This is a genomic window from Streptomyces profundus, assembly GCF_020740535.1.
GTDB lineage: Bacteria > Actinomycetota > Actinomycetes > Streptomycetales > Streptomycetaceae > Streptomyces > Streptomyces profundus.
This window is the reverse complement of record NZ_CP082362.1, coordinates 3,368,863-3,425,863: the sequence shown is the minus strand read 5'-3', so window position 1 is coordinate 3,425,863 and position 57,001 is coordinate 3,368,863. Positions and strand designations below refer to the sequence as shown.

The 57,001-nt window shown below is 69.7% G+C and carries 57 protein-coding genes, 2 tRNA genes and 2 pseudogenes (2 of these 61 running past the window's edge); 22 read left to right on the top strand and 39 right to left on the bottom strand.

Annotated elements, in window-relative coordinates; all coding sequences use genetic code 11:
- Positions 1-915 carry the 5' portion of a CCA tRNA nucleotidyltransferase gene (locus tag K4G22_RS15060; RefSeq protein WP_483414798.1) on the bottom strand. It extends 582 nt beyond the left edge of the window, so only the first 915 of its 1,497 coding nucleotides appear in the window; the start codon lies at positions 913-915; its stop codon lies off the left edge, out of view.
- A 146-nt stretch (positions 916-1,061) separates the two neighbouring features.
- Between K4G22_RS15060 and K4G22_RS15055 the strand changes: the two genes are divergently transcribed.
- From K4G22_RS15055 to trxA, 7 genes are all read left to right on the top strand, one after another.
- Complete coding sequence (locus tag K4G22_RS15055) at positions 1,062-3,362, top strand: DUF6049 family protein (RefSeq protein ID WP_228080743.1); 2,301 nt, start codon at positions 1,062-1,064, stop codon at positions 3,360-3,362.
- A gap of 38 nt (positions 3,363-3,400) precedes the next feature.
- A complete protein-coding gene (gene murJ, locus K4G22_RS15050) occupies positions 3,401-5,896 on the top strand; it encodes a murein biosynthesis integral membrane protein MurJ (RefSeq protein ID WP_228080742.1) in 2,496 nt (831 codons plus the stop codon).
- A gap of 141 nt (positions 5,897-6,037) precedes the next feature.
- Entirely contained in the window at positions 6,038-7,780 is a 1,743-nt protein-coding gene (locus K4G22_RS15045; protein ID WP_228080741.1) for a protein kinase family protein, read from the top strand.
- Between the two features lie 58 nt (positions 7,781-7,838).
- A complete protein-coding gene (sigM, locus tag K4G22_RS15040; RefSeq protein WP_228080740.1) occupies positions 7,839-8,531 on the top strand; it encodes an RNA polymerase sigma factor SigM in 693 nt (230 codons plus the stop codon).
- The gene (locus K4G22_RS15035; protein WP_228080739.1) at positions 8,524-9,411 is read left to right on the top strand and encodes an anti-sigma factor family protein; all 888 of its coding nucleotides are present in this window, start codon (positions 8,524-8,526) and stop codon (positions 9,409-9,411) included. The genes sigM and K4G22_RS15035 overlap by 8 nt, the downstream gene beginning before the upstream one ends.
- A 162-nt stretch (positions 9,412-9,573) precedes the next feature.
- Positions 9,574-10,542 (top strand): thioredoxin-disulfide reductase, encoded by a 969-nt coding sequence (gene trxB / locus K4G22_RS15030; RefSeq protein WP_228080738.1) that lies wholly within the window; start codon positions 9,574-9,576, stop codon positions 10,540-10,542.
- 59 nt (positions 10,543-10,601) lie between these two features.
- On the top strand, positions 10,602-10,931 hold the full coding sequence (trxA, locus tag K4G22_RS15025) for a thioredoxin (protein WP_228080737.1): 330 nt from the start codon (positions 10,602-10,604) through the stop codon (positions 10,929-10,931).
- 76 nt (positions 10,932-11,007) lie between these two features.
- Here trxA and K4G22_RS15020 read toward each other — a convergent pair whose 3' ends face one another.
- The 8 genes from K4G22_RS15020 to rpmH form a co-directional block, all read right to left on the bottom strand.
- On the bottom strand, positions 11,008-12,138 hold the full coding sequence (locus K4G22_RS15020; RefSeq protein WP_228080736.1) for a ParB/RepB/Spo0J family partition protein: 1,131 nt from the start codon (positions 12,136-12,138) through the stop codon (positions 11,008-11,010).
- The gene (locus tag K4G22_RS15015; protein ID WP_228080735.1) at positions 12,135-13,196 is read right to left on the bottom strand and encodes a ParA family protein; all 1,062 of its coding nucleotides are present in this window, start codon (positions 13,194-13,196) and stop codon (positions 12,135-12,137) included. The genes K4G22_RS15020 and K4G22_RS15015 overlap by 4 nt, the downstream gene beginning before the upstream one ends.
- Positions 13,197-13,503: 307 nt before the next feature.
- Positions 13,504-14,235 (bottom strand): 16S rRNA (guanine(527)-N(7))-methyltransferase RsmG, encoded by a 732-nt coding sequence (gene rsmG, locus K4G22_RS15010; RefSeq protein WP_228080734.1) that lies wholly within the window; start codon positions 14,233-14,235, stop codon positions 13,504-13,506.
- Positions 14,232-14,741, bottom strand: a complete 510-nt coding sequence (locus K4G22_RS15005; RefSeq protein ID WP_228080733.1) for a Jag family protein — start codon at positions 14,739-14,741, stop codon at positions 14,232-14,234. The genes rsmG and K4G22_RS15005 overlap by 4 nt, the downstream gene beginning before the upstream one ends.
- 15 nt (positions 14,742-14,756) lie before the next feature.
- Positions 14,757-15,902 (bottom strand): membrane protein insertase YidC, encoded by a 1,146-nt coding sequence (gene yidC, locus K4G22_RS15000; RefSeq protein ID WP_228084094.1) that lies wholly within the window; start codon positions 15,900-15,902, stop codon positions 14,757-14,759.
- Positions 15,903-15,914: 12 nt separating this feature from the next.
- Positions 15,915-16,229 carry a membrane protein insertion efficiency factor YidD gene (yidD, locus tag K4G22_RS14995; RefSeq protein ID WP_228080732.1) on the bottom strand — a complete coding sequence of 105 codons (315 nt, stop codon included), beginning with the start codon at positions 16,227-16,229 and terminating at the stop codon, positions 15,915-15,917.
- Positions 16,226-16,594, bottom strand: a complete 369-nt coding sequence (rnpA, locus tag K4G22_RS14990; protein ID WP_228080731.1) for a ribonuclease P protein component — start codon at positions 16,592-16,594, stop codon at positions 16,226-16,228. The genes yidD and rnpA overlap by 4 nt, the downstream gene beginning before the upstream one ends.
- A gap of 23 nt (positions 16,595-16,617) precedes the next feature.
- Complete coding sequence (rpmH, locus tag K4G22_RS14985) at positions 16,618-16,755, bottom strand: 50S ribosomal protein L34 (protein WP_228080730.1); 138 nt, start codon at positions 16,753-16,755, stop codon at positions 16,618-16,620.
- A gap of 384 nt (positions 16,756-17,139) precedes the next feature.
- Here rpmH and dnaA point away from each other — a divergent pair, with 384 nt between their 5' ends.
- The 9 genes from dnaA to K4G22_RS14940 all read left to right on the top strand — a co-directional run bounded on the left by dnaA (position 17,140) and on the right by K4G22_RS14940 (position 29,606).
- Positions 17,140-18,909: a chromosomal replication initiator protein DnaA gene (dnaA, locus tag K4G22_RS14980; protein ID WP_228080729.1), complete on the top strand. Its 1,770-nt coding sequence runs from the start codon at positions 17,140-17,142 to the stop codon at positions 18,907-18,909.
- Positions 18,910-19,850: 941 nt separating this feature from the next.
- Positions 19,851-20,981, top strand: a complete 1,131-nt coding sequence (gene dnaN, locus K4G22_RS14975; protein ID WP_228084093.1) for a DNA polymerase III subunit beta — start codon at positions 19,851-19,853, stop codon at positions 20,979-20,981.
- A 135-nt stretch (positions 20,982-21,116) separates the two neighbouring features.
- Positions 21,117-21,995 (top strand): phosphogluconate dehydrogenase (NAD(+)-dependent, decarboxylating), encoded by an 879-nt coding sequence (gene gnd, locus K4G22_RS14970; RefSeq protein WP_228080728.1) that lies wholly within the window; start codon positions 21,117-21,119, stop codon positions 21,993-21,995.
- 30 nt (positions 21,996-22,025) lie between these two features.
- On the top strand, positions 22,026-23,156 hold the full coding sequence (gene recF / locus K4G22_RS14965) for a DNA replication/repair protein RecF (protein WP_228080727.1): 1,131 nt from the start codon (positions 22,026-22,028) through the stop codon (positions 23,154-23,156).
- Entirely contained in the window at positions 23,149-23,727 is a 579-nt protein-coding gene (locus K4G22_RS14960) for a DciA family protein (RefSeq protein WP_425336690.1), read from the top strand. Before recF ends, K4G22_RS14960 begins: the two co-directional genes overlap by 8 nt.
- A gap of 260 nt (positions 23,728-23,987) precedes the next feature.
- A complete protein-coding gene (gene gyrB, locus K4G22_RS14955; RefSeq protein WP_228080726.1) occupies positions 23,988-26,069 on the top strand; it encodes a DNA topoisomerase (ATP-hydrolyzing) subunit B in 2,082 nt (693 codons plus the stop codon).
- A gap of 52 nt (positions 26,070-26,121) precedes the next feature.
- Positions 26,122-28,710, top strand: coding sequence for a DNA gyrase subunit A (gyrA, locus tag K4G22_RS14950; RefSeq protein WP_228080725.1), 2,589 nt, complete (start codon positions 26,122-26,124; stop codon positions 28,708-28,710).
- A 3-nt stretch (positions 28,711-28,713) separates the two neighbouring features.
- Positions 28,714-29,472 (top strand): DUF3566 domain-containing protein, encoded by a 759-nt coding sequence (locus K4G22_RS14945; protein ID WP_425336689.1) that lies wholly within the window; start codon positions 28,714-28,716, stop codon positions 29,470-29,472.
- Between the two features lie 57 nt (positions 29,473-29,529).
- Positions 29,530-29,606 (top strand) — tRNA-Ile (locus tag K4G22_RS14940).
- Between the two features lie 76 nt (positions 29,607-29,682).
- Here the strand turns inward: K4G22_RS14940 and K4G22_RS14935 are convergent.
- The 22 genes and pseudogenes from K4G22_RS14935 to K4G22_RS14830 form a co-directional block, all read right to left on the bottom strand.
- The gene (locus K4G22_RS14935) at positions 29,683-30,834 is read right to left on the bottom strand and encodes a tyrosine-type recombinase/integrase (protein ID WP_228080723.1); all 1,152 of its coding nucleotides are present in this window, start codon (positions 30,832-30,834) and stop codon (positions 29,683-29,685) included.
- On the bottom strand, positions 30,835-31,035 hold the full coding sequence (locus K4G22_RS14930) for a helix-turn-helix domain-containing protein (protein ID WP_228080722.1): 201 nt from the start codon (positions 31,033-31,035) through the stop codon (positions 30,835-30,837).
- Positions 31,036-31,190: 155 nt separating this feature from the next.
- Positions 31,191-32,423, bottom strand: a complete 1,233-nt coding sequence (locus K4G22_RS14925) for a DUF3631 domain-containing protein (RefSeq protein ID WP_228080721.1) — start codon at positions 32,421-32,423, stop codon at positions 31,191-31,193.
- Positions 32,420-32,620, bottom strand: a complete 201-nt coding sequence (locus tag K4G22_RS14920) for a hypothetical protein (protein ID WP_425336688.1) — start codon at positions 32,618-32,620, stop codon at positions 32,420-32,422. The genes K4G22_RS14925 and K4G22_RS14920 overlap by 4 nt, the downstream gene beginning before the upstream one ends.
- Positions 32,621-32,787: 167 nt before the next feature.
- Positions 32,788-33,684, bottom strand: coding sequence for a bifunctional DNA primase/polymerase (locus K4G22_RS14915; RefSeq protein ID WP_228080720.1), 897 nt, complete (start codon positions 33,682-33,684; stop codon positions 32,788-32,790).
- 83 nt (positions 33,685-33,767) lie between these two features.
- Positions 33,768-33,911, bottom strand: coding sequence for a hypothetical protein (locus K4G22_RS14910; RefSeq protein ID WP_228080719.1), 144 nt, complete (start codon positions 33,909-33,911; stop codon positions 33,768-33,770).
- Between the two features lie 102 nt (positions 33,912-34,013).
- Positions 34,014-34,484 (bottom strand): AAA family ATPase, encoded by a 471-nt coding sequence (locus K4G22_RS14905; protein WP_228080718.1) that lies wholly within the window; start codon positions 34,482-34,484, stop codon positions 34,014-34,016.
- A gap of 11 nt (positions 34,485-34,495) precedes the next feature.
- Positions 34,496-34,942 (bottom strand): NUDIX domain-containing protein, encoded by a 447-nt coding sequence (locus tag K4G22_RS14900; RefSeq protein WP_228080717.1) that lies wholly within the window; start codon positions 34,940-34,942, stop codon positions 34,496-34,498.
- 9 nt (positions 34,943-34,951) lie between these two features.
- Positions 34,952-35,479, bottom strand: a complete 528-nt coding sequence (locus K4G22_RS14895) for a hypothetical protein (protein ID WP_228080716.1) — start codon at positions 35,477-35,479, stop codon at positions 34,952-34,954.
- A gap of 169 nt (positions 35,480-35,648) precedes the next feature.
- A complete protein-coding gene (locus K4G22_RS14890) occupies positions 35,649-37,760 on the bottom strand; it encodes a type IV secretion system DNA-binding domain-containing protein (protein ID WP_228080715.1) in 2,112 nt (703 codons plus the stop codon).
- A gap of 84 nt (positions 37,761-37,844) precedes the next feature.
- A complete protein-coding gene (locus K4G22_RS14885; RefSeq protein WP_228080714.1) occupies positions 37,845-38,834 on the bottom strand; it encodes a hypothetical protein in 990 nt (329 codons plus the stop codon).
- 632 nt (positions 38,835-39,466) lie between these two features.
- Positions 39,467-39,919 carry a DUF3307 domain-containing protein gene (locus tag K4G22_RS14880; protein ID WP_228080713.1) on the bottom strand — a complete coding sequence of 151 codons (453 nt, stop codon included), beginning with the start codon at positions 39,917-39,919 and terminating at the stop codon, positions 39,467-39,469.
- 37 nt (positions 39,920-39,956) lie between these two features.
- Positions 39,957-40,286: pseudogene (locus tag K4G22_RS14875) on the bottom strand (RRQRL motif-containing zinc-binding protein); the annotation flags it as partial.
- 16 nt (positions 40,287-40,302) lie between these two features.
- Positions 40,303-40,461 carry a hypothetical protein gene (locus tag K4G22_RS14870; RefSeq protein ID WP_228084296.1) on the bottom strand — a complete coding sequence of 53 codons (159 nt, stop codon included), beginning with the start codon at positions 40,459-40,461 and terminating at the stop codon, positions 40,303-40,305.
- 507 nt (positions 40,462-40,968) lie between these two features.
- A pseudogene (locus tag K4G22_RS14865) lies at positions 40,969-41,337 on the bottom strand (DNA cytosine methyltransferase); the annotation flags it as partial.
- A gap of 65 nt (positions 41,338-41,402) precedes the next feature.
- Positions 41,403-42,383 carry a DUF2637 domain-containing protein gene (locus tag K4G22_RS14860; RefSeq protein ID WP_228080712.1) on the bottom strand — a complete coding sequence of 327 codons (981 nt, stop codon included), beginning with the start codon at positions 42,381-42,383 and terminating at the stop codon, positions 41,403-41,405.
- Positions 42,376-42,939 (bottom strand): hypothetical protein, encoded by a 564-nt coding sequence (locus K4G22_RS14855; RefSeq protein ID WP_228080711.1) that lies wholly within the window; start codon positions 42,937-42,939, stop codon positions 42,376-42,378. Before K4G22_RS14855 ends, K4G22_RS14860 begins: the two co-directional genes overlap by 8 nt.
- Positions 42,936-43,328, bottom strand: a complete 393-nt coding sequence (locus tag K4G22_RS14850; RefSeq protein WP_228080710.1) for a hypothetical protein — start codon at positions 43,326-43,328, stop codon at positions 42,936-42,938. The genes K4G22_RS14855 and K4G22_RS14850 overlap by 4 nt, the downstream gene beginning before the upstream one ends.
- Positions 43,325-43,582 carry a hypothetical protein gene (locus tag K4G22_RS14845; protein WP_228080709.1) on the bottom strand — a complete coding sequence of 86 codons (258 nt, stop codon included), beginning with the start codon at positions 43,580-43,582 and terminating at the stop codon, positions 43,325-43,327. The genes K4G22_RS14850 and K4G22_RS14845 overlap by 4 nt, the downstream gene beginning before the upstream one ends.
- 131 nt (positions 43,583-43,713) lie before the next feature.
- Positions 43,714-43,938 carry a hypothetical protein gene (locus tag K4G22_RS14840; protein WP_228080708.1) on the bottom strand — a complete coding sequence of 75 codons (225 nt, stop codon included), beginning with the start codon at positions 43,936-43,938 and terminating at the stop codon, positions 43,714-43,716.
- 113 nt (positions 43,939-44,051) lie between these two features.
- Positions 44,052-44,501, bottom strand: a complete 450-nt coding sequence (locus K4G22_RS14835) for a hypothetical protein (protein ID WP_228080707.1) — start codon at positions 44,499-44,501, stop codon at positions 44,052-44,054.
- The gene (locus K4G22_RS14830; protein ID WP_228080706.1) at positions 44,498-44,689 is read right to left on the bottom strand and encodes a hypothetical protein; all 192 of its coding nucleotides are present in this window, start codon (positions 44,687-44,689) and stop codon (positions 44,498-44,500) included. The genes K4G22_RS14835 and K4G22_RS14830 overlap by 4 nt, the downstream gene beginning before the upstream one ends.
- Positions 44,690-45,414: 725 nt before the next feature.
- Between K4G22_RS14830 and K4G22_RS14825 the strand changes: the two genes are divergently transcribed.
- The 4 genes from K4G22_RS14825 (at position 45,415) to K4G22_RS14810 (ending at position 49,233) form a co-directional block, all read left to right on the top strand.
- A complete protein-coding gene (locus K4G22_RS14825; protein ID WP_228080705.1) occupies positions 45,415-46,254 on the top strand; it encodes a GntR family transcriptional regulator in 840 nt (279 codons plus the stop codon).
- Positions 46,255-46,271: 17 nt separating this feature from the next.
- Positions 46,272-46,928 (top strand): HAD family hydrolase, encoded by a 657-nt coding sequence (locus K4G22_RS14820; protein ID WP_228080704.1) that lies wholly within the window; start codon positions 46,272-46,274, stop codon positions 46,926-46,928.
- A gap of 681 nt (positions 46,929-47,609) precedes the next feature.
- Positions 47,610-47,747 (top strand): DLW-39 family protein, encoded by a 138-nt coding sequence (locus K4G22_RS14815; protein WP_170184714.1) that lies wholly within the window; start codon positions 47,610-47,612, stop codon positions 47,745-47,747.
- A gap of 184 nt (positions 47,748-47,931) precedes the next feature.
- Positions 47,932-49,233, top strand: a complete 1,302-nt coding sequence (locus K4G22_RS14810) for a hypothetical protein (protein WP_228080703.1) — start codon at positions 47,932-47,934, stop codon at positions 49,231-49,233.
- Positions 49,234-49,243: 10 nt separating this feature from the next.
- On the opposite strand, the gene K4G22_RS14805 is transcribed toward K4G22_RS14810, so the two are convergent.
- Positions 49,244-50,482, bottom strand: a complete 1,239-nt coding sequence (locus K4G22_RS14805; RefSeq protein ID WP_228080702.1) for a serine/threonine-protein kinase — start codon at positions 50,480-50,482, stop codon at positions 49,244-49,246.
- A gap of 77 nt (positions 50,483-50,559) precedes the next feature.
- Complete coding sequence (locus K4G22_RS14800; protein WP_228080701.1) at positions 50,560-51,120, bottom strand: helix-turn-helix domain-containing protein; 561 nt, start codon at positions 51,118-51,120, stop codon at positions 50,560-50,562.
- A 147-nt stretch (positions 51,121-51,267) separates the two neighbouring features.
- On the opposite strand from K4G22_RS14800, the gene K4G22_RS14795 reads away from it, so the two are divergent.
- Positions 51,268-51,340: transfer RNA gene (locus tag K4G22_RS14795), tRNA-Ala, on the top strand.
- 221 nt (positions 51,341-51,561) lie between these two features.
- Here K4G22_RS14795 and K4G22_RS14790 read toward each other — a convergent pair.
- The gene (locus K4G22_RS14790) at positions 51,562-53,019 is read right to left on the bottom strand and encodes a DEAD/DEAH box helicase (RefSeq protein WP_228080700.1); all 1,458 of its coding nucleotides are present in this window, start codon (positions 53,017-53,019) and stop codon (positions 51,562-51,564) included.
- Positions 53,020-53,294: 275 nt separating this feature from the next.
- Complete coding sequence (locus K4G22_RS14785; RefSeq protein ID WP_228080699.1) at positions 53,295-53,504, bottom strand: cold-shock protein; 210 nt, start codon at positions 53,502-53,504, stop codon at positions 53,295-53,297.
- Between K4G22_RS14785 and K4G22_RS14780 the strand changes: the two genes are divergently transcribed.
- Positions 53,503-53,781 carry a hypothetical protein gene (locus tag K4G22_RS14780; RefSeq protein ID WP_228080698.1) on the top strand — a complete coding sequence of 93 codons (279 nt, stop codon included), beginning with the start codon at positions 53,503-53,505 and terminating at the stop codon, positions 53,779-53,781. The genes K4G22_RS14785 and K4G22_RS14780 overlap by 2 nt on opposite strands.
- A gap of 51 nt (positions 53,782-53,832) precedes the next feature.
- Here K4G22_RS14780 and trhA read toward each other — a convergent pair whose 3' ends face one another.
- From trhA to K4G22_RS14760, 4 genes are all read right to left on the bottom strand, one after another.
- The gene (trhA, locus tag K4G22_RS14775; protein WP_425336687.1) at positions 53,833-54,594 is read right to left on the bottom strand and encodes a PAQR family membrane homeostasis protein TrhA; all 762 of its coding nucleotides are present in this window, start codon (positions 54,592-54,594) and stop codon (positions 53,833-53,835) included.
- Positions 54,591-54,923 (bottom strand): helix-turn-helix domain-containing protein, encoded by a 333-nt coding sequence (locus tag K4G22_RS14770; RefSeq protein WP_228080697.1) that lies wholly within the window; start codon positions 54,921-54,923, stop codon positions 54,591-54,593. The genes trhA and K4G22_RS14770 overlap by 4 nt, the downstream gene beginning before the upstream one ends.
- 1,036 nt (positions 54,924-55,959) lie before the next feature.
- Positions 55,960-56,805 carry an SAM-dependent methyltransferase gene (locus K4G22_RS14765; RefSeq protein WP_228084088.1) on the bottom strand — a complete coding sequence of 282 codons (846 nt, stop codon included), beginning with the start codon at positions 56,803-56,805 and terminating at the stop codon, positions 55,960-55,962.
- 26 nt (positions 56,806-56,831) lie between these two features.
- Positions 56,832-57,001, bottom strand: partial view of a cysteine hydrolase family protein gene (locus K4G22_RS14760; protein WP_228080696.1) — the end only. It continues 472 nt past the right edge of the window; only the last 170 of its 642 coding nucleotides appear in the window; its start codon lies beyond the right edge, outside the window — the gene reads right to left on this strand; the stop codon is at positions 56,832-56,834.

Below are 57,001 nucleotides of genomic sequence, written 5' to 3'. Positions count from 1 at the left end.
GGGGCCGTCCTCCTCCAGGTCGATGGCCTGTTCCAGGACGGTCAGGCTGTGCTCGTAGACATCCTTGTGCCGGTGGTGTTCGTCCCGCTCCAGACGCAGCGCAGGCACCTCGGGGAGGACCCGGTCGGCCAGTCCCGCCTCGACCAGAAGCGTGATGCCCTTACGCGGCTGCGGGGCGATGAGCAACTTGCTGAGCTCGTCGCGCACCCGCTCGGCCGAGACGATGTCGATCCGGTCGGCCATCTCCGTCATCGCCACCCGCACCGGCTCCGCGACCGTGAAGTCCAACTGCGCGGCGAACCGGGCCGCACGCAGCATCCGCAGCGGATCGTCGGAGAAGGACTCCTCCGGAGTGCCGGGAGTGCGGAGCACCCGCTCCGCGAGATCCGAGAGGCCGTTGTGCGGATCGATGAACTCCTTGCGCGGCAGGGCGACGGCCATCGCGTTGACCGTGAAGTCCCGACGCAGCAGGTCCTCTTCCAACGAATCGCCGTAGACGACCTCGGGTTTGCGGGACTCCCGGTCGTATGCCTCGGAACGGTAGGTGGTGATCTCCAACTGATAGTCGCGGCGATCGCCCACACCGTCCTCGGCCGGGGCGCTTTTGCGACATCCCACGGTCCCGAAGGCGATACCGACCTCCCAGACGGCATCGGCCCAGGGACGGACCAGCCGCAGCACATCCTGGGGACGCGCGTCCGTGGTGAAGTCGAGATCGTTGCCGAGCCGCCCGAGGAGCGCGTCTCGCACCGAGCCCCCCACGAGCGCCAAGGTGAACCCGGCCTGCGCGAAGCGGGAGGCGAGGTCGTCAGCGATGGGGGAGACCCTCAGCAGCTCGCCCACGGCACGCCGCTGCGCCTGGCTCAGCTCGGGCGCGGCGTCGCGGACGTTGGTGTCTTTCCTGTCGTTCGGCACAACAGCACAGGGTACGTGTCCCGGCCGGGGTCCCACCGTGGCCGGGGGCCCTACCCGGCCCATGATCCGTGGCGTCCGCGCACGTCGATCATCGTTACCATGAAGGCGCGTTGAGGGTCGGGCACGACGAGGAACGGGGCTGACGCGTGGCAGAGGTGACGGGGACTACGTCGTCCTGCGGCGGTGCGGACCGACAGCCCGGGCCGCGTCCCGGCCGTGGCCGGCGGCTCACCGCCCTGCTGGCCGCCCTGCTGGCCACCGTGCTGCTCAACGGCCTCGTCCCGGCCTCCGCCAGGGGAACGTCGGCTTCGAGCGAGGTCGGCACGGAATCCCTCACCGCCACGGTGTCCATCACCGAGCAGACGCCCATGGCGCCGGAGGCCGACGACACCCTCTCGCTGCGCGGCACCATCACCAACGAGGGCTCGACGGCCATCATCGGCAGCTCGGTAGCGGCCCGCCAGGGCGTCCTGCTGGACAGTCGCAACGCCATCAACCAGGCGATGGCCCGTACCGAGTTCGTCCAGGAGGTCGACGGCACCATAGTGCGGGGCCATGGCCAGGACATCGGAAGGATCGAGCCGGGTATGTCCCGGACCTTCTCCCTTGAGGTCCCGGTCTCCGCCCTCTCACTCGGCGCCGACGGCGTCTACCAACTCGGCGTCACGCTGACCGGACAGACCGAGGACCGTCAGTGGGACCAGATCCTGGGCATCGGCCGCGGTCTGCTGCCGTGGCAGGACAGCGGGGAGCCGCCCGGGACGGACACCCAGCTCACCGTGCTCTGGCCACTGGTCTCCCGCACCCACCTGACCGCCCAGACCGGGGCGGACGAGGAACAGACGCCCGCGTTCCGGGACGGCTCGCTGCTGGAGGAGATCTCCCCCGGCGGCCGGCTCCACCAGATGGTCACCCTCGGCGCCGAGCTCCCCGTCACCTGGGTGATCGACGCGGACCTGTTGGCCTCGGTGGACGCCATGGTCGAGGAGTACCAGGTGTACGAGGGCGACGAGCTGGTCGCCGGCGATGGGCAGGAGGAGGCCCGAGCCTGGCTGAGCGCCCTCAGGGAGGCGGTGCGCGAGGACGAGGTGGTCGCGCTGCCCTTCGGCGACCCGGATCTCGCCTCGCTGGCCCACCAGGGCCGCGATGTCCAGGGCGCGCTCCGCCAGTTGGCCGTCGCGACCGAGACCGCCGCCGTGACGGTGGAGACGGTGCTCAACGTGAAACCGACCACGGACTACGCCTGGCCCGTGGAAGGTGCCATCGATCCGTCCATCGTCTCGGTGGCCACCTCGGCCGGCGCGCACCATGTGATCGCCCGGAGCGACAGCCTCCGTGACGACTCCCTGCCCCACACGCCCACGGCGGCGCGGCCCATCGGCGACGGCAACACCGCGATCGTCGCCGACGACGTCCTGTCGACGCTCTTCACCGCCGACATGAGCCGCACCGGCCATGCGACGCTGGCCCGCCAGCGGCTGTTGGCGGAGACCCTCTCAATCGCCCAGCAGGAGCCGGGCACCGCGCGCAGCCTGCTGCTCGCCCCCCAGCGCATGCCGACCGGCGCCCAGGCCCAGGCGATGGCCGAAGCGCTGCGGGCGCTTCAGGAGCACGCGGACTGGATCACCTTCGCCGACCTGAGCTCGGCGGCCTCGGCCCAGCCCGATCCCGGGGCCAACCAGCGGGTGCCCCGCGACGAGGACTACCCCTCGCGGCTGCGGCAGCAGGAGCTGCCCACCAGCGCCTTCCAGACCATGCGGGAGACCCAGCGCACCCTGGACGACTTCAAGGTCATCCTCACCCGTCCCGACCGCGTGGAGCCCCCCTTCGGCAACGCGATCCGACGCGAGATGTCCAACTCCTGGCGAGGCCACGAGTCGGACGCCGCGGAGTACCGCTTCGCCGTCCAGAACGGGCTGGAGGATCTCACCGGGCGGGTGCATCTCATTCAGAAGAGCCCGATCACGCTCTCCGGACGCAGCGCCACCATCCCGGTCACCGTCGAGAACAACCTGGTTCAGGACGTCAAGGGCCTGGAGCTGCGGCTGACCTCCAGCCGCCGGCTGGGGCTTGAGGTCAGCGAGACCCAGGAGATCGCGGTCGGCGGCGGCCACAGCCAGACCGTGAAGTTCTCCACCACCGCCCGCGCCAACGGGCGCACCCTCCTTGAGGCCCAGCTCTTCACCTCGGACAACAAGGCGTTCGGCGAGCCCATGGGCTTCCAGGCCAATGTCACCTCGATCACCTCCGCCGTGCTGATGGTGATCGCCGGCGGCCTTCTCCTCGTGGTACTCGCCGGCATCCGGATGTACACCCAACGCAAGCGCGCCGCCAGAGAGCGCGACGCGTCGGACGACGACGTCCCGGTGGGTGAGAGCGAAGCCGACACCAGCGGCGTCAACACCGGCACCCCGCCCAGGGGTGAGAGGCTGGACTCCGACGAGTGAGCCGGAGTCCGGACCGTGATCCTTAAGGTGAGGTAGCGATGCAAGCGCCGTATGACCGTGAACGCGGCCAGGCGCCGGATGGCGGCGACCCGTCCGGCTGGTCGGAGGACCCCCCAGGCCAAGCCGACCAGTACCCGCCCGGGCCTCATCGGCAGCCACCTGCCCATGACCCGCACCACGGCTACCCGCCCCCCTCCTACGACCAGCACACCGGTTACCCGCAGCCGCCGCAACAGCCGCAGCAACCCGCCGACCACGGCCTTCCTGGCTCGTACGGCAGCCAGCCGCAGCAGCCCACCGGCTACGACCCCTACCTCGCCGACAGCTACGGGCACGATCCCTATGCCGACCGCGATCCGCTCGCCCAGGACCCGGTGGGTGAGGCCCTCTACGACCGGGCCGCCCATCCTCCGCAGCCGGGAGCTCCGTCGGATCAGCAGGGGTACTACCAGCAGCAACCGCCCGGGCCGCACTACCAGAACCCCGGATGGGGCGGAAACGCCCCGGGCGGTGCGGACGGTTCCTATCAGGGGGTGCCTGCCGAAGGGGCCCCCGGTGGTGGCGAGTTCACCGGTATCGACGGCCTGATGGGGCGTCCGGGAGAGTACCGCCAGCCCCACCACCAGCAGCCCCAGCAGCAGCCTCATCAACAGCAGGCGGCGCAACAGCCCGACGACGCCTTCGCCTATCTCTTCCGCGACCAGCAGCACCCGGGTGCCGTCCAGCCGGCGCAGCCGGGGCGCCCGGCGCCGCAGGCCCCGGTGCGACACCCCGAGCCCTACCCCCGGCAGCCGGCCCAGGTGACGCCTCCTGCCGGTCCGCCCTCCCCGCCCGCCGGCGCGCCCGCGCCGGCCGCGGCGCCCTCGCCGGCGCCCGAGGCCACGGGCGGGGGCGGCGGTCGCGGCAGCAGCCTGCTGCGGTCCAGCGCCATAATGGCGGCGGGAACACTGGTCTCCCGGGTCACCGGGTTCGTGCGCCAACTGGTGATCGTCGCGGCCCTGGGCGCCGCGGTGCTCGGTGACACCTACACCGTCGCCTGGGCCCTCCCCTCGATGATCTACTTCCTGATCATCGGCGGTGGTCTCAACTCCGTCTTCGTCCCCCAACTGGTCCGGGCGATGAAGGACGACGAGGACGGCGGCGACGCCTATGCCAACCGGCTGCTGACGCTGGTCATGGTGGCCCTGGCCGCCCTGGTCGTGGCGGGCATGCTGGCCGCCCCGCTGCTGGTGCGGATGCAGACCGCCAAGTTCGCCAGCGACCCGGCGGCGAACGAGCTCACCATCACCTTCGCCCGCTACTTCCTGCCCACCATCTTCTTCACCGGCGTCTACACGGTGCTGGGACAGATCCTCAACGCGCGGGACCGCTTCGGCGCCATGATGTGGACCCCGGTTCTCAACAACATCGTGGTGATCTTCACCTTCGGGATGTTCCTCTGGGTCTACGGCGCCCAGGGCAGCTCCAGCATGAACGTCAACACCATCACGCCAGAGGCCGTGCGGCTGCTCGGGATCGGCACGCTGCTCGGGCTGGTGGTCCAGGCCGGGGCGATGCTCCCCTACCTGCGTGCGGCGGGGTTCCGCATCCGGCCACGATTCGACTGGCGAGGGCAGGGGCTCGGCAAGGCCGCCCGGCTCGCCAAGTGGACCGTGATGTTCGTGCTCGCCAACCAGGCCGCCCTCATCGTCGTCACCCAGTTCGCCACCTGGGCCGGCGACAACGCGAGCAACGCCGGGCATCCGGGCACCGGCTTCACGGCCTACAACAGCACCCTGCTGATCTGGCAGATGCCGCAGGCCATCATCACGGTCTCCGTGATGGCCGCGCTGCTGCCCCGGCTCTCGCGTTCCGCCGCCGACAACGACACCGCCGCGGTCCGCGACGACCTCTCGCACGGTCTGCGCACCTCGGCGGTGGCGATCGTGCCGATCAGCTTCATGTTCCTGGCGCTGGGCATCCCCATCTGCACCATGCTCTTCGGCTCCGCGGGGATCGACACCGCCCGTTCCTTCGGCTACATCCTGATGGCGTTCAGCCTCGGGCTGATCCCCTACTCCGCGCAGTACGTCGTGCTGCGGGCCTTCTACGCCTACGAGGACACCAGGACGCCGTTCTTCAACACGGTCGCGGTCTCCCTCGCCTGGATCGTGCTCTCGACGCTGAGCTTCCTCCTGCTGCCCGACCGCTGGGTGGTCGCCGGCATCGCCCTCAGCTATGGCGTGGCCTATGCCCTGGGGGTGGTGGTGGCCTGGCGGCGGCTGCGGCAGCGCATGCGCACCGACCTCGACGGCGCTCGCGTGGTGCGCACCTATATCCGTCTCTGTGGAGCCTGTATCCCCGCCGCCGCGGTCGGTGGGCTCGCCGGCCTGGGCGTGCTGAACGCCCTGGGGGAGGGCCTGCTGGGCTCGCTGGCCGCCGTGGCGGTGGGCTCGCTGCTGCTGCTGGCGGTCTTCTATGTGGCCGCTCGCCGCATGCGCGTGCAGGAGATGACGGTTCTGGTGGGAATGATCCGCGGCCGGCTCGGACGCTGATGAAGTTCGACGCGAGACGGATGGGCGAAGACGTCTGATATCGCACTGTTCGACCACCCACCGTACAACCTCCCGGTGCCCTCACATGTCGTGCAGGGCGACGGAGTAACGGCACAATGAATCTGGCAGAGTCCACGACCGATGGCCCGAAACGGGGAGGCGGAAGCGACGGTGGCGGAACGGAGCACGGCAAGCCCGCCGCAGGATCCGGCGAGTGCCAGGAAGGCCGCAGGGGGGCGGCACTCCGAGGAGAGCGCCTCCACCGGGTCCACAGGCGCCGAAACCACGGACAACGAGGCCGAGGGCCCCGAGACCACGGACGGCGGCGAGCGGCCCTCGCCCGCACCCCGCTCGGCTGAGCTGCACAGTGGCCACAGACTTGCCAACCGCTACCGGTTGGAAGAGTGCATCACCCGACTGGACGGATTCAGCAGCTGGCGTGCCGTCGATGAGAAGCTGCGCCGCGCGGTGGGTGTCCATGTGCTCCCGGCCGACCACGAGCGGGCAGCCACCGTGCTCTCCGCGGCCCGCGCCACCGCGCTGCTCGGCGATCCGAGATTCGTCCAGGTCCTCGACGCGGTCGAGGAAAAGGGCATGGTCTATGTGATCCATGAGTGGCTGCCCGACGCGGTGCCGCTGCACACCCTGCTGCACACGGCGCCGCTCGATCCCCACGAGGCGCATGCGCTGGCCGCCCAGATCTCCGAGGCCATGGCCGCCGCCCACAGGGAGAACCTCGTCCATCTGCGGTTGAACCCGGCCACCGTGCTGCGCACCGGTCCCGGTCAGTTCCGCGTGCGAGGGCTCGCGGTCGACGCCGCGCTGCGCGGCATCGAGTCGGACGCTCCGGAGCGCAGCGACACCGAGTCCATCGGCGCGCTGCTCTACTGCGCTCTCACCCAGCGCTGGCCCTATCCGGAGGGCGTCTACGGCCTCAGCGGCATCGCCGAGTTCAGCAAGGGAGCCAAGGAGCCCCTGGTGGCTCCGGACCAGCTCAGGGCGGGAGTGCATCGTGGGCTCTCCGAGCTGGCCATGCGGGCCCTCGTCAACGACGGGGCGACGGCAGCCAGTGAGAAGCCGGCCTTCACCACCCCGGAAGAACTCAGCCAGGCCCTGGGCACGCTGCCGCGCATCCGGCCGCCGGAGCCGACCCCCAACGGGCTCGCTCGCTTCCACCAGGCAGCGCCCTACCCACGCGTCGGCCACGCCGGCGGCCAGCAGCCCACCGGGATGGCCCGCGTGCCTGCCCCCAGCCGCCCGGCGCCGCCGGCGCTGCCGGGCCGGATGGGCACGGCGCTCAAGTTGGGCGTCTCAGCGCTGCTGATCGCCGCCCTCGGGTTGGGCAGCTGGCAGCTGGCGGATGCCCTGCTCAAGGGAGACAACCCACCGGAGGCGGCGCCCCCGGCCACTTCCCAGGGCGAGGAGGAGCCTCCGGAGCCCCCGGCCGCCGTCGAGATCGACACCGTCACCGAGTTCGACCCCTACGGCCCCGGACAGAACCCGGACGCCGCTCCCCGGGCGATCGACGGTGATCCGGAGAGCTTCTGGCACACCAAGAACTACTACGGGCCATCCTTCGGCGGCTACAAGTCGGGGCTCGGGCTGATCCTCGATCTGGGCGAGCCACAGCTGGTCAACTCCTTGCAGGTGGAGACCCTCGGCGAGACCCATGTGGAGTTCCGGGCCGCCGCCCCCGACGCCACCACGGCACCCACCGACCCCGACGCCTTCACGACCCTGGACAGTGGTGTGGGAGACGCCCTCGCCCTTCAGGCCGAGGAACCGGTCGAGACGCGGTTCGTCCTGGTGTGGCTCACCGAACTGCCACAGGGGGCGGACGGCAACTACCGTGGCCGCATCACCAGCATCGTCATCAACGAGTAACCAGCCAGCGCACCAGCACACTGGTACGGCCGGTCAGGGGGAGAGGGGAGGTTCCGCCGTGGGCAATCAGGCGCCGAGCCAACCCGTCGTGGGCACCGACAAGGAGCTACTGGAGCGGCACGTCGCCGGCGACCAGGACGCATTCTCCGAGTTGGTGCGCCGCCACCGGGACCGGCTCTGGCGGGTGGCCATGCGCACGCTCGGAGATCGCGAGGAAGCCGCCGATGCTCTGCAGGACGCCTTTGTCTCGGCATACCGAGCGGCTCACACCTTCCGGGGCCAGTCAGCCGTCACCACCTGGCTGCACCGCATCACGGTCAACGCCTGCCTGGATCGAGTCCGCCGCGCGCAGAGCCGGCGCACCTCGCCCATGCCCGAGCCCGAGCGGCTGGAAGACCTCCTCGAACCTCATGAGTCCGCTGAGGCTCCCGCCGAACGTCAGGACCTGCGCAGGCAATTGAACATGGCGCTCGCCGAACTGCCGGTAGAACAACGCGCCGCCCTGGTCCTCGTCGACATGCAGGGGTATCCCGTGGCTGAGGCCGCTCGCATTCTGGAGACGCCGGTGGGCACGATCAAGAGCCGATGTGCCCGGGGAAGGGCTCGGTTGTTGCCCCTTCTCCGGCATCTCCACCCCAAGGCGTCGGAGCGAGAGGCGCCAAGGAACCAGACGCCACGTCCATCCGTCCCACCTCCCAGAGACAGGGGAGCATCCAGCGCCACCGACGAGGAGGTGGGCACGCATGACTGAGACACATCCGGAGCCTGCCGAGATTGCCGCGCTGGATGAGGACCTCCTGCCGGCGCCCGAAGCGGCCGAGCTGCGCGCGCATCTCGCCGGCTGCGATCGTTGCGCCGAGGTGCTGGCCGATCTTGTCGAGCTTCGTGCCGCGCTCCGGGACGACACCGACCCGGGTCCCATGCCGGAGGACATCGCGCTGCGGATCGATGCCGCTCTCGCGAACGAGCCCACTCCCGTCCCCGCCCCCTCGCTCACGGTCTCGGTTTCACGTGAAACACCTCGACCGCGCCGCCTGGTCTCCCACAAGATGGCGCTCGCCGCTGCGGGGGCGGTGTTGGCGGTCGGGATGGGCAGCGCGCTGATCCAGGTGCTGGGATCCACCGGTGGCGGTGCGGACGGAGGAAGCTCCGCCGCGGATGCCGGTGGAGCGCCGGAGGCGCGGGACGACTTCCCCGAGTTGCCGGTCGAGTCGCTGGAGGGACAGGTCCGGGAGCTGCTCGCCGACTCCCCCACGGCCGACGCCCCCAGCGCCGAGGCAAGCGCCCCGGAGGAGGAGTCCACCGAGCAGGACAACGAGCCTGCCCCTCCGCCGCCGCCCAGCGAGCCCAGCCAGGAACCGACGGAGAGCGTGACCGAGGGAGCGTCGCCGGAGAGTTTCCGGCCCCTTTCCACGGTGCCCACCTGTGTGGACGAGGCCATCGGCCGCTCCGAGGAGCCGCTCGCCGTCAACGAGGAGGACTACAACGGCGTCAACGCCTATCTTGTGGTGCTCCCGCACACCGAGGACCCCGAGTTGGTGACCGCCTATGTGGTGGATGCCGCCTGCGTCTCCGCCACTCCACCGGTCACGGGAGAGATCCTGCTTGAGGAGAGCTACGTCCGCGAGTAGGACTTCCCCGCGGACGAGACACCCGGACGGCGGCTCCTGATCCAAACGAAGGGCCCCGGGCGCAGCATGGGGCCGGGAATGTCTGGGACCCTGGGAACCGTTAAGGCACTGAGGGCCCGGCCAGGGCCCCGGGTGAGAGACCGCCAGACAAGGAAGATTCCCGTGAGCGACGTCCGCAACGTGATCATCATCGGCTCCGGACCTGCGGGCTATACCGCCGCGCTCTACACCGCACGCGCCTCGCTCAACCCGCTTGTTTTCGAAGGGGCGGTCACTGCGGGCGGCGCCCTGATGAACACGACCGAGGTCGAGAACTTCCCTGGTTTCCAGGAAGGGATCATGGGTCCCGACCTGATGGACAACATGCGCGCCCAGGCGGAGCGCTTCGGCGCCGAGCTGATCCCGGACGACATCGTCGCCGTGGATGTGAGCGGCGAGATCAAGACCGTCACGGACACCGCCGGAACCGTCCACAGCGCCAGGGCCATCATCGTCACCACCGGCTCCCAGCACCGGAAGCTCGGGCTGCCCCAGGAGGACGAGCTGTCCGGGCGGGGCGTCTCGTACTGCGCCACCTGTGACGGCTTCTTCTTCCGTGAGCAGGACATCGCCGTGATCGGCGGCGGGGACACCGCCATGGAGGAGGCCACCTTCCTCAGCCGGTTCGCGCGGTCCGTCACCGTCATTCACCGACGGGACACCTTGCGCGCCTCCAAGGCCATGCAGGAGCGGGCCTTCGCCGACCCGAAGATCAAGTTCCTCTGGGACAGCGAGATCGCGGAGATCCAGGGTACGGATGGCAAGCTCTCCGGGCTCGTCGTGCGCAACACCAAGTCCGACGAGAAGTCCGAGCTTCCGTTGACCGGGCTGTTTGTGGCCATCGGTCACGACCCGCGCGTCGAACTGTTCAAGGGCGTGCTGGACTTGGACGAGGAGGGCTACATTTCTGTGGACGCCCCCAGCACGCGCACCAATGTGCCCGGAGTCTTCGCCGCTGGTGATGTGGTCGACCACACCTACCGGCAGGCGATCACCGCGGCAGGCACCGGCTGTTCCGCGGCCCTGGATGCCGAGAGGTATCTCGCGGCCTTGGCCGATGCCGCATCCGTCACCTCGGAAGCCAAGGTCTGACCGCTTCCGCTCCCCGTCGACCGCAAGGTCTGCCCTACCCCGTTCAAAGGAGAAGCACCATGGCTGGTGCCACCGTGACCGCCACCGACGCCGACTTCGAGGAGAAGGTCCTCCAGAGCGACAAGCCCGTTCTGGTCGACTTCTGGGCGGAGTGGTGCCCCCCGTGCCGCCAGATCGCTCCGGTGCTGGAGGCGATTGCCGCCGAGAACACCGAGAAGATCACCATCGTCAAGCTCAACATCGACGAGAACCCGGCGACGGCCGCCAAGTACGGCATCCTCTCGATCCCGACCATGAACGTCTACCAGGGCGGCGACGTCGTGAAGACCATCGTCGGTGCCAAGCCGAAGGCCGCCATTGAGCGGGACCTCAGCGAGTTCATCGGCTGACCCACAACACCAGACGGAGGGCCGCTGGCGTTTCACGTGAAACGCCAGCGGCCCTCCGTCTGTCTGAGGACTCCGCTCAGTCGTCCGTGGACTCGGCGGCCGTCGTCGTGGCTGGCTCCTCCGGTGCGGCCTGCTGCTCCAGGACAGGACCTTCGCCGGGAGCCAGCTGCCCCAGAATCCGCTCCAGATCGTCTATCGAGGCGAACTCGACGACGATCTTCCCCTTCTTCTGGCCGAGGTCGACCTTCACCCGGGTCTCGAAGCGATCGGAGAGGCGGGTCGCCAGCGTGTCCAGAGCCGGCGCGATCCGTGCGCCCGCCCTGGGGCCCTTGGCCCGCGCCCCCTTCTTACTGGTGGATGATCCCTGGAGTGTGACGATCTCCTCCACCGCCCGCACCGACAGTCCTTCGGCGACGATGCGGTGAGCCAACTTGCTCTGCTCCTCCGGGTCCTCCACCGAGAGCAGCGCCCGAGCATGGCCGGCGGAGAGAACGCCAGCCGCCACTCGGCGCTGGACCGCGGGAGAGAGCCGGAGCAGCCGCAATGTGTTGGAGACCTGAGGGCGCGAACGACCGATGCGATCGGCCAACTCGTCATGGGTGCACTTGAAGTCACGCAACAGCTGGTCGTAGGCGGCGGCCTCCTCCAGCGGGTTCAGCTGAGCCCGATGCAGGTTCTCCAGCAGCGCGTCCAACAACATCTTGTCGTCTTCGGTGGCACGCACGATGGCGGGGATGGTCTCCAGCCCCGCCAGCCCACAGGCGCGCCAGCGGCGCTCTCCCATGATCAGCTCGTAGCGGTCGGGCCCCAGCTGGCGCACCACCACCGGCTGAAGCAGACCCACCTCCTTGATGGAGGTGACCAACTCCGTGAGCGCGTCCTCGTCAAAGACCTCACGCGGCTGCCGGGGATTGGGCGTGATCTCGCTCAGCGGCAGCTCCGCGAAATGCGCTCCCGCCACCTCCTGGGCGGGCGGGGGGTCCTCCTTCGGGGAGGACCCGGATGCCGGCCGCTCACCCTCGCGGGGCTGCTGCGCGCCGGCCGACGGGGGAACGGCGATGCCTCGATCGGCCGTCAACAGGGGTACCGCGCTGGGCGAGACCGAGGGGGACTGGCCCGCTCCGTTCGCCGTGTCCTCGGAGCTCTTGGGCGCTGCCGGGATCAGTGCGCCCAGCCCTCGGCCCAGCCCTCTACGTCGCTCACTCACTGAGCCCCCTCCACCGGGTTGTGCTGTTCCTGCTGCGGGATCGCGCCACGAAGCGCGATCTCCCGGGCTGCCTCCAGGTAGGACAGCGAACCACTGGAGCCCGGGTCATAGGTGAGAACGGTCTGTCCATAGCTGGGTGCCTCCGAGATCCGAACGGACCGCGGGATGTTGGTGCGGAGCACCTCGGTCCCGAAGTGCCCTCGCACCTCCTCGGCCACCTGCGAGGCAAGCCGAGTGCGCCCGTCGTACATCGTCAGCAAGATGGTGGAGACATGGAGCTGGGGGTTCAGATGGCCACGCACCAACTCGACGTTGCGGAGCAACTGCCCCAGTCCCTCCAGCGCGTAGTACTCGCACTGGATCGGAATGACCACCTCGGCGCCCGCCACCAGGGCGTTGACCGTGAGCAGGCCCAGCGACGGGGGGCAGTCGATCAGCACATAGTCGAGCGGCTGCTCATAGGCGCTGATGGCCCGTTGCAGCCTGCTCTCCCTGGCGACCAACGACACCAACTCGATCTCGGCGCCCGCGAGGTCGATGGTGGCGGGGGCGCAGAAGAGCCCCTCCACGTCTCGAACCGGCTGGACCACATCGGACAGTGGCTTGCTCTCCACCAGCACGTCGTAGATCGAGGGAACCTCGGCGTGATGGTCGATACCCAGCGCCGTGGACGCGTTGCCCTGGGGGTCGAGATCGATGACCAGCACCCGCGCCCCATGGAGCGCGAGCGATGCGGCGAGATTGACCGTGGTGGTGGTCTTACCAACGCCGCCCTTCTGATTGGCAACGACCATGATGCGCGTTTGAGCCGGCCTGGGAAGAGCTCCGCTGGTGCGGTGCATAGCGGCGATGGCCTGCTGCGCCGCGCGGGCTACTGGGGCTCCCTCGGCCGGCGGCGGCGCGCTGGTCCCCATGTCAACGGCACCTCCGGGACCGTCAGCCGTCTGGGAGCGGGGCCCCGGGACCGGATCGGCCGTCGGCCCAGCAGTGTTGGCGTCGGACCGCAATGGTTCACTCTCCTCGACACGCACAGCCTCTTTGGAGTCAAAGACTGCCATGTTCTTGGGGTCATGAACCAGCGAGGACCAGCTAGCTGTGGATGACGGGCCATCTGTGGATACCGGCGACCCACTTTGGGGTGAAGATCGAGGACGACGGACGCGCGGCTCGGCGGTCGCGCGCCCGCGGCTGATGATTCCCTGGAGCAGCGAGCGGCGTTTCACGTGAAACACGATGCCCACGGCAGCCCTCACCGCGGGGCAGGACACTCCGCCTGGGGGATATTGGATCCGTTTACCGTCGCTTCGGACGAACGGAGCCCGCCCCTGAGGGGCGGGCTCCACGTTTCATGGCGCTGAGACGGCCTCAGCGCCGCTGTCGCCGCCCCGTTCCTCGCCGGGCGGCCTTGGCCCGCTTGGCGGCGAAGCGCACACCACCCGGGCTCTCACCGACCTCCACGCGGACCACCGTGGACGGCGGATCCACGACTCCGGCGCCAGCCTGGAGCATGGAGGTGCGCACCACACCCAACTTGGCCAGCGCGCCACGGGACGCCTTCAGCTCCTGCTCCGCGGTCTCCCCCTTGATGGCCAGCATCTCCCCATAGGGACGCAGCAGGGGAACGCCCCAGCCCGCCAGCCGGTCCAACGGGGCCACCGCCCGAGCGGTGACCACATGCACCGGAGTGAAGGTGGAGAGGACCTCCTCCGCCCTGCCTCGGACAATGGTCATCTGCTCCAGGCCCAGCAGCTCGGCGACCTCATGCAGAAAGTTGGTGCGCCGCAGCAGCGGTTCGAGCAGGGTGATCCGCAGATCCGGTCGCACCAGGGCGAGGGGAATCCCCGGCAGCCCGGCGCCCGAGCCCACATCGCAGACCGTGACGTCCTCGGGCACCACCTCGGAGAGGACGGCGCAGTTCAGCAGATGGCGCTCCCAGAGCCGGGGGACCTCACGGGGGCCGATCAGCCCACGCCTGACCCCCACATCGGCGAGCAGCTCCGCGTATCGCACCGCGTCCGCCAAGCGCTCGCCGAACACCTTGTGAGCCGCCTCAGGCGGCTCGGGCAACGCCGATACCGGCGTGGTGTCCTGGCTCACGGCAGGACGACCACGCGCCGCTGCGGCTCCTCACCCTCGGATTCGCTGCGCAGGCCCGCCGCCGCCACCGCGTCGTGCACGACCTTGCGCTCGAAGGGCGTCATCGGCTGAAGCTTCACCGGCTCGCCGGACTCCTTCACCTGCTGGGCGGTCTCGGCGCCCAGGGTGGTGAGCTTCTCCCGCTTGCGAGCGCGGAACCCGGAGATGTCCAGCATCAGCCGGCTGCGCTCGCCCGTCTCCCGGTGCACCGCGAGCCGGGTCAGCTCCTGGATCGCCTCCAGCACCTCGCCCTCGCGCCCCACCAGCTTCTGGAGGTCGCGCGAGGGAGCGTCGGAGATGATCGACACGGCCGCCCGGTCACCCTCCACGTCCATGTCGATATCGCCGTCCAGATCGGCGATATCGAGCAGCCCCTCCAGGTAGTCGGCCGCGATCTCACCCTCCTGCTCCAGGCGGGTCAGGTCGTCGGTCTCCTCGGGAGCGGCGGTTGAGGTGGTGTCCGTCACGGGTGAGGCTCCTTCTTACTTCTTGCTTTTGGCGGACGGCTTGGGCTTGCCCGACGAGGACTTCTTGGCCTGCTGTCCCCGCTGCTTCTTCTGCGGCTGAGCCTTACCGGAGGACTGAGCACCGCCCGAGGACGACGCGTTGCCGTTCTGCGACGCGTTGCCGTTCTGCCCGGGCTTCTCCAGGCTCGGCGTAGCGGGCTTCTCCCGGTTCGGGGAAGTGGGCTGCTGCCCGCCGGACTGGCGCTGGGACTTGCTCTGCCGCTTGGGCTGGACACGGCCGGGCTTGGTGGCCTCACCGGTCTTCTTGAGGTTGGCCGGGGGGGCCTCCTCCTCCAGCTTGCCCTTCTTGCGGAGCCGCTCCTGACGCTGCTTGTACGCCACGCTGCCCGGAGTGGGGTTACGCGTGATCACATACATCTGCTGGCCGAGCGTCCAGACGTTGGTGGTCAGCCAGTAGATCAGCACGCCGACCGGGAAGTTGACACCGAAGACGGCGAACATGATCGGGAAGATGTACATCAACATCTTCTGCTGGTTCATGAACGGCGTCTTGACCGTGAGGTCGACGTTCTTCGTCATGAGCTGACGCTGGGTGTAGAACTGCGACGCCGACATCAGCACGATCATGATGATGGTGACGGTGCGGACGTTGGCCTGCGTCGCGCCGAACTCGGCCAGCTTGCCGGCGCCGTCCATGAAGCGGCTGGCGATCGGCGCCCCGAAGATCGTCGCCTCGCGGGCGCTGGTCACCTGCTCCGCGTTGAGGACGCCGACCGTCTTGTTGCTCGCGATGTGGTTCAGCACCTGGAAGAGCGCGATGAAGAACGGCGACTGCGCCAGGATGGGAAGACAGCTGGCCAGCGGGTTGGTACCCGTCTCCCGGTACAGCTTCATCATCTCTTCGGACTGACGCTGCCGGTCGTTCTTGTAGCGCTCCTGGATCTTCTTCATCCGCGGCTGGATCGCCTGCATGTTCCGGGTGGCCTTGATCTGCTTCACGAAGAGCGGGATCAGGGCGACCCGGATCACTACCACCAGGGAGAAGATCGACAGGCCCCAGGCCCAACCGCTGTCCTCGTCGAAGACCAGACTGTAGAGACTGTGGAACTGGACAACGATCCACGAAACGGCGATATAGAGAGGACTGAGGATCGAATTGATCGTGTCCACGGATCAGGCTCCTTGGGCATTGTTGGGGGCACCCCCGGGCGAAGCAGGATGGAGAGACCGGTGCCGCAGTCGGTCCCGGAGCGACTGGTGCCAGACCGGACGCTTGCGCGGGGGAACGTGATCCACCCCACCGCGCGACCAGGGGTTGCAACGCAGGATGCGCCAGGCCGTCAATGCCGTGCCCTTGAGCGCACCATGCCGATCGATGGCGCCGTATCCGTAGTGGGAGCACGACGGATAGTAACGACAGACCGGGCCGAGCAGTGGACTGATCGTCCACTGATACAGCTTGATCAGCAGCAGCAGCGGGTACTTCATGCGCGTACCCCTCCAAGCAACCGCTCCAGCGCGGCGTCGAGCTCCCGAGCCAGCTGATCAGACGCGGCACTCTCCGCGCCGGGCAGGGCCCGCACTACCACCAGGCTACCGGCGGGCAAAACCGACAACCGCGCACGCATCAGGTGACGCAGCCGACGCTGCACCCGATGCCGGACGACCGAGTTCCCGATGGCTTTGCTTACGACGAAACCCGCACGTGGCGGAGGAGCGCTCTCCTCCGCCACGTGCGGGTCCGTTCCACCACGCAGATGGACGACGAGGTGCGGGCGTCCGGCCCTGCGCCCCCGGCGCATCGCGGTCGCGAAGTCCTCTCGCCGCCTCAGCCGGTTCTCAGGGGGCAGCACCGCATGGACCTGTGGTCAGTGACTCAGGCCGACAGACGGGCGCGGCCCTTGGCGCGGCGGGTGGCGATGATGGCGCGGCCGGCACGGGTCCGCATCCGCAGCCGGAAGCCGTGGGTCTTGGCCCTGCGCCGGTTGTTCGGCTGGAAGGTGCGCTTGCTCACTCGGGGACTCCAGAGATCTTCGGTGTTCCGGCACGACTAGGCCGAGACAGCTTGTGGACCGTCGCTGGCTGTCACCGTGCGCCCGCGAGGGCAGCGCAACGCCCGAGTCAGCCGCTCAACACCTCTGTATCGGAGGCGGGCCATCGGAGGCAGGCGGCAGCAGCCATCGACAACTCGACCTGGCAACGGTACGCGCGACGCGACCCACAGGTCAAACTCGGACGGCGCACTCCTGTACACAGGCTGTGGACAACGACTTGATGCGCGCGCCTCGCGCTGACTAACGTGGCTGAACTCGGAATCTTTCCCGATCGCCCACGGCGTCACACCCCACGGGTGCCCGCCAACGCCAGCGCCACCCTTGCGAGTGAGAGAGCGTGCCTCGTGGCTGACCTTCCAGCAGACCTCGCAGCGGTCTGGCCTCGGGCTCTTACCGCCATGCTCTCCGACGGCCAACGCCTGGAGTCCAAGGACCAGCGCTGGCTCCAGGACTGCCAGCCGCTGGCCCTGGTCTCCGGCACCGCTCTGTTGGGCGTGCCCAACGAGTACGCCAAGAACGTCCTGGAGGGACGGCTCGCCCCGCTGATCAGCGAGGCGCTCAGCCGGGAGTGCGGCCAGCCGGTCCGGCTCGCGATCACCGTGACCGCGCCGCCGCCCGACGCCGCGCCCGCCGCTCCCGAGCAGCCACCCGCCAGGCCAGAGCCGCCGGCGGACGAGGGTTACGGCGACGACGGCTACCGCGACAGGGACCGCGCTCCCGAGCTGCCCAACGCCCGCCCCGCCTACCCCGAGCGGCACCAGATCCCGCGCCAGGAGAGCCCGCAGTGGCGCCAGCCGCGCGGGGACTACCCGTCCTACGGGCGGCCCGACGGGTATGAGTCGTCCTACGGAGAACAGCAGTACGGCGAACGGCGTTATGGGGAGCAGGCGTACTCCGAGCCGTCCTACCAGGACCAGCGGTACGCCGAGCAGGCCTATGCCGAACAGCAGTACGCCGGGGAGCGGCGCTACCAGGACCAGCGCTACGGACGCTACGAACCGGGTGGCCAGCCGGGCGCCTCGGGCGGCGCCCCCGGCCCGCTGGCCGCGCAGCCGGCACCGGCGACGGGTCCAGGCGAACCGACCGCGCGGCTGAACCCGAAGTACCTCTTCGACACCTTTGTGATCGGCGCGTCCAACCGCTTCGCGCACGCCGCCGCCGTGGCCGTGGCCGAGGCGCCGGCCAAGGCGTACAACCCGCTGTTCATCTACGGCGAGTCGGGTCTTGGCAAGACCCACCTGCTGCACGCGATCGGGCACTACGCGAGGAGCCTCTACCCGGGGACCCGGGTGCGTTACGTCAGCTCCGAGGAGTTCACCAACGAATTCATCAACTCCATCCGCGACGGCAAGGCGGACGCCTTCCGGAAGCGGTACCGCGACATGGACATCCTGCTGGTGGACGACGTCCAGTTCCTCGCCAGCAAGGAGTCCACGCAGGAGGAGTTCTTCCACACCTTCAACACCCTGCACAACGCCAACAAGCAGATCGTCCTCTCCTCCGACCGGCCGCCCAAGCAGCTGATCACCCTGGAGGACCGGCTGCGGAACCGCTTCGAGTGGGGTCTGATCACCGACGTCCAGCCGCCCGAGCTGGAGACCAGGATCGCCATCCTTCGCAAGAAGGCCGTGCAGGAGCAGTTGAACGCGCCCCCCGAGGTGCTGGAGTTCATCGCCTCCCGGATCTCCCGCAACATCAGGGAGTTGGAGGGCGCGCTGATCCGGGTCACCGCCTTCGCGAGCCTCAACAGGCAGCCGGTCGACCTGGGCCTGACCGAGATCGTGTTGAAGGACCTGATCCCCGGCGGCGAGAACGCCACCCCGGAGATCACGGCCGACGCCATCACCTCGGCCGTGGCCGACTACTTCGGCCTGACCATCGAGGACCTGGCCGGCTCGTCGCGGAGCCGGATCCTGGTGACCGCTCGACAGATCGCCATGTATCTCTGTCGTGAACTGACCGATCTGTCGCTGCCCAAGATCGGTCAGCACTTCGGCGGGCGTGATCACACCACCGTGATGCACGCGGACCGCAAGATTCGGGCGCTGATGGCGGAGCGGCGCTCCATCTACAACCAGGTCACCGAACTCACCAACCGCATCAAGAACGGCTGACGGCCCCGCCGGCGGCCCCGCGCCATCGTCCGGGCAGCGGCGCGCGCCTGCCGCGCCCGCACGCCTCCCCACGCCCCCGCACCGCCTTCAGGCGCCCTCGTGCCCACGAGCGCGCCCCCTTCGCGCGCCCGGGTTCCCGCCGCTCCACGGCCCGGTTCGACGTCGGCGACGAGCCGCCGGCACGGGAACGGGCCCGAGGGAGCTGTTCGATTAGCGACGTGGCCCACCATGTTTCCCACAGGTTGGGCGAGTTGTGGCTGTCCACACCCTGTGAGGTTGGCGTGTCGTCCAGAATCGTGTCCACAGGCTGGCGGCTCGGAGACGGCTTCCGCAGGTCAGGTGCCTGTGGATGTGTGGAAAACGATCATCCACAGCCTGTGGACAGCCGCCGCGGGTCGAAGCGCCGCGATCGCGTTATCCACCGCCGAGGACCAGCTACCCACAGGAAAGGGGCAGTTGTACACAGGCAATCCACAGGTTTATCCACTGTTCGGCAACATAACGCGCCGCTTCACTGAGACGAGTGAAACAGGTCACAGTGGAGCGCCTCGTGAGCTGTTGATAACTCTCCGAAATCTGGGGACAGACCTGTTGAGAACTCGGGGTCACCTGGGGATGAGCTGTGGACAGCCGGGCTCTGTCCACAGGGAGGGCTGCTTCATCCACCGCTCCGCCCACAGGGCCTGTGTACAGAAAACAGGCTCTGACCAGGGGAATTGGAGTTATCCACCGTTTCCACAGGCCCTACTACTACGACTACGGATATAAGCCGGGAGACTCGATTCGAAGTGGGGGCTGTGCACAACTGGCCCGGCGACGATCTACCCAGCGCGCCTCGATTTGACTCACCGGAGCACCTACTGTCAGTGCCGTGAGTCAGACTGGTGGCCCAACAGGAAGCCAGCAGGGCGAGCGGCCAGCAACAGCGGGAGGCGGCTGAAGTGAAGATCCGGGTGGAACGCGATGTGCTCGCGGAGGCGGTGGCGTGGGCCGCCCGCAGCCTGCCGGCCCGACCTCCGGTGCCGGTTCTCGCAGGACTGCTGCTGAAGGCCGAGGAAGGGGCGTTGAGCCTCTCCGGCTTCGACTACGAGGTGTCGGCGCGGGTCTCCGTCGAGGTGGAGGTCGAGGACGAGGGCACGGTGCTCGTCTCCGGGCGCCTGCTGGCGGACATCTGCCGCTCGCTGCCCAACCGCCCGGTCGAGATCTCCTCGGACGGCGTGCGGGTCACAGTGGTCTGCGGCTCCTCACGCTTCACGCTCCACACACTGCCTGTGGAGGAGTACCCGGCGCTGCCGCAGATGCCGACGGCCACGGGCACGGTGTCGGCCGAGGTGTTCGCCTCCGCCGTCTCCCAGGTGGCCATCGCGGCGGGCCGGGACGACACGCTCCCGGTGCTGACCGGCGTGCGGGTGGAGATCGAGGGCGACGTGGTCACGCTCGCCTCCACCGACCGCTACCGGTTCGCCGTGCGGGAGTTCCTGTGGAAGCCCGAGGTCGCAGACGTGTCCTCGGTGGCCCTGGTGCCCGCCAAGACGCTGCTGGACACGGCCAAGTCCCTCAGCGGCGGCGACACGGTCTCCCTGGCGCTCTCAGGGGCCGGCGCCGGCGAGGGCCTGATCGGCTTCGAGGGCGCGGGCCGGCGCACCACCACGCGGCTGCTGGAGGGCGATCTGCCGAAGTACCGCACGCTCTTCCCCACCGAGTTCAACTCCGTCGCCGTGATCGAGACGGCCCCCTTCGTCGAGGCCGTCAAGCGGGTGGCGCTGGTCGCCGAGCGGAACACCCCGGTGCGGCTCAACTTCGAGCAGGGCGTGCTGATCCTGGAGGCGGGGTCGAGCGACGACGCACAGGCTGTGGAGCGGGTGGACGCCCAGCTGGAGGGCGACGACATCTCCATCGCGTTCAACCCCGGTTTCCTGCTTGAGGGGCTGAGCGCGATCGACTCCCCGGTGGCCCAGCTCTCCTTCACCACCTCGACCAAGCCGGCGCTGCTGAGCGGACGCCCCGCAGTGGACGCCGAGGCGGACGAGACGTACAAGTACCTGATCATGCCGGTGCGGCTGAGCGGCTGAGCGAGCGCTCCCGGCCGGGAGCTCAGTGGCGGCCGTACGGTTTGAGCTGCGCTTTTGAGCGGCTGACCCCGCAGGTGTGCGCGCGGGGTCGGGCGTAGGCTCGGCGGCAGGTACAACGCTACGAAGGAGTTCCTGATGGAGCTGGGTCTCGTCGGCCTCGGCAAGATGGGCGGCAACATGCGCGAGCGCATCCGCCGGGCCGGTCACACCGTTGTGGGGTACGCCCCCGACACGGAGGCCGCCGATGTGCACAGCCTGCGGGAGATGGTGGATGCGCTGGCCGCGCCCCGGGTGGTGTGGCTGATGGTGCCGGCCGGTGAGGTCACCCAGTCGGTGGTGAACGAGCTGGCGGAGGCGCTCTCCCCGGGCGATGTGGTGGTCGACGGCGGGAACTCCCGCTGGACGGACGACGCCAGGCACGCGAAGGAGCTGGCGGCCCGGGGCATCGGCTTTGTCGACTGCGGGGTCTCCGGCGGGGTCTGGGGCCTGGAGAACGGCTATGCGCTGATGTACGGCGGCGACGCCGAGCATGTGGCCCGGGTGCAGCCGATCTTCGACGCGCTGCGTCCCGCCGGTGAGTTCGGCGCTGTGCACGCCGGCCGGGTCGGTGCCGGGCACTTCGCCAAGATGGTGCACAACGGCATCGAGTACGCGATGATGCAGGCGTTCGCCGAGGGCTGGGAGTTGCTGGAGGCGGCCGAAGAGGTCACGGACGTCCGGGAGGTGTTCCGCTCCTGGCAGGAGGGGACGGTCATCCGTTCCTGGCTGCTGGATCTGGCGGTGCGGGCGCTGGACGACGACGAGCATCTGGCCGCGTTGCGCGGCTATGCGGCGGATTCGGGCGAGGGCCGTTGGACGGTGGAGGCCGCCATCGACCACGCGGTGCCGCTGCCGGCGATCACCGCCTCGCTCTTCGCGCGGTTCTCCTCGCGGCAGGAGGACTCGCCGCAGATGAAGATGGTCGCCGCGCTGCGCAACCAGTTCGGCGGCCATGCCGTCGAGAGTTCGAAGTAGCTTGTCGTCCGGGGAGGTTGGCCCACCGCCGTGCATGTGACACATCTGTCGCTGGCCGACTTCCGTTCGTACGCCAGGGCCGAGGTCGAGCTCGGCCCCGGGGTCACGGCGTTTCTGGGCGCGAACGGCCAGGGCAAGACCAATCTGGTCGAGGCCATCGGCTATCTGGCCACCCTGGGCAGCCATCGGGTGTCGTCCGACGCGCCGCTGGTGCGGATGGGCGCCGAGCGCGCGGTGGTCCGCGCCTCGGTGCGGGAGGGCGAGCGCCAGCAGCTGGTGGAGCTGGAGCTGAACCCCGGCCGGGCGAACCGGGCGCGGCTGAACCGTTCCTCCCAGGTGCGGCCCCGCGATCTGCTGGGCATTGTGCGCACGGTCCTGTTCGCTCCCGAGGATCTCCGTCTGGTGAAGGGCGATCCCGCGGAGCGGCGCCGTTTCCTCGACGAGTTGGTGACGGCGCGGGTGCCCCGGCTGGCCGGGGTTCGCGCCGAGTACGAGCGGGTGTTGAAGCAGCGGAACTCGTTGTTGAGATCCGCCGCGATGGCCCGGCGCCACGGCGGTCGGGGGATGGATCTCTCGACGCTCGACGTCTGGGACCAGCATCTGGCGCGGGTGGGCGCGGAGTTGGTGGTGCAGCGCCTGGCGCTGCTCGACGCGCTGCGGCCGTTGACGGACAAGGCCTATGAGCAGGTGGCGCCGGGGGGCGGCCCCGTGGTCCTGGAGTACCAGGGCTCGGCGGGCGAGCGGTCGGCCGAAGCGGCCGGCCGCGAGGAGCATGTCGCGCTGCTCACCGAGGCGTTGGCCGAGGCCAGGAAGCGGGAGATCGAGCGCGGGGTCACGCTGGTCGGGCCGCACAGGGACGAACTGCTGCTGCGGCTGGGGGACATGCCGGCGAAGGGCTACGCCAGCCATGGCGAGTCCTGGTCGTTGGCCCTGGCGCTGCGGCTGGCGTCCTACGGCCTGCTGCGGGACGAGGGCCCGGAGCCGGTGCTGATCCTGGACGACGTCTTCGCCGAGCTCGACGCGCATCGTCGCAGGCGGCTGGCCGAGTTGGTGGTCTCGGCCGAGCAGGTGCTGGTCACGGCCGCCGTTCCCGAGGACGTTCCCGAGGTGCTGGCCGGCGTGCGGTTCGGCGTCGCGGAGGGGCTGGTGGAGCGTGAGTGAGGTGCCGCGCGCCCGGGAGGGGGGCGACGCTTCGGACGGCCGCCCCGCCCGGGGCGAGGCCGGCGCGGTGCCCGAGCCCTCCGGGGTGGATCTGGCGCGGGTGGCGTTGCGGGCGGCCAAGGAGCGTGCGCGGGCGCGTGGTGCCATGGTTCAGCAGCGTCGCGATGCGCGCCGTGGTGGTCTGCGCTCCGGCGCGCGCGCCGGAGGGCGTGATCCGCTGCCGTTGGGTGCCGCGGTGGCGCGGCTCTCCGTGGAACGCGGCTGGGAGATGCCGCTGGCCGTCGGCGGAGTGCTCGGCCGCTGGCCGGAGTTGGTCGGCCCCGAGGTCGCTCAGCACTGCGCGCCCGAGGGGTACGACGAGCGGACGAGGGTGCTGACGGTGCGCTGCGACGCCACCGCCTGGGCCACTCAGCTGCGGTTGTTGGCGCCCCAGCTGCTGGCGCGGCTCAACGCCGACCTGGGCCAGGGCAGCGTCACCCTGATCAAGGTGCTGGGCCCCGCGGCGCCCGCCGGCCCCCGGGGGCGGCTGCGCGCTCCCGGGAGCAGAGGGCCCGGTGACACCTATGGGTAGGGCTGAGGTTCGGGTCGCCGGAAGTGACGCCGGTCACGTCCGTGAAGGTTGACAGGCGGAAGCGCTGAGCGCCGTTGTGAACGGATCAGGGCCCCGGGTCACATATGGGGAGTCGTCGGAGCCCGGTTGAGGGCGGCACATGCGCGTTGAGAGCCCCGCAAACCGCCGTTACGGTTGGCGCTAGCGGTAGACTGGAGGCAACCGCCCCGTTGCGGACCATGTCGAACGACGCAGCCGCTCCTCAGAGCCGGAGCCGGCTTGTGCTGTGCCAGAAAGGGCGCTTCGTGGCCGATTCCGGCGATGCCAACAAGAACATTTCGTCCTCCCCCGGAGCTTCCCGCGGATCATCTCCCGAATCGACGGAGGACACCCCCTCGTACGACGCCAGCGCGATCACCGTGCTGGAGGGCCTCGACGCGGTCAGGAAGCGCCCGGGGATGTACATCGGATCCACGGGTGAGCGTGGCCTCCACCACCTCGTCACCGAGGTCGTGGACAACTCCGTCGACGAGGCGCTCGCCGGCCACGCGAACCGGATCGATGTCACGCTGCTCGCCGACGGCGGGGTGCGTGTGGTGGACAACGGGCGTGGGATCCCGGTGGACATGGTGCCGTCGGAGGGGAAGCCGGCGGTCGAGGTCGTGCTCACGGTCCTGCACGCGGGCGGCAAGTTCGGCGGTGGCGGGTACGCGGTCTCCGGCGGTCTGCACGGGGTGGGCGTCTCGGTCGTGAACGCGCTCTCCACGCGGGTGTCGGTCGAGATCAAGCGGGACGGCTATCGCTGGACCCAGGACTACGCGCTGGGCGTGCCCACCGCGCCGCTGGCGCGGAACGAGGAGACGGACGACACCGGGACCACGGTGACGTTCTGGGCCGACGGCGACATCTTCGAGACCACCGACTACTCGTTCGAGACGCTTTCCCGGCGGTTCCAGGAGATGGCCTTCCTGAACCGGGGCCTGACCATCGGGCTGACCGACGAGCGCGCGGCGGCCAAGCAGACGGCGGGCGCCGACTCGGCGGCGCCGGCCGACGACGACCAGCCGCGCACGGTCACCTACTACTACGAGGGCGGCATCGCGGACTTCGTGCGCCACCTCAACTCCCGCAAGGGAGAGCCGGTGCACGCCTCGGTGATCGAGATCGAGGCGGAGGACCAGGAGCGGAAGATCTCCCTGGAGATCGCCATGCAGTGGAACAGCCAGTTCAGCGAGGGCGTCTACAGCTTCGCGAACACCATCCACACGCATGAGGGCGGCACCCACGAGGAGGGGTTCCGCGCCGCGCTGACGGCCCTGGTGAACAAGTACGCCAGGGAGAAGAAGCTGCTGCGCGAGAAGGACGACAACCTCACCGGCGAGGACATCAGGGAGGGGCTCACCGCGATCATCTCGGTGAAGCTCGGCGAGCCGCAGTTCGAGGGTCAGACGAAGACGAAGCTGGGCAACACCGAGGCCAAGACCTATGTCCAGAAGATCGTTTACGAGCACTTCACCGACTGGCTCGATCGCAACCCCAACGAGGCCGCGGACATCATCCGCAAGAGCATCCAGGCCGCCACCGCCAGGGTCGCCGCGCGCAAGGCCCGCGATCTCACCCGTCGCAAGGGCCTCCTGGAGACGGCTTCGCTGCCTGGCAAGCTCAGCGACTGCCAGTCCAACGACGCCACCAAGAGCGAGATCTTCATCGTGGAGGGCGACTCGGCCGGCGGCAGCGCCAAGTCCGGCCGGGACCCGCAGTACCAGGCGATCCTGCCCATCCGCGGCAAGATCCTGAACGTCGAGAAGGCCAGGATCGACAAGGTGTTGCAGAACACCGAGGTCCAGGCGCTGATCTCGGCGTTCGGCACCGGGATCCACGAGGATTTCGACATCTCCAAGCTCCGCTATCACAAGATCATCCTGATGGCGGACGCCGATGTCGACGGGCAGCACATCAACACCCTGCTGCTGACCCTGCTGTTCCGCTTCATGCGCCCGCTGGTGGAAGCCGGGCACGTCTATCTCTCGCAGCCGCCGCTCTACAAGATCAAGTGGGGACGCGACGAGTTCGAGTACGCCTACTCGGACCGGGAGCGCGACAGCCTGATCCGGCTCGGCCGGGAGCGCGGCAAGCGGATCAGGGAGGACTCGATCCAGCGGTTCAAGGGCCTGGGCGAGATGAACGCCGAGGAACTGCGGATCACCACCATGGACATGGCCCACCGGGTGCTGCGCCTGGTCACGCTGGACGACGCCGCCGCCGCTGACGACCTGTTCTCCGTCCTGATGGGCGAGGACGTGGAGGCCAGGCGCTCGTTCATCCAGCGCAACGCCAAGGACGTTCGGTTCCTGGACATCTGACGCCGGCCATCCGGCCCCGTACCGCTGATCGAAAGGAATCGGACCCACAGCCATGGCCGACGACATTCCCCCCACCCCGCCGAACCCCGAACTGAACTCGTCGGGAGCCCTGCGGATCGAGCCCGTCACGCTTGAGACCGAGATGCAGCGCTCGTATCTCGACTACGCGATGAGCGTGATCGTCTCCCGTGCGCTCCCCGACGTGCGCGACGGGCTCAAGCCGGTGCACCGGCGCGTGCTCTACGCGATGTACGACGGGGGCTACCGCCCCGAGCGCGGCTACTACAAGTGCGCCCGCGTGGTCGGCGATGTGATGGGCACGTACCACCCGCACGGCGACACCTCGATCTACGACGCCCTGGTCCGGCTCGCCCAGCCGTGGACGATGCGGATGCCGCTGGTCGACTCCAACGGGAACTTCGGCTCCCCCGGCAACGACCCGGCCGCGGCCATGCGGTACACCGAGTGCCGGTTGGCCCCGCTGGCCATGGAGACGCTGCGGGACATCGACGAGGAGACCGTCGACTTCCAGGACAACTACGACGGGCGGAACCAGGAGCCGACGGTGCTGCCGTCGCGCTTCCCGAACCTGCTGGTCAACGGCTCGGCCGGGATCGCGGTCGGCATGGCGACCAACATCCCGCCGCACAACCTGCGCGAGGTCGCGGCCGGCGCCCAGTGGTATCTGGAGCACCCGGACGCCAGCCCGGACGAGCTGCTGGACGCGTTGATCGAGCGGATCAAGGGCCCCGACTTCCCGACCGGTGCGCTGGTGGTCGGCCGCAAGGGCATCGAGGAGGCGTACCGCACCGGGCGCGGCTCGATCACCATGCGGGCCGTGATCGAGGTGGAGGAGATCCAGGGCCGGCAGTGCCTGGTGGTCACCGAGCTGCCGTACCAGACCAACCCGGACAATCTCGCGCAGAAGATCGCCGAGTTGGTCAAGGACGGTCGGGTCAACGGCATCGCCGACGTCCGCGACGAGACCTCCTCGCGCACCGGGCAGCGCCTGGTGATCGTGCTCAAGCGGGACGCCGTCGCCAAGGTGGTGCTCAACAACCTCTACAAGCACACCGATCTGCAGACCAACTTCGGCGCCAACATGCTGGCCCTGGTGGACGGCGTGCCGCGCACGCTGTCGCTGGACGCGTTCATCCGCTCCTGGGTGGCGCACCAGATCGACGTGGTGGTGCGGCGCACCCGTTACCGGCTGCGGAAGGCCGAGGAGCGGGCGCACATCCTGCGCGGCCTGCTCGCCGCGCTGGACGCGATCGACGAGGTCATCGCCCTGATCCGGCGCAGCGACACGGTGGACGTCGCGCGTCGGGGCCTGATGGGCCTGCTGAGCATCGACGAGATCCAGGCCAACGCGATCCTGGAGATGCAGCTGCGCCGGCTGGCCGCGCTTGAGCACCAGAAGATCACCGCGGAGCGCAACGAACTCGAGGCGCGGATCCGCGAGTACAACGCGATCCTGGCCTCCCCGGAGCGGCAGCGGCAGATCATCGGCGAGGAACTGACGGCGATCGTCGACAAGTTCGGCGACGACCGGCGCTCCGCGCTGGTGCCGTTCGAGGGCGACATGTCCATCGAGGACCTGATCGCCGAAGAGGACATCGTGGTCACCATCACCCGTGGTGGCTATGTGAAGCGCACCAAGACGGACGACTACCGCGCCCAGAAGCGCGGCGGCAAGGGAGTGCGCGGCACCAAGCTGCGCGAGGACGACATCGTCGACCACTTCTTCGTCTCCACCACCCACCACTGGCTGCTGTTCTTCACCAACAAGGGCCGGGTCTACCGCGCCAAGGCGTACGAGCTGCCGGACGCCAGCCGCGAGGCGCGCGGGCAGCATGTGGCGAACCTGCTGGCCTTCCAACCCGACGAGGAGATCGCCGAGATCCTCGCCGTCCGGGACTACGAGGCGGCTCCCTACCTGGTGCTGGCCACCAAGTCCGGCCTGGTGAAGAAGACCATGCTCAAGGACTACGACTCCCCGCGCTCGGGCGGCGTGATCGCCATCAACCTGCGCGAGATGGCGGACGGCAGGGACGACGAGCTGATCGGCGCCGAGCTGGTCTCCGCCGCCGACGACCTCCTGCTGATCAGCAAGAAGGCCCAGTCGATCCGCTTCACCGCGACCGACGACTCGCTGCGCCCGATGGGCCGGGCGACGTCGGGGGTGAAGGGGATGAGCTTCCGCGAGGGCGACGAACTGCTCTCGATGAACGTGGTCCGCGCCGGCACCTTCGTTTTCACGGCGACGGACGGCGGGTACGCGAAGCGCACCCCGGTCGACGAGTACCGGGTGCAGGGACGTGGCGGTCTCGGCATCAAGGCCGCCAAGATCGTCGAGGACCGCGGCTCCCTGGTGGGCGCCCTGGTGGTGGAGAACACCGATGAGATCCTCGCCATCACGCTGGGCGGTGGAGTGATCCGCACGCGGGTCAATGAGGTCAGGGAGACCGGCCGTGACACCATGGGCGTTCAGTTGATCAACCTGGGTAAGCGGGACGCCGTCGTGGGTATCGCGCGCAACGCCGAGGCTGGTCGCGAGGCCGAGGAAGTCGAGGCCGAGTCCACCGACGAGACTCCGCAGGAGTCCGAGGTGGGCACTGTGGCCCCGGGCGCAGAGGAGTAGAGCGTGAGTGGAGCCATCGGCGCGTCCGGAGGCGGCGCGGGGGGCGAGGAGTCGCCGCGTCACCCCGAGTCGCCGCCCCCGGGCGGCTATGGCTTCGGTGCCGGGGATGGCGCCCCCCGGCAGGAGTCCGCAAACGACCCTTCTCGTGGGGGAACCACCATGACCAGTGCCAGACCCGCGGACTCGTCGCATCCGCAGGGCCAGGGCTACGGCAGTGCCGACCAACAGCACTACCACCCGCCGCAGGCGTACCCGGCGCCGCCCGGCGCGGCGCCGACGGTGGGCCAGCAGCCCTCACAGCCCTCGCCCGCCCCGCGCGCGCGGGGCGGCAAGCAGCAGACCCAGGGCGGCGGCGTGCGCCGACCGCGCACGGGGGCGCGCACCGTTCCCCGGGTCCGCAAGGCCCGGCTGCGGGTGGCCAAGGCCGACCCGTGGTCGGTGATGAAGGTCAGCTTTCTGCTGTCCATCGCCCTGGGCATCTGCACCATCATCGCCGTCGCCGTGCTGTGGATGGTGATGGACGGCATGGGCGTCTTCTCGACCATCGGCGAAACGATCACTCAGGCGACGGAGACGGACGACGAGAGCGGTTTCGACCTTGTCTCCTTCCTTTCGCTGTCGCGCGTGCTGATTTTCACCTCGGTGATCGCCGTGATCGATGTGGTCCTGGCCACCGCCCTGGCCACGCTCGGAGCCTTCCTCTACAACCTCTCGGCCGGCTTTGTCGGCGGCGTCGAAGTGACCCTCGCCGAGGACGAGTGACCCCGCCCAATCGATTTGGGCGGTGGCCAGGGCATGCGATAGCCTTGCTGCGCACGCGGGGCTATAGCTCAGATGGTTAGAGCGCATCCCTGATAAGGATGAGGCCACAGGTTCAAGTCCTGTTAGCCCCACCAGCGTGAACGGCCCCGGGCAGAGATGCCCGGGGCCGTTTGACGCCTTTCGTTGACGACAGTCGCGACCTTTGGGCCCCTACTTGCCTCCGCTGAGCAGCTCCGACAGCAACTCAGCAGCGGCACGCTGGTCTTCACCGACAACCTGGGTGTACACATCCAGGGTCATCCGGATCTGGCTGTGCCGGAGGATCGCCTGGGCGGCCTTCGGGTGGACCTTGAGGAAGGCCAGTAGAGTGCCACAGGTGTGACGGGAGAGTCGCACGGTGATCCGCCGGACGTCCTTGACCTTCTCCACCAGGGTGTCGAAGGTGCGGGAGAACCCACGCGGCTCGATCGGCCCACCGTGGCGCTCGGTGAAGATCAGGTCCTCCCCTGGCTCCTGATGCCAGTGCTCACCGGCCCGCTCCTTCTCCTCTTGCTGAATGAGCTGCCGCTCGCGCAGCGCATCGGCGCAGAACACCGGTAGCGGCAGCGGAGCCTGTGAGGAGTCGGTCTTGAGCTTCTTGAGGACGAGTCTCCCCTTCTGTCGCTGCACCTGGTGGACGGGGGTGAACTGCTCGTTGTCGAAGTCGACGTCCTGCCACCGGAGACCGAGAATCTCGCCTCGGCGCAGTCCCAGGGAGAGCAGCAGCACGAAGGCTGCGTAGAGCCGGTGGTGGCGGACCGACTTCAGAAAGGTGATCGCCTCCGTGGCCGACCACGGCTTGCGCTCGGGCTTGTCCGTCGTCGGCATGTCCACCAGCTCGGCGACATTGCGGGTCACCAGCTCTTCCCGGCGGGCCCTGTTGACGGCGTTCCGGAGTACCCGAAGCACCTCCTGCCGGGTGGGTGCCGGAACGCCGTCCTTCTTCATCTTCGCCAGGGCTTGCCGCACTTGGGCGGGGGTCAGCCGGATCAGCGACTTCTTGCCCAAGTGCGGGATGAGGTAGAGGCGGACCTTGCCTTCGTACTTGGCGTACGTGTTGTGCTCGGTGTTCGGCTCGACAATCTCCATGAGCCAGTAGGTCAGCCACTCACCGACCTTCCAGGACCGGGACGGGACTGGAACCCCTTTCCGCTCCTGGTCCTTGAGGGCACTCAGCTTGTCGTCCACCTCGTCATAGGTGGCGCCGTAGCGATCCACCCGGACGCTATTCCCCTCGGTGTCGGTGACGTACACCCGCCCGTGGTAGCGGCCGTCCTTGCGCTTCGAGATGGTGCCCGCGCCGTTGGGGCGTCGCTTGGCCATTCAGTCGTCCTCTTCGAGCTGGTGGTTCATGAAGGTGTGAACAGCGTCCGCGGGAATCCGGCGGGCCCGGCCGACGCAGAAGCTGCGGAGCTGGTTGGTGCGGATGAGGTCGTAGACCTTGGAGCGGCTGAGTCGAAGCGCAGCCATGACTTCGGGAACGGTGAGAGCCTGCGGAGCCCCGGCGGGCGTGGCGGTGGACACGGTTCACCTCGTTGTCGTTCGCGAGTGCGCGAAGGAGGGCCGGAGCGCTTGGCTCCGGCCCTCCCGTGTCGGTTACATCGGTTACATCGGTTACAGCGCAGGTCAGGGGCCTGTTTGGTGTAACCGGTGGGTGGGGTGTAACCGATTCGCTGCGGTTACAGGGGGAGCGGTCCGTTGGTCGGCGTGACCGATGCGTATCGGTTACGGGTCTCCGGATCGGTTACGTCGTCGCTGCTGGTCAGCATGGGGGTGGTGGGGGTTGTAACCGGTGTAACCGATGGTTCCGCAGGGGGCGGGCAGTAGCGGTTCCACGCGTCGGTCAGGTCGTCGCGGTGGTAGCCCTTGGTGGGCTGGCCGCCGATGCGCAACGCTCGTGGTGCGATGGGCTTGCCCTTTGCCGTGACGTATTCCTTGAGCATCTTGGAGAGGCGGCGTGGGGTGAGGGCTTGGCCGTCCAAGTCGCCCCACGGGGACTCTTCCAGTTTGTTGAGCACGTGGAGGATTTCGACGGTGGAAAGGGCCGCCTCACCGGGGAACACATGGTCCCTCAGGTCGCTCAGGAGGCGGACCCCCAGGGAGGTTCGGTCGTCTTCGTTAACGGCGGTGACCAACTCGACGCACGCCGCTCGCGCGCGCTCTGGCCAGTGGCCGCCGGCCGCGTCGGCGACGGCCAGCAGTGGTTCCCATACGTCAGCCGGGCGGTCGGTGATGCCGTCGGGCATTTCGGGGAAGACGCCGTCGATCTGGTCGCGGACCTGGGCGGCCCAGGTAGCCAACTCGTCTCGAAGGGCGTTGCCCTGGGGCTCGTTGGTGCGGTGTCGGTAAGGCTCGATCGGCTCGTTGTGAGCGCGGCGACGCATGCGGATGATGACGCTGCGGGCCTTGATGGTGTCGGGCAGATGGCCCAGTCCGGCGAGGGCGACGGCACAGTAGGAGGGGAAGGCGACCACGGTCTGACTGCCGCCGTCCCCGACGCAGCGGTAGGAGACGCCGGAGCGGCGGTGGCCGGCGTTCAACAGGCCGCGTAGGTCTTCGTTGTCCTTGGCCTTGGGGCCGAAAACGGTGTCGATCTCGTCGAAGAGGACGACGGGGCGTCCGGCTTGGTCGGCCACGGCGCGAAAAAGCGCGGCCGGGGAGGCGTTGACCGCGTGCATCGGGTTGGGGGTCAGGGTGGAGATGATCTCCAATGCGCGCGTCTTGCCCGACCCGGGCTCGGGACTCAGGAAGGCGATCCTGGGAGTGGAATCGAAGCAGCTCAGCAGGTGGGTGTGCGCGTTCCAGAGCACCACGGCGACCGTGGCCGCCTCAGAGGGGAAGGCGTTGAACCTGCGGTGGAACGCCTCCACCCTGTCGAGGAGTTGGGCGCCGTTGATGGGCTGCTCAGTCATGCGGCGGCCCTCCTTCCAGTGGTGGTGGCCTGGGGGTGACGGTTGGTGTGGTGGTGGCAGGTTGTGCGGTGGGTGTTGTGGTCGGCGACCAGCTCGACGACCTGACGGCGCCCCACGGCGCGGCGCATGCGTCCGCAGGAGCACCACGAGGTGGCCGTGGGGACGGTGCGCCAGTCCGGCGGGCAGATCACGTCCAAGCCCCCGATGGGGTGACGGCAGTCCCCCAACTGCGGGTCAGGGATAGGAACGGCGCCTTCGGCGGCGTCCTTCGGGGCGCACTCGGCCGGTGGGTCGCAGGTTGGGTGGGCGACCTCGGGCCGGGGCGACTTCGGTTGGCCTTCCAAGGGGGGAGGAGGGTGGGGTGTCATGCCGCCTCCCGGGGGCGGGCTTTGCGGAGGGAGCTGTCGAGGGCGCTGCGGATCGTGGCGCGGCACTCGGCAGCGGTGAGTCCTCGGGCCTCTCCCGCCGCTTGGAAGGCGTCCTCGACCGCGTGGCGGGGGATGTCGCCCCATGCGACGAACCGTCCCACTTTGAAGGCGCATCGGTTGAGTGTGTCGTTGCCCTGCCCTTCGGGGGCGGCGGCGACGATGGCGCATTCCTGTCCGAGGGCGGCGCGTGCGGCCCGGCTGCCGCTGACCTCGGGGAGCTTCAACGGGCCGGCCGGGCGGGGTGGTGTGGGCCGGAGCAGGGTCAGCAGCCAGTCGGGCAGGGGCGCGAGGGGGGCGGGGTCGGTCACCTCGTAGGCCCGGCCGTTGACGAGGCTGCCGGGCGCGACGACGTATCCGCCGCTCGCGCGGGTGTCGATGAGCGGTCCCAGCTTGCCGGCGGTGTTGCCGAGCCGGACACCGGCCGGGGCGGTGAAGTACAGGTGGGCCCCATGGCTCGCGGTCCGGACGCGGTAGGTGATCGGGACGGCCTGCCCGGTGCGCTCGCAGAGCGCCTCGAAGGTCGTCACGCCGCCAGGCGTGTCCATCTGATCCTTGGCGGTGTCGAGGTCGACCACGATCAGCCCTGCCGGGCCCGTGGCCAGGCCAATGTTGTAGGGCCGCTGCTCCCAGCACGCCCGGATCAACTCCGGGTCGGTGGTGGCGCGTTGCTCGGGCTTGAGGTGCCCGGCCAGGCACCGCCCGGCACGGGGGCAGTGGCGTTCGGGGTGCCCGGCGGGCCGCTTGTCGCCCGGCCGGAGAGGGAAGACAGGCCAGCCGCGCGCGGCGGTGGCCAGTGCGGTGTTCAGCAGCGCCGCACGGGGGTCAGATGTCATCCTTGGGTGGTCCGTTCCTCTCGTAGGGACGGGTTGGCCGGGGCGGCGGACTGCATTGGCGTGGAGACCGCCGCCCCGGGGTGTCAGTACGACTCGGAGACGCAGCAGTCGCAGCGGCCGTCGCAGGGCATGGCGTCGTCGTACTCGCGCTGCTCGCAGTCGGGGCAGCCGCAGTAAGTGAAGGTGCCGTCGAGAAACTCGGCGAAGCACTCGAAGTCGTCGTCCACGGTGGCCTTTCAGTCGTTCGGGCCCGGTCTGTCCGGTCCCCCGCCCGACCCCGACGCGCCGCCCCTTGCACAGGCAGTCCATCGAGGTCGGACGGGCGTCCGTCAGACGCTGGTGAGCGCGTGGGAGTGCACCCGCTCGAACCCCTCGGTGGCCAGCTGGTTGGCGGTGGGGATGAGGGTGTGCTGGTGGGTCAGCACGTCGGCCGGTACCTGTCGGGTGCGGGCGGCGTTGCGCGTGCGGCAGTCCTTCAGTGGCACGTGGAAGAGCACGGCGACGGCCGGGCAGCGGTAGTAGCGGGCCCGGGCCAGCAGCCCGCGGCGCACGTGGCCCATCAGGTTGGTGGAGTCGACGATGCTGGTCAGTCCGCGTGCCATCCGGGCGTCCAGAAGAAGGTTCTGGATTTCGGCGGCGGGCGGGGTGGCGGATTGGTCGGTTTCATCGTCGGCGACCAGGCCCCGGAAGACATCGAGGCAGACCCGCCAGGTCGGCGGGTACTGGCTGGCGAAGGTGGACTTGCCGGCGGCGCTTGGGCCGACCAGTACGATCAGTTCGCCGGGTGTGATGTCGATCAACGAGCTTCCCCTCAGTGGTGGTTGATGGTGCGGTTGGCGCGGCCGGAGAGACCGCTGGCGGCGATGATGTGGTCGTGGTCGAAGGCCAGCGGCGGGAGCGCGTCGAGCGGCCACCAGGCGGCGCGACGGGCGTCGTCTCCGGCGGTGGCGATGGTGCCGACCGGGACCAGCGCGAGGTGGGCGACGGTGATGTACCGGCCGCGCGGGTCACGCCCGGGGGCGTCGAAGATGCCGACCTGGCTCAGGTCCGAAGCGTCGACGGTGACGCCGGTCTCCTCGGCCAGTTCGCGGACGGCGGCCTCAAGCGCGGTCTCCCCAGGGTCGACATGGCCGCCGGGCAGCGCCCACATGCCCACGAAGGGGTCCCAGCCTCGTTCGATCAGCAGGATGCGTCGGTCGGGCGTGACAGCCAGGACGTCAGCGGTGTAGCGGATGGTCTCGAAGGTCTCGATGGACACGGGTGCTCCTCAGCGGTTGTTGATGGTGCCGTTGGCCTTGCCGAACAGGCCGGTGGCGCTGATGTTTTGGGTGATGTGGGTGGTGGCCCGCTGCTCGCTCTCCCGGGCCTCACCGGCGGTGCTGGTCTTGCAGGTGGTGCGGATGAGGGCGACGGCGGCGGTGATGGAGCCGGTGGCGATGGCCAGGGCGATGGCGGCGGTCATCAGTCCTCCACTCGCGGTGGCGATGAGGCCGGAGCCGTAGCCGATGCCGGCGCCGGCCGCTCCGATCCCGGTGCCGCCGGCGGCGACCATCAGAGCGGTGTCTTTGGCGCGTCCCGACATACGTGTCTCGGTCGGGGCGGGCGCCGCCGGGGCCGTGGTGGGCACGTCGGGGGTGGTGCCGGTCTGTTGGATGAGGGCGGCCAGCAGGGCGAGTTGGTGGGGGGTGAGGTCGGCCCCGGGCCGGGGGTGCACCAGTGGCCCGGGGGCCGGGTTGGGGGTGTGGTGGTCGGTGCGGCGGAGGGTGTAGTGGGGCGGATCGGGGGTGGTGTTCATTGGGTCTCCAGCGGCGCGGGTCGCTTGTAACCCGGACTTGTCACTTCGCTTGTCCTCCGCTTGTCACTTGTTACTTGTCTGCCACTTGTCACCCGCAGGTCAGATGGGGGTTACAGGCGCCACAGCCCCTCTGAGGGGGCCTCTGTGGGACAAGTGACAAGCGGGCGCGTCAGTCCTGGTTCGGATCGTCGGATACGTGCGTCCGGTGGACGTAGCGGGCCTTGGTGCCTTCGCCGACCCGGACGATTTCACCGGCCTCCGCCCACTCCTTGAGCCAACGCTGGATCACCGGACGCCGGGTTCCGAAGTCGCCCTTGAGGGCCCGCTCCATAGCCGATGCCCCGGTACCGTTCGACCCGGCGGCGAGCACGAGTTGCAGCGCGGCTTGTTTCGCATCGGGTTGGTCGGTGTCTTGGTGGCCGGTGGTCCAGGTTGTGGGGTCTGACCAATCGGTGTCGTCGTCCTGGCCTTGCGCGCTGTTGGCTGTGCGGTCGGCGGTGGGGGCGTTGAACATGGCCTCCAGCTCGTCGGGGGTGGGGGTGTGGAGGGTGGGTTCGCGGGGGGTGTCCCAGTCGGCGGTGGCCGACCACTTCGGGCCCGACTTGCCCCCGCCGCCGGCCGGTCCGCTGTCGTTGCCGGCGGGGGTGGTGGCGGGCTGGCTCCACAAATGGCCGCAGCGGTCGAGGAGCCAGCGTTGGGTGTAGTCGGTGCCGGCCGCGTCCAGGGACGGCTTGTCGAGCTGGGGGCGGCGCGAGCTGGTGGCCGCGCATACCTCCTCGATCTGGCCGGGGGTGATGCGGGGTGCCCGGCCGCGGGCGGGAGCCTTGCCGTCGGTGCCGACCAGCAGGGAGCCGGGCCCGTCGAAGGATTCCTCAACGGACAGGGCCCGCCAGCCGAAGAGGTGCCCCAACTCGGCGTCCTCGGTCGCCCCAGTGGAGACGCGGTTGGACGCCATCTTGCGGACCATGGGATCCGGCAGCACATCCTGGGTGACGCGCAGAGCGGAAATCACCGCCCGGATGGCCATGGCGCGGGCGATCCGGATGACTTCCGCCACGCCGGCCAGGACCTTGGCGGCTTCGCGGGTGGCGGCGACTTCGGCGCCTTCGTCGACGATGATGACGATCTCCGGCAGCGTGGGGCCGACGGGGAGCTTGTCGTCGTCCTTGTCGCGCATGGCGTCCTGGTAGGCGACCTTGCGGGCCTTGGCGATCCGCACGGCGGCGGCCAGCATCTTCTTCGCCTCACCCACGGTGGAGGCGACCCAGTCCACGCCGGGGGCGGGGATGTCCGCGCTCGACCAGCGGCCCACACCTTCGTTGTTCTGTGCTTCGCGCCAGGCGTGCAGCCAGGGCAGACCGAGGGAGCCGCCGTTGAGGTCGATCACCCACACCAACGAGTCGTTGGTCTGGTTCAGGCGGGCGATCAGGGAGTGGAGCCAGTTGGTCTTGCCGGTGCCGGTGGTGCCGGTGACGATGGTGGACGCCTGCCTCAGGTCCAACTCCGCCTGCCCACCATCGGACAGGAGCGCGAGGGGCACGGGGTTGTTGATGGTGGTGACCTCGGCCATCTCTTCCACGGGGAAGGCAATCGCTTGCCCGGCCATCGACTTGGTGGTGACCTTGACCAGCGCCAGACGCCGGGTCACACCCTCGTGAACGGCCACCCCACATCCGCTGGGAAGGTCGAGGTCGGAGGCGAGCGCGGCGGTCCGGTCGCTGATGGCCTTGCGGGTGGTGCCGCCGGCCGGGAGCTTGACCTCGATGGTGTAGCCCATCCCGGTCGGCCACTGCTCGATGGCCACGATCTCCGCGCCCTCGATCCGACACACCCGCGCAAGGCGCTCGACCCACTCGACGGCCATCTGCCGCCGCGTGCCGATCCGCAACGCGGTGGCCCGGCGGGCCTGTTCGGTCGTCTCGTGCGCTCCGACCCCGGCACCGAGAGTGCCTGCCAGGGTGGCGCCGACGGCCAGGGAGCCGAGCGCGGTCATGGTCAGCGGCCCGTCCCCGGCCAACGCGGCGGACGACCAGGAGCCGGCTGCCAGGCAGCACACCGAGCGGAACGCGACGCCCGCATCGTTCATCCGGCGCCGCAGACCAGAGATGGCGGTGCCGACCGCGCCAGCCGCCCCGACGACGGCCGCCCAGGTTGGGGGCACTCCGGCGGAGTGGGCCAGGCTGGTGGTCACCAGCGTCCCGGCGGCGGCGTTGATGGTGCCCGAGAGCGCTCCGTGTCGCGCGGTCCAATCCACCGCCGGGCGCTTGTTGTTGCTGCTCAAGACGGTTTCCTTCCAAGAAGCGGGCGGCCCCCGGCGACGTGGTGTCGCCGGGGGCCGCCCAATAGTCCAGGTGGTGAGGTGGGGTTAGACGTTCCACTTCCGCTCGGCCTCGACACCGTTGCGCGGGTTGTCGATCCGCTCCAGATCGGCGGCGTGGGCCTTGCGGTAGACGGCCGGGACCTCCTCCAGCGCGGTGATCACCTTGGACATGGCCCGGTACCCGACGCCGATCTCCTCGACGACCACGCGCTCGACCGGCAGGTTCTCTGCCGACTTCTCCGCCAGCACCCGCACGGTCTCCTGGACCAGCCCCATCGCGATCGGCAGATCCTCGATCAGGGCCTGAAACTCGACCATCTTCTCCGGATCGAACGTGCGCGCGGCCTGAAGCATGACCTCAGCCGCATCCGACAGGCGCACGAACGTGGTCGTCTCGTCCATGGTCTTCTTCTCCTCACGCGTCCGCGTGTCATCGAGAACTTCGTCGTCCTGGTCATTGATCTTGCCGAGCACCACCCGCGCGAGCTTCCCGATCACGCCAGGCACCGCCCGCCCGCCCGGCTCGACGCGGGCCGGATCGTTGACCCGCTCACCCGGAACGCCCTGACCATCAAGGGCCGCGTCCCGGGCCGCCTTCGCGTCGCGGGCCTTGCCCATCAGCCGATCCCACACCGCCCGCGCCCGGCGCCAGGCCCGAATCGGGTGGAGCGGGTGCCGCAACCAGGAGGCCAGCCCCACCACCCCAGCCGCCACGCCCGCCGCGGTAGCGCGGGCCCGGTAGCGCAACTTCGAGGCGCGAAGCGCCTTGCGGCGAGCCTCAGCCACCGCATCCGCCGACGGCGGCTGACCGGTCTTCGGGTCCAGCCCCGCCTCCTCGCGGGCCTTCTCCCGCCCCTTCTTCTCCCGGGCCGCCTCATGCTGCGCGGCACGAACCTTCCGAGCCCTGTACCAGGAACCGAGCCCATCAACAGCCCGACCAGCGGCGGCACCCAGGCGCCGCCGCTGGTTCTGGCCCGGTCGCCAGTCACCTGTCCCCGTGCGGTGTTCGGAGCGGTTGGCCTTGGACAGGTCCACACCCGTACCGCCACCACGCGCCGACCGGCCGGGCGACCCGCTGCCGGTGCTGCCGTGGTGAGTGACGGGACTTGAACCCGTCACTCGCCCCCGACCGGAGGACCGCACCTCTTCCGGGCGGCGCATCCGGGGAAGCGCGCTGGACAGCATCGTCCTCGACCCCCCGCCCCCGCCCCACCGCGCGGGCTGAACACGACCGCCAGCACCGGTCGGCGTCTGCACGCGCCGACCATCCGCGCCGCGCAAGCGGCTCTCCCGCCACCGCAAGCGATCCGTCTTGGCCCGCGACCGCTCCCGGCGGCGGGCCACCCACATCGCGCCCGCCACCCCCGCCGTCGCGACCCCGGCCGCGACCAACCCAGCGGGCCCAGCCACCGCGACCGCCCCGGCGGCCACCCCGCCAGCAGCGTTCGCCCCGGCCGCCAACACAGGCCGCCCCGGCAACCCCTCAGGCTCACCCGAAGACGAAGCCGCGGGCTTCTCCTCATCCGGTGGAACCACGGGGGTTACCACCACTTCCGTCGTCGTATCCGTCATCCTGAACAAGTCCCTTCACTGGGACCCCAAAGGGGCAGCCCTGTGCCTCGCGAGCGAAGGCCGCCCCGTTGGGGAGATTGGGACTGCGCTGCTGGTCAGATCGTGACCAGCAGCGCAGCGGGGAACAGCCCCACGGTGAGGTGGAGCGCCTGGTCGACCAGCGGCATCCCACCCCGGTCCACAAAGCCCGACGATCCGGTGTGGGTCATCCACCACCGCACCGGCCACCGCCGATCGATCACGCTGTGGGTCACATGTACCCACCCAAGCGAGGTGGTCAGGCTGGCCACGGACAGCGGCAACCCGACCGCCCAGGCCAGCAGCGTCAGCACGGCCACCGTGGTGGCGGTGTGGGTGCCGGCGTGGAGTTGGTTGACGCCCCACCCGTGGTGGTGACGCCCCGGGCCCGACTCGCCGGTTTCGGTCTCGGGCTCGGTCCAGCCGGCCTTCCGGCCAGACTGGCGATCGGACTGGAACAGATAGTCCGCCGCGTGATGAGCCACGAACAGCCCAAGGAACGCAGCGGCGAACACCGAAAGATCAGACACGAGAACTCTCCAGACAGGGAGAAGAAGGAACCGCAGTTCAGGCGGCGACCGACCAACCGCCGCCCTGGTCGGCGCAGAGGTTGCACATGCCGATCGAGGTGGGGATGCAGTAGCCGCGGTCGCGCCCGCACTGCGGGCAGACGCGCCGCGCGGCCACCGCCGCTCCGATCGCCCGCCACATCGCTGGCGTCATCGGGCGCACGGGCTTGGCCAGGTCGATCCGGTAGAGGTAGGCGACCAGCGGCGGTCGGCCCCGCCGGCGGGGCCGCTCCACCTGCGCGACTGGGTCCTGACCGCCCGGCCGCAAACCGGCCGCGCGCAGCTGGCGGCGCGTGGCCAGTCCATCGGGTGCCAGGCGCCAGCGGTAGGTGGAATGGTGCCGCTCACGCTGCCGCCTCCCCGGCCGCGAGGTGTCGCGTGGCCAGGCCGTGGAGCGCGGTTTCGGCCTGTTGGGGGACGACGCCGTTGCCCAACAGGCGGAGTTGTTGGGTGCGGGTGAGGCCGGGGACGTCGGTGACCCACCCCGAGGGGAGTCCCATCATCCACTCGACCATGTGTGGGTTCAGCCGTCCTCGATGGTCAGTTGCCCAGGGGGCACGGCGGCCCGTGACCGCTTCCCAGCGCGCGATGGCCGGGGCGAACCGGCCCCAACACTGCGGGCCGCGTCCGTCAGCGTCTCCCCATGCCCCCAGTCCGGATTCGCTCCGCTGCTGCTCTTCGCGTCCGTGGCTGTGGGCGTCGGCAACAGCGCGCCGGCCAGGGTCGGGTTCCCGCGTGGGAAGGTCGGCGAGGTGCGGTCGGCGTCGGCCGCCATCGGTGTGGGCAGCAGGTTGACCACCACCTCGTTCAGCGGGCGGGCGTTCGTGCCGATCAGGTTCGAGCGGCCCGAGCGCCAGTCCCGCGCAGCCGGCGTCGGCAGTAGGGAGACTGCTGTGCGCAGGTCCGGTCCACCGGTGCCGTGCGTCCCGGTCCCGTTGGTGTCCGAGGTGCGGGGCGTCGGCAGCAGTGGCGAGGACGAACAGCCTCTTGCGGCGGTGCGCCGCGCCGACATCGGACGCTGCCGTAACGTCCCATTCCGCATCGAACCCGAGACCGGCAAGGTCGGCGAGCACTCGGTCGAAGCCCCGTCGAAGGTGGCCCGAGACGTTCTCAAAGACCCCGAACTGGGGTCGTAGAACGCGAAGGGCACCAGCGATCCAGGGCCAGATGTGCCGCTCATCAGCAGTCCCTCTCCTCGAGCCGGCGTCGGAGAACGGCTGGCAGGGATAGCCACCGCACACCACATCCACCGGCTCGACGTCCGCCCAGTCCACCGACCTGATGTCACCCAGGTTGGGCACCCCCGGGAACTGCGCCGCGAGAACCGCGGCTGCCCCCGGATCGGGATCGGCCACCCACGCCACCCGGCCTCCGAACACCCGGGCCACGGCCACATCCAGCCCGCCGTAACCCGAACACACCGACCCGACCCGCAACGGGGCACTCACACCCCCACCCCCTGCTTCAGGTCGGCGTAGAGTCCGGTGACCCAGCCGGTTGACCAGCCGCACAGGTCGGCGGCCTGCCGGATGGACAACCCGGCCTCGAACGCAGCGGCCACGGTCTCTCGCGCAAGCGGCTTCTCTTGCTGCTCGGCAGCCGGGCCAGCGGCCAGCAACTCAGCACGACGCTGGGCTGCCCGCTCCTGTTCGGCGCGGGCAGCGGCTTCCTTCCGCGCGCGCTCGGCAGCCTGCTGAGCCTCACGCTCGCGCTCGGCCTGTTCACGGGCCTGGTCCGCCTGTTCACGGGTCTGGCGTTCGTGTTCACGCTCCCGCGCCTGGTGTTCAAGCCGGAGGCGTTCTTGTTCACGCTCGTGCTCGGCCTGTTCACGGGCCAGCGTGGCGGCGTGCTCCCGCTCGTCCCGAGCAAGGCGCGCCTCGTGCTCCCGCCGCTCTCGTTCGCGGCGTTCCTCGCGGTCGGCGGCGGCCTCGCGGTCGGCGCGCTCACGCTGTTCACGATCGTGGGCGGCCTGTTCACGGCGCTCCCGCTCGGCCTGTTCCCGGGCCTCTCGGGCGGTGACAGCGGCGGTCAGGGCGCGGCGGTAGGCCAGGCTCGCCTCACTGGAGACGATCAACAGCAGCGGCGCGACGGCATGGACCGCCACCCCGACCGGATCGCTCTTCAAGGCGCTGCCGGCAGTGTTCAGCCCGAGGGTCATCAGCCCGGTCATCCACCGCAACAGCACAGGCCAGCCACCCGCCTTGCCCCCGACACGGGCCAGCGCCGCGTCCAGCCGAACCACGATGACCACGGCCGCGTCCACCACGATCGGCAGGATCGGTGCCGTCCACTCCCAGCCGTCCGGGGTCACCCCACGAACCAGCGGCGTGACCGTGAGGACGGAGTAGACGACGGCGCCGAACACGATCAACCACGTGCCCGTGGACAGAACCCGGTCCGCCTGGCGCAGGGTCTTTTCATCCATCGACCGCACCCCCGCGAACACCCTCGGGGGCGCCGTGAACACCCGGGCCGGTGTCGTGAACAGCAGCCAGCCGCTCGTGAACACCGTTCAGGAGACCGTGAACAGCCACCCGTCGCATGCTCCACCCGGTCGGCGATCCGTTCGCCGGGCCCGGCGTCCAAGCTCCCCAGTTGCCGGGTGAGGCGGGGGCGGTCGGGTCGTTCTCCGCCGCCGCGCGGGCCGCGTGCTCGGTCGCGTGAACGCTGTGTAGGCGCCCGTCGTGGAACGTCAGATAGACGGTCAGCGACATGGTCTCCAGCTCGCCGAACTTCGCGATCAAGTCGGCGACCTGATCGCGAAGGCGCTTCGCGTCGTGCTCGGCGACGTCGGCACGGAACCCCTCAGCGTCGGCCTTCGCCTCAGCCGCCCGCACGGTCTCGCCAGCCGCCGCGAGATCGGCCAGGTACCGGGTCAACGCCCGGTCTGCATTGGTGCTGGCCCGCACCTCCCGCTGTCGCGCTGCGGCAAGCTGCTCTTCGACCGCCCGCAGACGGGCGGCCCTCACAATCCGAATCACCGGGAACCTCCCTCGGCGGCGTCCAGCTCGGCCAGACGCGCCAGCAGTTCCTCGCGCTCCGAGGGCTCCGGCAGCCACGCCGTCACGCGCACCGGGACGCCGGTGTGCGTGGTATGCAGCGTCGTCATCCGCGTCCGCTCGCCACCGGCGGAGACCACCGCGCTGGCGGACTGGTCGCGCCGCAGCTCGCCGCCCAGCAATCGCTCGGCCGCCGACAGCAGCGTCGGCCCGTCGCCGCCCAAGTGGGTGACGCGCAGCCCCGGGGTGCCCAGCGTCCGGCCCACGTTCCACGACACAGCCGTCGGGTCGTCCACGCCCGGCACGTCGGCCAGCAGGTCCATCAACTCGCCCATCACGGCGTGCAGCCCGCGCATCGTCAACTCGCTCATCGGGTCACCGCCCGCACGATCTCGGGCATGGCCAGGTACTCAGCGATGGCCAGCGCGGTCAGCCGCGCGACCGGCCCGGCCAACTCCGGGTCGTCGGCGAGGATGTCAGCCGCGGCGTCCAGCCGCGCGGCCCGCTCCTCCTCGCTCTCACCCTCGCTGCCGAGCCACAGCTCCGGGTCGGTACCCAGACCGATGGCCAACTCAGTCATCTCGTACTCGGTGGCGATCTCCTGATCGCCGATGAAACTCCGCATGAGTCGTCCTCTATTTTGTTGGTGGCTGGGGCGGCTGGTTGCTTGTGTGGGCATGCCGCCGCTCCAGGAAGTGGAAGAGCCCCGACCGGCGTTGGCGCGTCGGTCGGGGCAGTACGAGCTGGCTACGGCCGTCAGACCGTGACCGGCTCAAGGGAGAAGAAGAGGGGCGTCGCCCGCGCCATCTCGGGGCGCTCCTTGGCGACCTCGTCCCGCAAGTAGACGAAGACGTCCATCCGCCGCGTCCCCGGCTGGACCGAGACCTCACCGACCCAACTGCCCTGAAGGCGGTTGGGCAGTTCCAGCGACAGGATGTAGAAGTGCGTCATCGGCTGCGGGGTGTTGCTGTCGTTCGGCACGCTGTCTCCTCAGCGTCACACCAGACCCGAATGGCCCGGCTCCCCGTCACCGCCCCTCTGTCGTCCCGTGGCGTGGTCGGGACGACAGACGGGCGGATCAGGCAACCGGACAGTCAGGCCAGGCAGCGCGCGGCAACCTGCCGCAGCCGGGTGTGGGCCTCACGGGCCCGCTGACCAGCCGCCTCAACCTGGCCGACGGGAGCGTCCCCGAGAGCCACAGCGGCATCCCGAGCCGCCTGAGCGGTGGCCAACACCTCGGTATCGGTGGTGAGCATGTGCAGACGATCCAGCGCGCCCGTCATCCGGGTACGCGCCGCGTACCGGGCCTCACGAGCCTCCCGACTGTCCGAGACACCACCCGCCCGATCGGCGATCTTCAACCACTGCTGCTCACGATGACCGACGATCGCGCCGTGCAACTCGACCAACGCGTCCAGCAGCGCGGCCCGATGCTCAGCCGCCCGCTGACGCCGATCCACTCGGGCGCTGGTCACGTACGCCAGCACCCCGGTCAGGCCAGAGCCGGCCAGCGTGCCCAGCACTGCCACGATGGCGGCGGTCATGACCCACCCCCGGTGCCGGACTGGGCGGTGTTCTGCGCGGCCAGCGACGACGCGTTCCTGTACGCGGCCTGGTAATGGTGCAGGGACGGCGCGGACGGGTGACCCGGGGTCGAGGAGATCTCCCCGATCCTGTCGGCCAACCCGTCAGCGCGGGTCTGCTCAGCCTGGGCGAGATGCTCGTTACTCACCGGCCACCGCCCCTCTGAGTGGTGACCGCCGCCCCGGCCCGCCCGTGACGCCGCAAATCGGCCTCCGCCTTGCGGCGGGCCTCCTCGGCGCGCTTCGAGGCCTCGGCCGCATTCTGCACACTCTCCGGCGTACCCGACGCCGGCGCACTACGATCCATACGGATCGCCCTCCTATAACTGGTAGGCGGGTTGATCAGCCGGACGGGAGGTGCAACTCCCGTCCGGCACATATGCGTTGGGGCCTGGTGCCCCTCGCGCCCCACCACCAAGCCCTCCCGTAGGCGGCGGGGTGGTGAGGCACAAGCAGCTCAGGCATCTGCGGGTTCGTGTGGCCCGAGGTGACGCGTTCGGCTTCGCGACCTGCGCTGGTCCTGCTCAGGTGCGCGCCGCGGGTCTTCGTCGGCGGATCATCGGGGGCTCCTATCAGTTCGGCGGGCAAGCGAATGTGCACTGCAAGGGGGACCGTGTCCCCACTCTCCGGCCGTTGCTCGCGGTCACCGGGCCACCTCGCCAGTACGGGCCGAAACCCTGTTTCACCTGGCCTTTAGCGGGATTGCAGCGTCCCCGCCCTCAGCTCCAGAGCAGCCCAAATAAGGCCCTCCGGCCGCTCCTTGCTTTCGCTCGGTGCGACATGACCAACGTACTCATCCATCCTAGGAAGGTCAACCAGGCTGGGAAGGATGGCCGTCCTGGGGTTCGTGGGGATGCCGTCGTACGATGGCGGGATGAGCCTCGATCCTGATGACACCCGGCCGGCGTTTCAGCAGGTCAGCAGCAAGCTGCGGGCCGCCATCCTGACGCGGGAGTACGAGCCGGGGGACAAGCTCCCGTCCAACCCCGAACTGGTGAAGCACTTCGGGGTTGCCAAGGCGACGATCCAGCGCGCGCTCGATCAGCTCCGTGACGATGGGCTGATCGTGAGTAGGAAGGGGAAGGGGTCGTTCGTCCGGCAGCGGACGGAGCGGCCTATCGGTCTCCGGCCGCATTTGGAGGCGGCCTTCGAGGAGCCTCAGGTCAGCGTCGACTTCGCCGGCTTCTCCAGCGAGACGCTGCACAGCGCGATCCAGGAGCCGCTCGACAAGGTTCGCTCCGGCCGGCTCACTCCGCAGTCCATCGCCGTCCGGCTGCTGTTGCCCGACAGCTCATCCCCCATGGCGGTGCCGGTGCTGGTGGACGGGTTGCGGGATGATGCCGACCTACGGGCGCGGGCCGGTCGGATCGGTCAGACCAACGCCGGCGGAATCAAGCACTCCGTGGAGGTGCTCGCGGAGCTGGGCCTTGTCCAGTCGGCCAAGGTGGAGATCCGCCTCTTCCGGGCTTCGCCGCTGTTCAAGCTCTACATCCTCAACGACGAGGAAGTCTTCTTCGGGTACTACCCCCTGCGCCAGCGGACGATGGACGTCAACGGGGAGAAGGAGTTCTTCGACATCACCGGCAAGGACACCACGCTGTTCCATCACTCGGCCGGGCCGGACGAATCGTCGATCGGCTCGCAGTACGTGAGCCAGTCCCGCCGGTGGTTCGACAGCGCCTGGGAAAGCATCGCGTTCGAGAGCACGCCATGAGAGAAGACCTAGGCCCCGTGCTGACCGGGGTGACGCATGTCCTACTCGACTTCGACGGGCCGGTCTGTTCGGTCTTCGCCGGCCTCTCTGCCGGGGAGGTGGCCGACCGGATGCGGGAGCGGCTCGCTGCCGACGGTCACCTAGTCGCGGAGGTATGGCGAAAAGAGGGCGATCCGTTGGCACTGCTCAGTCGGATTGCCCAGGAACGCCCCGAGCTGGCGGCGGATGCCGACGCCGTGCTGACCGAGCTGGAATCTGAGGCGGTTTGGCAGGCGCGACCCAACCCGGATATCGAGGCAATGCTCAAGGCGTGCTCCGCCTCGGGCCGGTCGGTGGTCGTCGTCAGCAACAACGCGGGTCGGGCCATCACCAGCTACCTGGAACGGGCGGGACTGGCGAGCCAGATTCGAGGGGTAGTCGGCCGGGTGCCTGGGGAGCCGACATCCATGAAGCCGTCGCCCCGCCTGCTTCTGGACGCCATGGGCGACGCGTCCCCGGCGGCGTGCGTCTTCATTGGGGACGCCGCACGGGACGTGGAGGCCGGCGACGCGGCCGGGGTGCCGACCATCGGCTATGCCAACAAGCCGGGGAAGGACAAGAAGCTCACCGATGCCGGGGCTGTCGTGGTGGTGCCGTCGATCGCGGAGATCACGGACGCTCTGAACGCGGTCTGACGCCAGTTGACGCCACCGTTTGACGCCAACACCGGCGCACACCGAAAGACGACGGCGCACACGAGATTCAAAGGGGCGCGGCCCCAGCCACGGCTCAGCTGGGAGTCCGCTCACCTGCGATTGACCTGATAAGGATGAGGCCACAGGTTCAAGTCCTGTTAGCCCCACCAGCGTGAACGGCCCCGGTCCTGATGGACCGGGGCCGTTTGACATCACTCCTTGACATCGACGATCGCCTTCCGTTCCCGGTGAGTTGGCCGGCACCGTGCCGCGGGCCCCCGCCGGGACGGGACGCGCCGTTCGCGGCCGGTGCCTGGGCTAGAAGGCCACCGTCCGGTCCTCGCTCCCCGAGTACGGGCCGCACCCATCAGAGCGCGGACCTCACGGCCACTTTCGCGCAGCGCTCCAACGTCTCGGGGGCATCGCGTACGGGGATGCCGTTCACGCGCTTCCGGGTCGTTCCTGGTTCGTTCCGGTCGGGGTGGTCGAGTCGGTTTCTGGAGCTGCGGAGTGGACCGTCGAGCTCTTGACCAGGGGGTTCGCGGGGGTGGGGCGGGGAGTGCTGGGGCGTGTTGGCGGGGGTGGCGGTGCTCGGGGGCCCAAGCCCCTTGTGCTAGGACACAATTGGGTATCATCGGGCGCCAGAGGTCCGATCACGTTGAAGAAGGACGAGGTAGCGCGGTGAAGAAGCTCCTCCTGGTCGCGGTGGCCGCCATTGGCGGACTCCTTGTCTACCGTCAGATCCAAGCGGACAAGGCCGAGCAGGATCTGTGGACGGAGGCGACCGACTCCGTGCCGGCCGGCTCCACGGGCGCCTGACGCCCCAACCACGGACTCCGAAGGACACATCAGTCGCCTCCGGGCCCCTGTCGCCTGGCGGCGCGGGGGCCCGGAGGCGTTGTAGCGAGAACGTGACGCCCCCCGCTGTCCGGGTGCGACCGCGAACTCGTACCGTGCTGAACAACGCAGGGGCACGAGTGCGGGACGGCCAGGAGAGTGTGCGATGGGAAAGATGAGCGCCGGCGCTGGAGTTGTGGCGTTGACCTGCTCGATGGCGCTGTTGGGAGCCGCCCCCGCGTTCGCGGAGACGCCCGACCCCCGTACCTACGCCCCGGCCGCTGACGGGCTTCCCGTCGAGGGCACGGCGAGCAGCGCCGACGCGCCCGCCATCGAGGCGGGCAACGTCTACACCGACGAGATATCCCCCGGTGAGACGCTGCACTACGCCCTCGCCCTGGACAGCGGCTCCAGCGCCTATGTGACCACGGTCGCCGCCCCCGACCGGGGTTCGCCGGTGGCGTTCGACGACGAGCTGCGGGTGGAGCTGCTCACCACCGGCAACGAGAGCTGTTCGTCCGGCACCGCCGACTTCGACTTCGGGCTTGGCTATCTGGCCAGGCCGATCGCCGCCAGTGCGGGCCGGACGGTCGCCCAGGGCGCCGAGTGCCAGCGCGCGGGCAGCTATCTCTACACGGTGACCAGGACGGCCGGCTCCGACCCCGAGGACTGGCCCATCGAGCTGCGGTTCTCCCAGGAACCGACGCTGGCCGCGCTGCCGGAGGCGGCGCCGCCGGCGGAGAGCTGGGAGACCGAGCCGCCCAGCCCGCCCACCGGCCAGGCCACCAGGGTGCGGGGCGGCACCGGCTTCAACGACGCCCAGCCCATCGGCGAGGGTGTCTGGCGCGACGACATCCGCGCCGGTGAGAGCCTGGTCTACCGGGTGCCGGTCGACTGGGGGCAACAGCTGGCGCTCGACCTGGAGCTGGGCAACGCCACCGGCGGCGACGAGTCCGTGTCCGCCAGGGGCGATGTGGGCCTGGAGATCTTCAACCCGGCGGCGGTGCGCGTCTTCCCGCCCGGTACCGAGGGATACCGGGGCGAGCAGCTCAGCGTCTCCGGCATCGCGCCCGGCGTGCACTACGGCAACCGTTTCGAGGACGATATCGAGGCCTTCGGGGTCGCCGGTTGGCACTATCTGATGGTCACCCTGGGACCTGAGGTCGGCGAGATCACGCCGGACCCCATCGGGTTGACGCTGCGCCTCTCGCTCCTCGGGGAGCGCCAGGGCGGGCCCTCGTACGAATCCGACCCGGTCGAGGCCGGCTTCGGAGTCAGCCAGGACGACATCGAACAGGCCGCCGATGGGCTGACGGACGAGGAGGTCGCCGCCCAACGGGCCAGCGACGACAAGCGGGCGCGCGGCTATCTGGCCATCGGGGCCGGGGCGGCGCTGGGCGTCGGCATCGGCGCCTGGTACCTCATCGGCTGGCGCCGAGCGGTCAGCGCGGCGGGCCCGCAGCCCTGAGCCCGGCCGCTCAGGCGGTCAGCAGGGACCAGAAGCCGTAGCCGAAGCAGATCGCGGCCACCAGCAGCACCGGGATCGCCACCAGGCGCGGCGGCCCCGGGCCGCGCCGCACCGGCATGGAGCCCGTGGTGCTGAACGGGGAGGCGGCGGGGGAGAGAGTCGTCAGCGAGCGCGTCGCGGGGGAGGCCCCCGCCGCGCTCGTCGGCTGCTCGCCCAGCGGCCTTCCGCCGCCCGGAGCGGCGCCGGCGCCCGTCCCCGGGAGAGGGCCCGCCTGGGCGGGCCGCGGTCGTGGGGTGGGCGGCGCCAGCCGGTAGCTGCCGGTCTCGGACGGGTCGTCGACCGCGGCCCGGCCCTCGTCGCCGGCGTCCGAACGCGGGCCAGCGGGGCCGTATCCGGGCGGCAGCGGGCCCAACTGGTCGAAGACCTCGACGACCTCCTTCTCCAGGGTGGAGTCGGGCAGCAGCTCGGCGGCGGCCAGCAGGGCCTTGCGGACCCCGGTCGCCGAACGGAACCGCGCGGTGGGCGACGGCTGCAACAGTGTGCCCAGCACCTGCCACAGCGGCGCCGGCACGCCCTCGGGCGCGGCCGGCATCCCCGACTCGGCGAACCCTTCCAGCAGCGCCTGGGAGTCGGGCTTGGCTCCCGTCAACAGATAGAGGCCCACCAGGCCCACGGCGTACAGATCGGCAGGGAAGTCCGGCTCCGCGCCCTCAAGCTGTTCGGGCGCGAAGTAACCTGGCGTGCCGACCACGTAGTTGGTCTCGGTGAGGCGTGGCTCACCCTTCCGCATCGAGATGCCGAAGTCGGAGAGCCGCAGATGCGGGCGCCCCGCGCCCGTCGTCTCCAGCAGGATGTTGGCCGGCTTGATGTCCCGGTGCACCACCCCTTCGTCGTGCACCGCCTGGAGCCCGGCGAGTAGTTGGTCCAGCAGCACACAGACCACGCTGGGCGGCAGGGGACCGTAGTCCCCGATCAGATGCGACAGCGACCCCCCGGTCATGAGGTCCATGGTGAAGAGGACCTTGTCGTCGTCCGCCGCCCAGCTGGCCGGGGCCAGCACATGGGGGTGATCGATGCGCAGCGCCTGCTCCCGGACGAAGCGCAACAGCGTGTGGGCATCGGACTGTTGGAGCACCTTGGCCGCGACATAGCGCTGGCGGCGGTGGTCCCAGGCGCGCCAGACCGCGCCCACGCCACCTCTTCCTATCGGGTCAACCAGCTCGTACCGACCCGCGAAGATCTCACCCATCGCGCTCTGTCCGCCCTTGTGATCGCTTCTCTGTCCGTGCGCCCGCGCCCGCTGTCAACCGTCGCTGCCCGCTCGGGTCAGCCCTGGTGGCTCTCATAGTGCTCGATGGCCTCGCGGGTGCGCGCGACGCCGTACACCCGGAGGAACTCCGCGAGTTCCGGATGGCTGTCGGCGAGCAACCGGGACGCGCTCTGGATCTCCGCCGCGTCCGAGACCGAACGCAACAGGGACTGGATCTCCCGGACCACCCGCTTGCTCGGGTTGGCCGGCACCGAGGCCGAACCCGACCTGGCGGTCGTCGACGCCGGGCTCAGCACGTTGCCGCCGGCGGTCCTGCGGATGTCGTCCATCGCGCCCGTGGCCTCGGCGGCGCTGATCCTGCCGCCCCGCACCTCGGCGGCGAGATCCTGTAGAGCACGCACCCGTTGCACCACCGCCGGGTTGCCGATCTTCGCGCGCTGTCCGCTCATCAGCTGGGACAGCATCGGTGCCGACAGCCCCAGCACGCCGGCGAGCCGGGCCTGGTTGAGCCCGAGATCGGTGATCAGCCGCCGAAAGAGCGTCCCCAGGGGTTCGCCATACCAGGTCGTCTGTTGCTCCCTGGCCTTCTCGGTTGACTCTTGTTGGACCGCGTCCATCGTGTGTCTCCCCTGTCTCCCCTGATCGCTTCACGTGAGCGAAGTTGCGCGTCATCCTACGGAGAGAGCCTTCCCCGGTGCGATACCCGGTCGGCCTCACCGGAGAAGATTGGGTAATCTTGGCCCTGGCCTTCATCGAGGCCACGCGGGGCCTTAGCTCAGTTGGTAGAGCGCCGTCTTTGCATGGCGGATGTCAGGAGTTCGACTCTCCTAGGCTCCACATCTTCAGATCCCCCCTGACCTGCGGAAACGCCGGTCAGGGGGGATCTTCGCGCGCAGGGGGTGGCCGATCGGTTGCCGTGGATCCACCCGGCCGAACCGTGTGGGGCCTTCCGCCGGTTCCGCCGACCAGGCGTCGGGCCGCACATCACCGCCCGCCGGCAACACCGGGAAGTAGCCGTTTGACCAGCGGAGTTAGCAACTGGCAACCGGACAGAGGCCTTAGGCCGCCGCGGCGACGGTGGAGCGTCGCTGGGTCGCCCGCCGGGTGGCCGAGGCGGGGCCGCGTCGGCTGCGGGAGGTCGCGCCGCGCTTGCGGCGCTCGGACACCGGTGCGGTGATCGTCACGGGGATGCCGGAGGGGGCCCGGGCACCGGTGATCCGGCTGAGGGCCTCCTCGCCGGAGCGGACGCGCGTGGTCCGGGGGACGATGCCCGCCGCCGTCATCAGGCGGACCATGCCGCGGCGTTGGTCGGGGGTGATCAGGGTGACGACGCTGCCGGACTCGCCGGCCCGCGCGGTGCGACCGCCTCGGTGGAGGTAGTCCTTGTGGTCCGTCGGCGGGTCGACGTTGACCACGAGGTCGAGGTCGTCGATATGGATGCCGCGCGCCGCGACGTTCGTGGCGACGAGCACGGTGACATGCCCGGTCTTGAACTGGGCGAGGGTTCTGGTGCGCTGCGGCTGCGACTTCCCGCCGTGCAGGGCGGCGGCCCGGACCCCGCTGTTCAGCAGGTCCCGGGTCAGCCGGTCGACGGCACGCTTGGTGTCCAGGAACATGATCACCCGGCCCTCGCGCGCGGCGATCTCGGTCGTCGTCCGCTGCTTGTCGGTGCCGTGGACATGCAGGACGTGGTGCTCCATCGTCGTGACCGCGCCCGCGGACGGGTCGACGGAGTGGACGACCGGGTCGGTGAGGTAGCGGCGGACCAGAAGGTCGACGTTGCGGTCGAGGGTGGCGGAGAACAGCATCCGCTGGCCCTCGGGGCGGACTTGGTCCAGAAGGGCGGTGACCTGGGGCATGAAGCCCATGTCGGTCATCTGGTCGGCCTCGTCCAGCACGGTGATCGCGACCCGGTCGAGGCGGCAGTCGCCCCGGTCGATGAGGTCCTTGAGGCGGCCGGGGGTGGCGACGACGACTTCGGTGCCGCCGCGCAGCGCACTGGCCTGCCGGCCGATGGACATGCCTCCCACGACGGTGGCCAGGCGCAGCTTCACCGAGCGGGCGTAGGGGGTGAGCGCGTCCGTCACCTGCTGGGCGAGCTCGCGCGTCGGCACGAGGACCAGGGCGAGTGGCTGACGGGGCTCGGCGCGCTGTCCGGTGGTGCGGGCCAGCATGGCCAGGCCGAAGGCGAGGGTCTTGCCGGAACCGGTGCGCCCCCGGCCGAGGACGTCACGGCCCGCGAGGGTGTTCGGCAGCGTCGCGCCCTGGATCGGGAACGGGACGTGTACTCCCTGCCTGGTGAGCGTGGCCAGCAGCGGCTCGGGCAGGTCGAGGTCGGCGAACGCCTCGACGGTGGGCAGCGCGGGAGTGGTGCTCCTCGGCTGGGCGAACTCGCCCTGGAGCGCCGTGGGCCGGCGGCCCTGGCCGCCCGGGCGGCTCGGCCTCCCGGAACGCCTGGGGGCGGACGAGCCGAAGCGGCTGCGGGAGGTGCGGTCATTCGTGCGTGTGGAATTCAATGGAGAACCTTCCTCGATACGGCGCGTACCAAGGAATTCTCGCAGCGGAAGACCAGCGCGGCGAATCACAGGAACGGGCCGAACAGAATGTGTTACGGGTATGGGCGGTGAAAAGGATCACGCCATGGGAGGTGAAACAAAGAACGGATGTGGATACGGGGATTTCCGTATTCCTGGAGGATCAGCTGCGGGTTTTCCCCGGAAGAGATCTCGGGGAATTCCCACAGCAGGGGCCCGCACCCCGAGGGATAAGGACCCCAGCTGCGAAGCGCGCGTCAGCGTGAGACCGGAACGATGTTCTCGGCCATCGGACCCTTGGGGCCCGACGCGATGTCGAAGGTGACCTTCTGCCCTTCGAGCAGCTCGTGCAAGCCCTGTGCGGCGATGTTCGAGAAGTGGGCGAACACATCGGCGCCGCCGCCGTCCTGCTCGATGAAGCCGAAGCCCCTGGCCGGGTTGAACCACTTCACAGTGCCGGACGCCATGTCGTATCTCCTCTTGGGGGCAGTACGCCGGCTATCCGCAATGCGCGGATACCGGGTCGCCGTGATGATGCCCCGCCCGGAGGATGACCGGAAATACAGAACGCTTCCCGCCGCTGAAGAGGCCGACGGGGCGTTGAATTTTTGGGAACCACAACTGCAACTGGCGTCGACAGTAGCACGCGGCAATGGCGTGCGTCCGGTTGATGATGGCACCTCGTCCGCGCCCGTGAAAAACACTTTCCACGCGGCACGTCAAACCCTCATCCAGCGGTTATAGATATTGCTACGTCGGGAGCGGGCGATTCGGGGGCGGCCGGGCCGTCCCCGGTCAGGTGGCTACCAGGAGGATGGCCGCGTAGTGGGAGGTGGAGGCGGCGATGGTGAGGGCGTGGAAGACCTCGTGGAAGCCGAACCAGCTCGGTGAGGGATCGGGGCGCTTGAGCCCGTAGACGACGGCGCCGGCGGTGTAGAACAGGCCGCCGGCGATCATGAGCACGACCACGGTGGCGCCGCCGGCGCGGGCGAAGTCGGGTAGGTAGAAGATGGCCGCCCAGCCCAGGGCGATGTAGGACAGGGTGTAGAGCCAGCGCGGGGCGCTGATCCACCAGACGCGGAAGGCGATGCCGGCCACGGCCCCGCCCCAGACCAGGGAGAGCAGCACCTGCTGCTGTCCGGTGGGCAACAGCGACACGGTCAGCGGGGTGTAGGTGCCGGCGATGATCAGAAAGATGTTCGCGTGGTCCAGCCGCCGCAGGACGGCCTCGCCGCGTGGGCCCCATGTTCCTCGGTGGTACAGCGCGCTGGTGCCGAAGAGCAGGCAGGCCGACAGCGCGTACAGGGAGCAGGCCGCCACCGCCGCCGCCGAGGGCGCGAGGGCGATCAGGACAATGCCGCCGACCAGCGCGAGGGGGAACACCCCGGCGTGCAGCCAGCCCCGCATCCTCGGCTTCAGCACCGCGCCTGCCCGCTCCAGCCCGTCTTCCAGGGCGGCGCCTGTCAACCGGGCCGTCGGGTCGGCGGCGGGCGTGCGCTCACCCGCGGAATCGCGGGGAACGGGAGGCTCGGCGTACTGCCGTGAGCCGCGGGTCATGTGTCGGTCGTGGGCTGGGACGCTTCGCGGTGGTGTTCGGCGTTGATGCGTCGGGCTTCTTCGAGTTGGTCTTCGAGGATGATGATGCGGCAGGCGGCCTCGATGGGGGTGCCCTGGTCGACGAGCTCCCGGGCTCGGGCGGCGATGCGCAGTTGGTAGCGGGAGTAGCGGCGGTGGCCGCCCTGGGACCGTAGCGGGGTGATCAGGCGGGCTTCGCCGATGGCGCGGAGGAAGCCCTGGGTGGTTCCGAGCATTTCGGCCGCCCGGCCCATCGTGTAGGCGGGGTAGTCGTCGTCATCGAGACGGTCGAACGAGTCGTTTGCTGTCATCGCACCTCTCTGTGGAACGCGTCAGGGGGTCCTGGTGCCATCTGGCACCAGGACCCCGAAGGAACTGCTATACCATCTGCCGGCCTTACCGCTGCGCCGGCCTTCTGTATCCGCAGACCCGACCGAGAAGCTGTCGGGGGTGCGGGGATCGCGGTTGCTTGACCGGAGACCACCTCACTGTCGATGTCCTGCGGTACCCGGGTTCTGGACCTCCACCCGGGCGATCCTGATGGTGCCTGGCTCCTCCGTTACTTCCCTCTGAGACGAATCATTGCCTACTGCTGGTACCGCTCTCCTGCGTACCGCTGTCGAACCTCCCGGTGCGCGCGTCCGCAGCCGACGCCTTCACCGAGGTGCTGCTCACTGACTTCGCTGCTGGGTACTGCGAACCGCACCTACCGCTGCCGCACGGACTGCGGCGGTGCTCACGGCGGCCCCTGAACACTGCGGGCCACCCGTTGCGGGAGTCAGCCCCGTCGCCTTCCTCTGACAGCCCTGGCTTCGGAACTCCACCCCCGCAGCGTCCTGCGAACTGCGACCGCGGTACCACTGCCCGGCAGTTCATCTCTGCCCGGCCTTGCTTGATCTCTGCGACAAGAGAAACCATAGCCACCCCACGACCCAATGTCTACTCCGGCCGGCATAGATTTCCCTGTGCTCGACGGTGAGGTAATCGGCCTCGCGTCACGGTGGAGGGGGGCAAACCGGATCAACTGGCAGACGACGCCCTAGCGGTGGGGCACGCCGCCACTCCTGCGTGAGTTCCTCAGGCGTGGAGCCGAGCGGGCTGGGGGCGCCGACGGCGGTGACCGGGACGGCCGCGCCGGCGGCCGTGGGATACCGCTGGGCGGCAGCCGGCGCAGCCGGGCCTCCTCGGCCGCCCACTCGGCGGCGGCCTGGCTTTCGAACGCACCGTCGAGCCCGACGGTGATGGAGCGGAGCATCGGAACGCCTCCCTGCGGCGGTGAGTCCTCCGCTCCGGCGTCCGCCCCGCTCGGGTCCCGGCAAATGGGCCGACCGGCCCCCTCCACCGGGCCTACCGTCGGTGGGCGAAGACCCAGCGGTTGCCGGCGAGGGCGTCCGGGGGCCGCGGCAGCGGGCCGCGGCCGTGTCGGTGGGTGAACTCGAACGGCGTGTGGACGCTCGGAATCCACCCCCGGTCGGCCAGGTCGCGGGCCGAGTCGGGACGGGGCTCGGCGTCGAAGAGGGCCAGCAGGTCGACGCCGATCCGGTCCCTGGCGGCGGCATATTCCGGGCTGGCCCTGACCTCGGCCGACTCGACCGTGAGCTTCGCCTCGTAGGCCAGGACGCTCCCGGCCGCGCTCAACCGGTCGACGGTGTCCATGAGTCGACGTTCGGTGGCGGCCGGGAGATAGAGGAGCAGCCCTTCGGCCAGCCAGGCGGTCGGCCGCGCCGGGTCGAAACCGGCCCTGGCCAGGGCCGCCTCCCAGGGCTCCCGCAGATCGGCCACCAGGCCCACCCGGGCCGCCGCTTCGGCGCCGCCGGGAGAGCCCGTCGGAAGCTCGGCCAACACCCGGCGTTTGAACGTCAGCACGGGGTCCCGGTCGATCTCGAAGACCACACATCCCGGCGGCCACGGCAGGCGCAGCGCCCGGGTGTCCAGGCCCGCGCCCAGCACCACCAGCTGACGGACGCCGGCCCCCGCGGCGTCGAGCAGGAAGTCGTCCATGACGCGGGTGCGCAGCCCGAAGTAGCGGCCCAGCCGTCCCCACAGCGGATCGGCCTCCCCCGCCGGCACCTCCCAGGGGCGCAACGGCCAGCCGGCGCACGCCGGTTCGGCGCGCACGAAGTGCTCCGCGTAGGGGTCGTCTGCCAGGGCGTCATGGCGGTGGGCCTCGATGGCCCGCGCCGCCGCGACCATCAGCGCGGTCCGCGCCACGCCCTGGGCTACGCCGGTGCTCCGGTCGGCTGTGTCCACTCCTCTCCCTCCCCGTTCGCCGGGGGGAGTGCCCGCCAGGAGGCGTCGGTGTGCGGCATCACGCGCGCCCCGTAGACCAGCGTCATAAAGCGCCACACCGCGTCGTTCGGCAGGTGCAGGCTGGTGGTGCAGTCGTTGA

Bases quoted from the DNA above. Each gene is read 5' to 3' on its own strand.
- K4G22_RS14850 (WP_228080710.1), bottom strand. From the start codon at position 43,328: ATGAGCGAGTTGACGATGCGCGGGCTGCACGCCGTGATGGGCGAGTTG.
- K4G22_RS14895 (WP_228080716.1), bottom strand. From the start codon at position 35,479: ATGAACACCACCCCCGATCCGCCCCACTACACCCTCCGCCGCACCGAC.
- K4G22_RS14915 (WP_228080720.1), bottom strand. From the start codon at position 33,684: ATGACATCTGACCCCCGTGCGGCGCTGCTGAACACCGCACTGGCCACC.
- K4G22_RS14835 (WP_228080707.1), bottom strand. From the start codon at position 44,501: ATGACCGCCGCCATCGTGGCAGTGCTGGGCACGCTGGCCGGCTCTGGC.
- K4G22_RS14860 (WP_228080712.1), bottom strand. From the start codon at position 42,383: ATGGATGAAAAGACCCTGCGCCAGGCGGACCGGGTTCTGTCCACGGGC.
- K4G22_RS15035 (WP_228080739.1), top strand. From the start codon at position 8,524: ATGACTGAGACACATCCGGAGCCTGCCGAGATTGCCGCGCTGGATGAG.
- K4G22_RS15015 (WP_228080735.1), bottom strand. From the start codon at position 13,196: ATGGCAGTCTTTGACTCCAAAGAGGCTGTGCGTGTCGAGGAGAGTGAA.
- gnd (WP_228080728.1), top strand. From the start codon at position 21,117: ATGGAGCTGGGTCTCGTCGGCCTCGGCAAGATGGGCGGCAACATGCGC.
- trxA (WP_228080737.1), top strand. From the start codon at position 10,602: ATGGCTGGTGCCACCGTGACCGCCACCGACGCCGACTTCGAGGAGAAG.
- K4G22_RS14765 (WP_228084088.1), bottom strand. From the start codon at position 56,805: ATGGTCGCGGCGGCGCGGGCCATCGAGGCCCACCGCCATGACGCCCTG.
- K4G22_RS14800 (WP_228080701.1), bottom strand. From the start codon at position 51,120: ATGGACGCGGTCCAACAAGAGTCAACCGAGAAGGCCAGGGAGCAACAG.
- trhA (WP_425336687.1), bottom strand. From the start codon at position 54,594: ATGACCCGCGGCTCACGGCAGTACGCCGAGCCTCCCGTTCCCCGCGAT.
- gyrA (WP_228080725.1), top strand. From the start codon at position 26,122: ATGGCCGACGACATTCCCCCCACCCCGCCGAACCCCGAACTGAACTCG.
- K4G22_RS14825 (WP_228080705.1), top strand. From the start codon at position 45,415: ATGAGCCTCGATCCTGATGACACCCGGCCGGCGTTTCAGCAGGTCAGC.
- K4G22_RS14870 (WP_228084296.1), bottom strand. From the start codon at position 40,461: ATGATGGGACTCCCCTCGGGGTGGGTCACCGACGTCCCCGGCCTCACC.
- K4G22_RS14785 (WP_228080699.1), bottom strand. From the start codon at position 53,504: ATGGCGTCCGGCACTGTGAAGTGGTTCAACCCGGCCAGGGGCTTCGGC.
- K4G22_RS14925 (WP_228080721.1), bottom strand. From the start codon at position 32,423: ATGACTGAGCAGCCCATCAACGGCGCCCAACTCCTCGACAGGGTGGAG.
- K4G22_RS14810 (WP_228080703.1), top strand. From the start codon at position 47,932: ATGGGAAAGATGAGCGCCGGCGCTGGAGTTGTGGCGTTGACCTGCTCG.
- K4G22_RS14805 (WP_228080702.1), bottom strand. From the start codon at position 50,482: ATGGGTGAGATCTTCGCGGGTCGGTACGAGCTGGTTGACCCGATAGGA.
- murJ (WP_228080742.1), top strand. From the start codon at position 3,401: ATGCAAGCGCCGTATGACCGTGAACGCGGCCAGGCGCCGGATGGCGGC.
- K4G22_RS14780 (WP_228080698.1), top strand. From the start codon at position 53,503: ATGTCGTATCTCCTCTTGGGGGCAGTACGCCGGCTATCCGCAATGCGC.
- yidD (WP_228080732.1), bottom strand. From the start codon at position 16,229: ATGAAGTACCCGCTGCTGCTGCTGATCAAGCTGTATCAGTGGACGATC.
- K4G22_RS15045 (WP_228080741.1), top strand. From the start codon at position 6,038: ATGGCCCGAAACGGGGAGGCGGAAGCGACGGTGGCGGAACGGAGCACG.
- K4G22_RS14935 (WP_228080723.1), bottom strand. From the start codon at position 30,834: ATGGCCAAGCGACGCCCCAACGGCGCGGGCACCATCTCGAAGCGCAAG.
- K4G22_RS14770 (WP_228080697.1), bottom strand. From the start codon at position 54,923: ATGACAGCAAACGACTCGTTCGACCGTCTCGATGACGACGACTACCCC.
- K4G22_RS14845 (WP_228080709.1), bottom strand. From the start codon at position 43,582: ATGCGGAGTTTCATCGGCGATCAGGAGATCGCCACCGAGTACGAGATG.